Source organism: Gluconacetobacter tumulicola (assembly GCF_014174215.1).
Taxonomy (GTDB): Bacteria; Pseudomonadota; Alphaproteobacteria; order Acetobacterales; family Acetobacteraceae; genus Gluconacetobacter; species Gluconacetobacter tumulicola.
In genome coordinates this window covers 1-57,671 of record NZ_JABEQL010000006.1, presented here as the reverse complement: position 1 = coordinate 57,671, position 57,671 = coordinate 1, and the positions used below count along the sequence as shown (strand labels likewise).

51 protein-coding genes and 1 pseudogene are annotated in these 57,671 nt (G+C 66.8%); 24 read left to right on the top strand and 28 right to left on the bottom strand.

Translation table 11 applies throughout. The features are described 5' to 3' along the window. Positions 1–10: 10 nt before the first annotated feature. From HLH29_RS06265 to HLH29_RS06255, 4 genes and pseudogenes are all read left to right on the top strand, one after another. Positions 11–943: pseudogene (locus HLH29_RS06265) on the top strand (IS481 family transposase); the annotation flags it as partial. 21 nt (positions 944–964) lie between these two features. Beyond that, the gene (locus tag HLH29_RS19425; RefSeq protein ID WP_220791404.1) at positions 965–1,444 is read left to right on the top strand and encodes a nickel-dependent hydrogenase large subunit; all 480 of its coding nucleotides are present in this window, start codon (positions 965–967) and stop codon (positions 1,442–1,444) included. Next, on the top strand, positions 1,441–1,893 hold the full coding sequence (locus HLH29_RS06260; protein WP_220791397.1) for a hydrogenase maturation protease: 453 nt from the start codon (positions 1,441–1,443) through the stop codon (positions 1,891–1,893). Before HLH29_RS19425 ends, HLH29_RS06260 begins: the two co-directional genes overlap by 4 nt. Further along, on the top strand, positions 1,890–2,282 hold the full coding sequence (locus HLH29_RS06255; RefSeq protein ID WP_182965096.1) for a response regulator transcription factor: 393 nt from the start codon (positions 1,890–1,892) through the stop codon (positions 2,280–2,282). Before HLH29_RS06260 ends, HLH29_RS06255 begins: the two co-directional genes overlap by 4 nt. On the opposite strand, the gene rpoN is transcribed toward HLH29_RS06255, so the two are convergent. The 21 genes from rpoN to HLH29_RS06150 all read right to left on the bottom strand — a co-directional run bounded on the left by rpoN (position 2,275) and on the right by HLH29_RS06150 (position 24,531). Then, positions 2,275–3,669, bottom strand: coding sequence for an RNA polymerase factor sigma-54 (gene rpoN / locus HLH29_RS06250; protein WP_182965095.1), 1,395 nt, complete (start codon positions 3,667–3,669; stop codon positions 2,275–2,277). The two genes, HLH29_RS06255 and rpoN, sit on opposite strands and share 8 nt — an antisense overlap. A 13-nt stretch (positions 3,670–3,682) precedes the next feature. Next, positions 3,683–4,714, bottom strand: a complete 1,032-nt coding sequence (locus HLH29_RS06245) for a HoxN/HupN/NixA family nickel/cobalt transporter (protein WP_182965094.1) — start codon at positions 4,712–4,714, stop codon at positions 3,683–3,685. A 16-nt stretch (positions 4,715–4,730) separates the two neighbouring features. Next, positions 4,731–5,789 (bottom strand): hydrogenase expression/formation protein HypE, encoded by a 1,059-nt coding sequence (gene hypE / locus HLH29_RS06240; protein ID WP_182965093.1) that lies wholly within the window; start codon positions 5,787–5,789, stop codon positions 4,731–4,733. Next, positions 5,786–6,907, bottom strand: coding sequence for a hydrogenase formation protein HypD (gene hypD / locus HLH29_RS06235; RefSeq protein WP_182965092.1), 1,122 nt, complete (start codon positions 6,905–6,907; stop codon positions 5,786–5,788). Before hypD ends, hypE begins: the two co-directional genes overlap by 4 nt. Before the next feature lie 72 nt (positions 6,908–6,979). After that, positions 6,980–7,279, bottom strand: coding sequence for a HypC/HybG/HupF family hydrogenase formation chaperone (locus HLH29_RS06230; protein WP_182965091.1), 300 nt, complete (start codon positions 7,277–7,279; stop codon positions 6,980–6,982). A gap of 12 nt (positions 7,280–7,291) precedes the next feature. Next, positions 7,292–8,764: a sigma 54-interacting transcriptional regulator gene (locus HLH29_RS06225; RefSeq protein WP_182965090.1), complete on the bottom strand. Its 1,473-nt coding sequence runs from the start codon at positions 8,762–8,764 to the stop codon at positions 7,292–7,294. Positions 8,765–8,771: 7 nt separating this feature from the next. Next, positions 8,772–9,677 (bottom strand): hydrogenase nickel incorporation protein HypB, encoded by a 906-nt coding sequence (gene hypB, locus HLH29_RS06220; RefSeq protein ID WP_182965089.1) that lies wholly within the window; start codon positions 9,675–9,677, stop codon positions 8,772–8,774. Next, a complete protein-coding gene (gene hypA / locus HLH29_RS06215) occupies positions 9,677–10,018 on the bottom strand; it encodes a hydrogenase maturation nickel metallochaperone HypA (protein WP_182965088.1) in 342 nt (113 codons plus the stop codon). The genes hypB and hypA overlap by 1 nt, the downstream gene beginning before the upstream one ends. A gap of 5 nt (positions 10,019–10,023) precedes the next feature. Then, entirely contained in the window at positions 10,024–11,010 is a 987-nt protein-coding gene (locus HLH29_RS06210; RefSeq protein ID WP_182965087.1) for a nickel-dependent hydrogenase large subunit, read from the bottom strand. Continuing rightward, positions 11,007–11,819: a [NiFe]-hydrogenase assembly chaperone HybE gene (gene hybE / locus HLH29_RS06205; protein ID WP_182965086.1), complete on the bottom strand. Its 813-nt coding sequence runs from the start codon at positions 11,817–11,819 to the stop codon at positions 11,007–11,009. Before hybE ends, HLH29_RS06210 begins: the two co-directional genes overlap by 4 nt. After that, positions 11,816–12,688 (bottom strand): hydrogenase expression/formation protein, encoded by an 873-nt coding sequence (locus tag HLH29_RS06200; RefSeq protein ID WP_182965085.1) that lies wholly within the window; start codon positions 12,686–12,688, stop codon positions 11,816–11,818. Before HLH29_RS06200 ends, hybE begins: the two co-directional genes overlap by 4 nt. Continuing rightward, positions 12,685–13,101 (bottom strand): thioredoxin domain-containing protein, encoded by a 417-nt coding sequence (locus HLH29_RS06195; RefSeq protein ID WP_182965084.1) that lies wholly within the window; start codon positions 13,099–13,101, stop codon positions 12,685–12,687. The genes HLH29_RS06200 and HLH29_RS06195 overlap by 4 nt, the downstream gene beginning before the upstream one ends. Further along, positions 13,101–13,463: a HypC/HybG/HupF family hydrogenase formation chaperone gene (locus tag HLH29_RS06190; RefSeq protein ID WP_182965208.1), complete on the bottom strand. Its 363-nt coding sequence runs from the start codon at positions 13,461–13,463 to the stop codon at positions 13,101–13,103. The genes HLH29_RS06195 and HLH29_RS06190 overlap by 1 nt, the downstream gene beginning before the upstream one ends. Positions 13,464–13,467: 4 nt before the next feature. After that, positions 13,468–14,118 carry a HyaD/HybD family hydrogenase maturation endopeptidase gene (locus HLH29_RS06185; protein WP_182965083.1) on the bottom strand — a complete coding sequence of 217 codons (651 nt, stop codon included), beginning with the start codon at positions 14,116–14,118 and terminating at the stop codon, positions 13,468–13,470. 207 nt (positions 14,119–14,325) lie between these two features. Beyond that, complete coding sequence (cybH, locus tag HLH29_RS06180) at positions 14,326–15,087, bottom strand: Ni/Fe-hydrogenase, b-type cytochrome subunit (protein ID WP_182965082.1); 762 nt, start codon at positions 15,085–15,087, stop codon at positions 14,326–14,328. Between the two features lie 11 nt (positions 15,088–15,098). Next, complete coding sequence (locus HLH29_RS06175; RefSeq protein WP_182965081.1) at positions 15,099–16,916, bottom strand: nickel-dependent hydrogenase large subunit; 1,818 nt, start codon at positions 16,914–16,916, stop codon at positions 15,099–15,101. Then, complete coding sequence (locus HLH29_RS06170; RefSeq protein WP_182965080.1) at positions 16,913–17,992, bottom strand: hydrogenase small subunit; 1,080 nt, start codon at positions 17,990–17,992, stop codon at positions 16,913–16,915. Before HLH29_RS06170 ends, HLH29_RS06175 begins: the two co-directional genes overlap by 4 nt. Before the next feature lie 165 nt (positions 17,993–18,157). Continuing rightward, entirely contained in the window at positions 18,158–20,488 is a 2,331-nt protein-coding gene (gene hypF / locus HLH29_RS06165) for a carbamoyltransferase HypF (RefSeq protein ID WP_338030185.1), read from the bottom strand. A 2-nt stretch (positions 20,489–20,490) separates the two neighbouring features. Beyond that, positions 20,491–21,966: a nickel-dependent hydrogenase large subunit gene (locus tag HLH29_RS06160; RefSeq protein ID WP_182965079.1), complete on the bottom strand. Its 1,476-nt coding sequence runs from the start codon at positions 21,964–21,966 to the stop codon at positions 20,491–20,493. A gap of 202 nt (positions 21,967–22,168) precedes the next feature. Further along, positions 22,169–23,170 (bottom strand): NADH-quinone oxidoreductase subunit B family protein, encoded by a 1,002-nt coding sequence (locus HLH29_RS06155; RefSeq protein WP_338030184.1) that lies wholly within the window; start codon positions 23,168–23,170, stop codon positions 22,169–22,171. 2 nt (positions 23,171–23,172) lie between these two features. After that, positions 23,173–24,531 (bottom strand): sensor histidine kinase, encoded by a 1,359-nt coding sequence (locus tag HLH29_RS06150; RefSeq protein WP_182965078.1) that lies wholly within the window; start codon positions 24,529–24,531, stop codon positions 23,173–23,175. Between the two features lie 876 nt (positions 24,532–25,407). Here HLH29_RS06150 and HLH29_RS06145 point away from each other — a divergent pair. From HLH29_RS06145 to HLH29_RS06120, 6 genes are all read left to right on the top strand, one after another. Next, a complete protein-coding gene (locus tag HLH29_RS06145; RefSeq protein ID WP_182965077.1) occupies positions 25,408–26,235 on the top strand; it encodes a MurR/RpiR family transcriptional regulator in 828 nt (275 codons plus the stop codon). Positions 26,236–26,321: 86 nt separating this feature from the next. Further along, positions 26,322–28,721, top strand: coding sequence for a TonB-dependent receptor (locus tag HLH29_RS06140; RefSeq protein ID WP_182965076.1), 2,400 nt, complete (start codon positions 26,322–26,324; stop codon positions 28,719–28,721). A gap of 43 nt (positions 28,722–28,764) precedes the next feature. Continuing rightward, on the top strand, positions 28,765–30,102 hold the full coding sequence (locus HLH29_RS06135; RefSeq protein WP_182965075.1) for a CapA family protein: 1,338 nt from the start codon (positions 28,765–28,767) through the stop codon (positions 30,100–30,102). Continuing rightward, positions 30,095–31,585, top strand: coding sequence for an amidohydrolase family protein (locus HLH29_RS06130; protein WP_182965074.1), 1,491 nt, complete (start codon positions 30,095–30,097; stop codon positions 31,583–31,585). The genes HLH29_RS06135 and HLH29_RS06130 overlap by 8 nt, the downstream gene beginning before the upstream one ends. Further along, positions 31,582–32,562 carry a GTP-binding protein gene (locus HLH29_RS19970; RefSeq protein ID WP_182965073.1) on the top strand — a complete coding sequence of 327 codons (981 nt, stop codon included), beginning with the start codon at positions 31,582–31,584 and terminating at the stop codon, positions 32,560–32,562. The genes HLH29_RS06130 and HLH29_RS19970 overlap by 4 nt, the downstream gene beginning before the upstream one ends. After that, the gene (locus HLH29_RS06120; RefSeq protein ID WP_182965072.1) at positions 32,559–34,022 is read left to right on the top strand and encodes a M81 family metallopeptidase; all 1,464 of its coding nucleotides are present in this window, start codon (positions 32,559–32,561) and stop codon (positions 34,020–34,022) included. Before HLH29_RS19970 ends, HLH29_RS06120 begins: the two co-directional genes overlap by 4 nt. Before the next feature lie 9 nt (positions 34,023–34,031). On the opposite strand, the gene HLH29_RS06115 is transcribed toward HLH29_RS06120, so the two are convergent. From HLH29_RS06115 to HLH29_RS06105, 3 genes are read right to left on the bottom strand one after another with little or no spacing between them, the layout of a single operon-like run. Next, positions 34,032–35,570, bottom strand: a complete 1,539-nt coding sequence (locus HLH29_RS06115; RefSeq protein ID WP_182965071.1) for an aldehyde dehydrogenase family protein — start codon at positions 35,568–35,570, stop codon at positions 34,032–34,034. Then, positions 35,563–36,444: an NAD(P)-dependent oxidoreductase gene (locus HLH29_RS06110; RefSeq protein WP_220791395.1), complete on the bottom strand. Its 882-nt coding sequence runs from the start codon at positions 36,442–36,444 to the stop codon at positions 35,563–35,565. The genes HLH29_RS06115 and HLH29_RS06110 overlap by 8 nt, the downstream gene beginning before the upstream one ends. 60 nt (positions 36,445–36,504) lie before the next feature. After that, positions 36,505–37,662, bottom strand: a complete 1,158-nt coding sequence (locus HLH29_RS06105) for an amidohydrolase (RefSeq protein WP_182965069.1) — start codon at positions 37,660–37,662, stop codon at positions 36,505–36,507. A gap of 183 nt (positions 37,663–37,845) precedes the next feature. Here HLH29_RS06105 and HLH29_RS06100 point away from each other — a divergent pair, with 183 nt between their 5' ends. The 11 genes from HLH29_RS06100 to HLH29_RS06050 all read left to right on the top strand — a co-directional run bounded on the left by HLH29_RS06100 (position 37,846) and on the right by HLH29_RS06050 (position 51,329). Beyond that, on the top strand, positions 37,846–39,051 hold the full coding sequence (locus tag HLH29_RS06100) for a diaminopropionate ammonia-lyase (RefSeq protein ID WP_182965068.1): 1,206 nt from the start codon (positions 37,846–37,848) through the stop codon (positions 39,049–39,051). After that, positions 39,041–40,339 carry a M20 family metallo-hydrolase gene (locus HLH29_RS06095; RefSeq protein WP_182965067.1) on the top strand — a complete coding sequence of 433 codons (1,299 nt, stop codon included), beginning with the start codon at positions 39,041–39,043 and terminating at the stop codon, positions 40,337–40,339. The genes HLH29_RS06100 and HLH29_RS06095 overlap by 11 nt, the downstream gene beginning before the upstream one ends. Beyond that, positions 40,336–41,250: an N-carbamoyl-D-amino-acid hydrolase gene (locus HLH29_RS06090; protein WP_182965066.1), complete on the top strand. Its 915-nt coding sequence runs from the start codon at positions 40,336–40,338 to the stop codon at positions 41,248–41,250. Before HLH29_RS06095 ends, HLH29_RS06090 begins: the two co-directional genes overlap by 4 nt. 212 nt (positions 41,251–41,462) lie before the next feature. Next, positions 41,463–42,800, top strand: coding sequence for an MFS transporter (locus HLH29_RS06085; protein WP_182965065.1), 1,338 nt, complete (start codon positions 41,463–41,465; stop codon positions 42,798–42,800). Between the two features lie 7 nt (positions 42,801–42,807). Beyond that, entirely contained in the window at positions 42,808–44,043 is a 1,236-nt protein-coding gene (locus HLH29_RS06080; RefSeq protein ID WP_182965064.1) for an MFS transporter, read from the top strand. Further along, a complete protein-coding gene (locus HLH29_RS06075) occupies positions 44,030–45,535 on the top strand; it encodes an amidase (RefSeq protein ID WP_220791394.1) in 1,506 nt (501 codons plus the stop codon). The genes HLH29_RS06080 and HLH29_RS06075 overlap by 14 nt, the downstream gene beginning before the upstream one ends. Before the next feature lie 31 nt (positions 45,536–45,566). Beyond that, positions 45,567–46,994, top strand: a complete 1,428-nt coding sequence (locus HLH29_RS06070; protein ID WP_182965063.1) for a M20 family metallopeptidase — start codon at positions 45,567–45,569, stop codon at positions 46,992–46,994. Positions 46,995–47,004: 10 nt separating this feature from the next. Next, positions 47,005–48,351 (top strand): GntT/GntP/DsdX family permease, encoded by a 1,347-nt coding sequence (locus HLH29_RS06065; protein WP_182965062.1) that lies wholly within the window; start codon positions 47,005–47,007, stop codon positions 48,349–48,351. Positions 48,352–48,374: 23 nt separating this feature from the next. Then, positions 48,375–49,421, top strand: a complete 1,047-nt coding sequence (locus HLH29_RS06060; protein ID WP_182965061.1) for a D-TA family PLP-dependent enzyme — start codon at positions 48,375–48,377, stop codon at positions 49,419–49,421. A 30-nt stretch (positions 49,422–49,451) separates the two neighbouring features. Beyond that, positions 49,452–49,814, top strand: a complete 363-nt coding sequence (locus tag HLH29_RS06055) for a RidA family protein (RefSeq protein ID WP_182965060.1) — start codon at positions 49,452–49,454, stop codon at positions 49,812–49,814. A gap of 33 nt (positions 49,815–49,847) precedes the next feature. Beyond that, entirely contained in the window at positions 49,848–51,329 is a 1,482-nt protein-coding gene (locus HLH29_RS06050; protein WP_182965059.1) for a M81 family metallopeptidase, read from the top strand. 76 nt (positions 51,330–51,405) lie between these two features. Here the strand turns inward: HLH29_RS06050 and HLH29_RS06045 are convergent, their stop codons facing one another. After that, on the bottom strand, positions 51,406–52,422 hold the full coding sequence (locus HLH29_RS06045) for a 1-aminocyclopropane-1-carboxylate deaminase (protein WP_182965058.1): 1,017 nt from the start codon (positions 52,420–52,422) through the stop codon (positions 51,406–51,408). 156 nt (positions 52,423–52,578) lie between these two features. Between HLH29_RS06045 and HLH29_RS06040 the strand changes: the two genes are divergently transcribed. Together HLH29_RS06040 and HLH29_RS06035 are read left to right on the top strand one after the other, a co-directional pair. Beyond that, a complete protein-coding gene (locus HLH29_RS06040; RefSeq protein ID WP_220790620.1) occupies positions 52,579–53,043 on the top strand; it encodes an Lrp/AsnC family transcriptional regulator in 465 nt (154 codons plus the stop codon). Between the two features lie 78 nt (positions 53,044–53,121). Continuing rightward, positions 53,122–54,411, top strand: coding sequence for an NAD(P)/FAD-dependent oxidoreductase (locus HLH29_RS06035; RefSeq protein WP_182965057.1), 1,290 nt, complete (start codon positions 53,122–53,124; stop codon positions 54,409–54,411). A gap of 30 nt (positions 54,412–54,441) precedes the next feature. Here the strand turns inward: HLH29_RS06035 and HLH29_RS06030 are convergent, their stop codons facing one another. The 3 genes from HLH29_RS06030 to HLH29_RS19825 all read right to left on the bottom strand — a co-directional run bounded on the left by HLH29_RS06030 (position 54,442) and on the right by HLH29_RS19825 (position 56,299). Further along, positions 54,442–55,608, bottom strand: coding sequence for an amidohydrolase (locus HLH29_RS06030; protein WP_182965056.1), 1,167 nt, complete (start codon positions 55,606–55,608; stop codon positions 54,442–54,444). Positions 55,609–55,623: 15 nt separating this feature from the next. After that, complete coding sequence (locus HLH29_RS06025; RefSeq protein WP_182965055.1) at positions 55,624–55,887, bottom strand: hypothetical protein; 264 nt, start codon at positions 55,885–55,887, stop codon at positions 55,624–55,626. 283 nt (positions 55,888–56,170) lie between these two features. Beyond that, positions 56,171–56,299 carry a hypothetical protein gene (locus HLH29_RS19825; RefSeq protein WP_275944158.1) on the bottom strand — a complete coding sequence of 43 codons (129 nt, stop codon included), beginning with the start codon at positions 56,297–56,299 and terminating at the stop codon, positions 56,171–56,173. Between the two features lie 212 nt (positions 56,300–56,511). Here HLH29_RS19825 and HLH29_RS06020 point away from each other — a divergent pair. Further along, positions 56,512–57,644 (top strand): IS3 family transposase gene (locus HLH29_RS06020; RefSeq protein WP_408871945.1). Its coding sequence is split into 2 segments (ribosomal slippage): positions 56,512–56,782 and positions 56,782–57,644, totalling 1,134 coding nucleotides; the frame shifts between segments, so codons are not numbered across the junction. Positions 57,645–57,671 lie beyond the last annotated feature (27 nt).

Here is a 57,671-nt window from a genome sequence, read left to right as displayed (position 1 = left end):
CCGTCGAGCGATACAACATAGTCAGGAGAGCCTGAGGGCTTTGGCGAAACGCTACGGGATCAACCCGAAGACGGTCGCCAAATGGAAGGGGCGGCCCGATACGGCGGATCGGCGCACTGGCCCGAAGGCTCCTCTTTCGATGGTCCTATCGATTGAGGAGGAAGCCATCGTCTTGGCGTTCCGCCGCCATACGTTATTACCCTTGGACGACTGCCTTTACGCGCTACAGGCGACGATCCCGCATTTGAAGCGCTCTTCGCTGCATCGCTGCCTTCAGCGCCACGGCACCTCGCGCCTGCCCGATACCGAAGGCGACAAGCCGAAACGATCGAAGTTCAAGACCTGTCCGATCGGCTATTTTCATATCGATATCGCTGAAGTCCGCACCGAAATGGGGCGCCTTTATCTCTTTGTGGCGATCTACCGGACGTCGAAATTTGCTTTCGCCCAACTGCACGAGAAAGCAACACGTCGCGTCGCCGGTGACTTCCTGCGCGCCCTGGCCGTTGCAGTCCCCTATCGCATCCACACCGTGCTGACTGATAACGGCACACATTTCACCGATCCGGCTGGCAATGGATGGACACCGGAAGATATCAAGGCCATGCGGGCCGACGGCGTCCTGTTCCGTTGCCATTCTTTTGAACTGTCCTGTGCTGATCTCAATATCGAGCATCGTCTGACAAAGCCTCGACATCCATGGACGAATGGTCAGGTCGAACGCATGAACCGCACAATCAAGGAGGCAACAGTCAAGCGCTTCTACTACGAAACGCATGACCAGTTGCGCCAGCACCTCACCGATTTCGTCGCTGCCTACAATTTCGCCCGAAGGCTCAAAACGCTGCGAGGCCTCACTCCATATGAATTCATTTGCCAGCAGTGGGAAAAAGAACCATCACGATTCATACAAAATCCGCACTATCAAATCCCGGGACTAAACAAGAAGGCACGGCAGGATTTCATGGCGCAGGCCGGCGGCGGACGGGTCCACGCAACGCTTGCCTATCACTGGGCACGGCTGATCTGCATGATCCATTGTACCGAAACGATCCGGGCCCTTCTATATGACGACGACCTGCAGGGCACGGACCTGGTCGTCACGGGAACGCGCCGCCCCGTGGGGATCTCGATCCTCGAAGCGCCGCGCGGCAGCCTGTTCCATCATTACGAGGTCGATGACGACGATCGGGTGACGCGCGCCAACCTGATCGTGGCGACCACCCACAACAACGAGGCCATCAACCGCTCGATCCGCCAGGTCGCCGTGGAATACCTGACCGGCCGCGAGATTACCGAAGAGCTTCTGAACCATATCGAGGTCGCGATCCGCGCCTATGATCCATGCCTGTCCTGTGCCACTCACGCGCTGGGACAGATGCCGCTGATCGCGACGCTGGAGGACGCCGAGGGCACGGTCATTGCCACCGGAACCCGGCATTGACCGCCCGCATCCTGATCCTCGGCATCGGCAATCCGGGTCGTGGAGATGACGGTCTGGGCCCCGCGGCGGCGGCCGCGATCGCCCGGATGGCCCTTCCGTCGGTCACCACCAGCGATCCCTACCAGTTGGCGATCGAGGACGCGGCGGACATTGCCGAACATGACGTCATCTGGTTCGTCGACGCGACGATGTCCGGGATCGATCCTTATACCGTCGACGAAATTCATCCGGCGACCGAAATCGGCTTTACCAGCCACGTCCTGTCTCCACACGCAGTTCTGGGCATCGCGCGCGATTATTTCAGTCGCACGCACCGCGCCTTCCTTTTGGCCATCCGGGGCTACAATTTCGCATTTTCCGAAGCGTTGACACCCCAGGCGGCGGAGAACCTCGCGGACGCCCTCGCGATGCTGACCAGGCGCTTGCGAGACACGGGGACGGAACCATGACTATCGGCCTCGGCTCCCTTCGCCGGACTATCCTCCTGGTCGATTCAGACCCGCTTGGCAGAGGCACACTGCGCAGCGCGCTGGAGGAAGCGGGTTTCAGCGTCGACGAAGCCGCGACCGGTCAGGAGGGCGAACGCACTGCGCTGCGCATCGCGCCGGACGCGATCCTGGCGGACCTGATGCTGGAAACCGTCGATGCCGGGAGCCGGTTGGGGGAACGGCTGCGTGCGCAGGGCAGTACGATACCATTCTACATCGTCAGTACGGCGTCCGACGCACTGACGGGCGCGGTCGGGTTTCATGAACTCGGAATCTCGGGCGTATTTCTCAAACCTGTCGATATAACGGTCGTTATCCAGTCCTTGCGATCACGTCTCGATATCAGGTGAGGAGCGGCACCGCCCTACCGGATGGCGTGCGGGAAGTCCGCCGAACTGTCCCGGTTTTCTCTGCCGACCGGTATATTCTTCGCCGTTCGAATGACGAGCCGATCCCCAATCCCTCCCGGTATTTGACAACCGTCCGACGTGACAGAACGAAACCGAGCCGATGGAGCGCCTGGACGATCCGCTCGTCCGACATCACCAGATCGGCGGTTTCGTTCCGAATCAGGCGACGGATATGGGCTCGGGCTGCCTCGGCGGAACGCACTTCGTTATTCGTTCCTTCGACGACCGCCGAAAAAAAGAATTTGAGAGGAAACAGACCGAACGGCGTGGCGACATGCTTGTTGGCCACGATCCGGCTGATCGTACTGTCATGCAGGCGCAAATCCTCGGCGACACGCCGCATCGTCAGCGGGCGCAAGGCCTCCGGCCCACGCATCATGAAATCGGCCTGCCTGAACAGGATATGTTCGCCCACCACCATCAGGCTGCGCTGGCGCCGCGCCAGTGCATGCACCAGCCAGCGTGCGCCGGACAGCCAGCCCGCGACACGCCTGCGCTCGTCCTCGCGGCGCAGCCCCCCCAGCCGTTCCGCCAGGGACATGTTGAGGCCGACCGTATCGGACGGATCCTGCCCCGCCACCAGGCACCAGGTACTGTTCTCGCCATAGCGCACGATCAGGTCGGGGATGCGCGTCCGGACGGGCTCGGCCAGGTCCTCGATCCATGGCCGCGGGTTCAGCGCGCGCAATTCGGCGATCATGTCTGCCAGGTCGTCCGCGTCCACGCCGCATACCGCGCGCAGCCGCGTCATGTCGCGCCGCGCCAGCATGTCCAGGTTCGCCAACAGCGCCGCCATGGCGGGGTCGAACCTGTTTTGCTCCTGCAACTGCACTGCGAAGCATTCCGCCAGCGACACCGCCGCCACCCCGACCGGGTCGAAACGCATCAACCGCTGACGGACCGCCTCGATCCGCTCCTGTGCGACATCCAGGCGGCGGGCCAGATCCGCCCTGTCGGCCGTCAGCCGCCCCGATGCGTCCAGTTCGTCGATCAGCGTCGCGCCAATCCGCCGGTCAGTGCCATCGGGCATCGCCCGCATCATTTGCCGCAGCAGCCGTTCGCGGATGCTCATGGGGCCGGCCTGTACGCGCAGTGTGGCATCGTCCGGCCCCCATGCCTCGGCGCGCATCGGCCCTTCGGCCGCAAAGGCTGGCGGATCGAAGCGTTCCAGCAGAGGGTTGCCATCGACCTGGGCAACGATGAAGCGTTCGAGATCGACCTGCGACATGTGCAGGACACGCAGGGTTTCGCGCATGCGCGCCGTCATCACCAGCCCATGAGCCGGCCCCTGGCGTTGGCCGACTTTCTGGCCTAGCGCGACGGACATGAGGGGACGGCCTTCACGGGCGCGGTTCCGTCGGCCGAGGCGGCAAGGTCCCTGCGCGATCGGGGACAAACCGGTCCAGCCCGGCGGACACCACCCAGATCGCCAGGAACAGGGCGGCAATGCCCAGCCCCACCACCGGAAAATGATCGCCAAGCGCCCGGGCCGCCCGCACCGCAAGCCCGGCAGGGGTGGCTTCGTCGTTATCCAGCATCTGCACGGCCTCGACCAGCCCGACGACGACGGCGGCCATGACCGAGGCCATGGTGACGACCAGGTTATAGATCATGCGCCGCCGCCCGGACCGTGCGCTCCACCCGAAGGCACGGATCATCAGCATGGCCTCGATACTGTCCACAAGCGCCATTCCCGCCGTGAACAGCAATGGAAAGACCATGATGCCCGCTATGCCCAGCCCGTGCGCGGCGTGGGTCGCCGTCAATCCCAGCAGGCCGATTTCCGTGGCGGTGTCGAAACCCAGCCCGAACAGGAAACCCAGAGGGTACATCTGCCACCCCCGGTTGACCAGGCGAAAGGCCGGATGGAACAGCCGCGCCAGCATCCCGCCCGGCACGGACGGCCCAGCGCTCTCCACGCCACGCGCGCTCAAGACCCGCCACTGGGCCAGCGCCACATCGGTATTGACCAGGGCCATGGCCAGCAGGAAGGCGATCGAGACCACCGACCCCACCATGCCGCCGATCAGGTGCCAACGGTCCAGCCACCCCCGTGCCGGCAGGATCGCCAGCAGCAGCGTCGCCAGGACAACGACGCTGGAATGCCCCAGCGAGAACGACAACCCCACCCATAGCGGCCGTCGTCCCTGCGTCATCAGCTTGCGCGTCACCACGTCGATAGCCGCGATATGATCCGCGTCCATCGCATGACGCAGGCCGAACGACCATGCCAGCAGGGCCGACGCCATCAGCACGGGCTGGCCGCCCAGCGCGTACTCGGCCCAGTTCCAGGCCGCGATATTGACCACGGCCAGCCCCACCAGCAGCGCACGCATCGTCCCAGGCGCGACGGCGGACGGCCGGGCGTTCATGTCGGCAGATCCCATATCAGCAGATTCGCGGCAATTGTTCGCCCGATGGCATGCTCACCACGCGCTGTCCGCCGAACCGGTTGGCCAGATGCACCGCGCTCCGTCCCGACGCGGCGGTCTCCAGGCGGCCGATGACCGCGGCGTCCCGCCCCAGCGGATGCGCCCGCATTGCCGCCAGGGCAACATCGGCGGCAGCGGCCGGTACCACGGCAGCCAGCTTGCCCTCGTTGGCCAGATAGAGCGGGTCCAGGCCCAGGATCTCGCACACGCCGGCGACCTCGGGCCGGACCGGCAACGCGGCTTCGTCGATCCGTACGGTAACAAGGCTGGCCTCGGCCAGTTCGGTCAGCACCCCGGCCAGGCCGCCCCGGGTGGCGTCGCGCATGCAGCGCACATCCGGTACCGCGTCCAGCAGAGCCTCGGTCAGCCCGTTCAGGGGCGCGCAGTCGCTGCCAAGGGTGACATCCAGCGCCAGGTCGCCGCGCGCGCACAGGATCGCGGCCCCATGATCGCCCAGCGTACCGTTCACGATCACCACATCGCCGGGGCGGCCGGAGGCGATGCTGATGGCGCATCCAGGCCGGATCACCCCGATCCCGGTCGTGGTGACGAACAACCCGTCGCACGCGCCGCGCGGTACCACCTTGGTGTCGCCGGTCACGATCCGCACCCCCGCCGCCCGGGCGCATGCCGCCATCGAGGCCGCAATACGTCGCACCACCGCCAGATCCAGCCCTTCGGCCAGGATGAAGGCCGCCGACAGCGCCACCGGCCGTGCCCCGCCGACCGCCAGGTCGTTCACCGTGCCGCAGACCGCCAGCGTCCCGATGTCGCCGCCGGGAAACTCCAGCGGATCGACTACGAAAGAATCGGTCGTGAAGGCCAGACGGTCACCCAGCGCAGCCAGGTCGGCCATGGCAAAGCGTGCCTGATCTTCCTGCGGTGCCGCGGGATTGTCCGAGAAGGCGCGCAGGAACACGCCGTCGATCAATGCACGCATCGCCGTCCCGCCGCCGCCATGGGCCAGGGTGATCCGCCCGTCGGCGCCGACGCCCGGAATAGTATGGTCGCTCATGCCGCGCCTTTCTGGCCCTGATACTGATAATAGGCCGCGCACGCGCCCTCGGACGAAACCATCAGCGCGCCGGACGGACAATCCGGCGTGCAGCTTGTGCCGAACGCCGGGCACTGCGTCGGGCGGATACGCCCCGTCAGCACATCGCCGCAGCGGCAGGCCCCCGGATCGGCCACATGATGCGGTGTGACGGCGAACCGCTGCTCGGCATCGAAGGCGCGCCATGCGGGCCGCAGGCTCAGCCCCGATCCCGCGATGGTGCCCAGGCCCCGCCACTCGCAGGCCGGCCGCGTTTCATAGACCCGGTCGATCGCCGCCATCGCGGCCGGATTACCGTCTGCGTACACCACGCGGGCATACTGGTTTTCGATCCGCGCCGTGCAGGCATCGACCTGGCGCAGCACCATCAGCAGCGATTGCAGGATATCCAGCGGCTCGAACCCCGCCACCACCAGCGGACGATGGAATTCTGAGGCAATGAAATCGTAGGGCCGGGTACCGATCACCATCGAGACGTGGCCGGGGCCAATAAATCCGTCCACCCTGAAATCATCCTGCGACAGCAGGGCACGCAGCGTCGGGATGATGGTGATATGCTGGCACATGATCGAGAAATTCCCAATCCCCTCTGCCGCCGCGCGCAGCACGGTCAGCGCGGTCGACGGTGCCGTGGTCTCGAACCCCAGGGCGAAGAACACCACCTGCCGCTCCGGATTGGCCCGTGCCAGCGCCAGCGCGTCCAGCGGCGAATAGACCATCCGCACATCCGCCCCGGCAGCGCGCGCCTGCAACAGCGTACCCTGCGCGCCGGGCACCCGCATCGCGTCGCCGAACGTCGTGAAGATCACCTCGGGCCGCCGCGCGATCGCAATGGCGTCGTCTATACGCCCCATCGGCAGCACGCAGACCGGGCAGCCCGGGCCATGCGCGAATTCGACGTTCTCCGGCATCCGCGTTTCCAGGGCGTAGCGGAAGATCGTATGCGTATGGCCGCCGCAGACCTCCATGACCGTCACCGGGCGCGTTCGCGTCCGGCCGATCCGTTCGGCGACACGGGCGATTTCGGAAAAAAGGCGATCTGCCAGTTCAGGATCGCGGAATTCGTCGACAAATCTCATCGGTTATTCCCGACCCTCAGGGCTCCGTCCTGAAACCCGCCAAAGCGCATCGCCCTCTGGAAATCCAGGCGTTTATTCATGATCGCGTGTCGGAGCCTGGGCGCTGGCGCGCATTGTCGCAAGCTCGCTGTCCAGTTCGCCGATTTCGGCCAGAAGGCGCAGCGTTTCGCGGGCTTCGTCCTCCTCGATCCGGCTCATGGCGAAACCGACATGCACCAGCACCCATGTCCCCAGCAATGACGACAGCGGATGCCCCGTCTCGGCTACGCACAGGACGTTGACCGCGCGCCTGACGCCCGAGATCTCGACCTCGGCCATCGCCGATTCCTCGTCGAGAATGGCCGTCACCTGACCGGGAATGCCCAGACACATTGCGTAATTCCCTTACTGTATTGTCCGTTGTCCGGCATTCGGCACGATTCCATACCGATCCAGCTTCGCCCGCAGGCCGACGCGCGACAGACCCAGTTCGCGCGCGGTCAGGCTCTTGTTCCAGCCGCAGCGCACGATGGTTTCCATCAGGATCTGCGCTTCCAGCACCTCCATGCGCTGTTGCAGGGGGCCGCTGTGCGGAATGCTCTCCATCTGCCCCGCGCCTTGCCGCACGCCGTCGTCGGCTCCGGTCGCGCGCACGCCCGGCGACAGCAACGCCACGCCCAGCGTATCCTGTTCGGCCAGCACCAGCATGCGCAGGACCTCGTTCTGCAATTCGCGGACATTGCCGGGCCAGTCATGGTGGATCAGCGCGGCCATGGTGTCGGGCGTGAAGCCCCGGACATGGCGGCCGTGGCGCAGGCAGGCGCCATCCAGCAGATGGTTGGCCAGCACGCGCACATCGTCCGGCCGGTCACGCAGCGGCGGAATCGTCAGGACCATGGCCGACAGGCGGAAATACAGATCCTCGCGGAACCGCCCGGCCCGCACCTCCTCGCGCAGGTCGCGATGGGTCGCAGCCAGGACGCGCACATCCACCCGCGTCGTCTCGTTGGTGCCCAGCGACCGGAATTCGCCTTCCTGCAGGAAACGCAGCAGTTTGACCTGAAATGCGGGCGAGATGTCGCCGATCTCGTCAAGGAACAGCGTCCCACCATCGGCCTCCTCCACCAGTCCGCGCCGGTTGGCATGCGCCCCGGTAAAGGCCCCCTTCCTGTGGCCGAACAACTCGGATTCCAGCAATTCGTCCGGGATGGCGCCGCAATTGACGGCGACGAACGCACCGGTGTCGCGCTGGCTGGCGTAATGCAGCGCGCGCGCCATCAACTCCTTGCCGGTGCCGGTTTCCCCCTGGATCAGCACGGGGATATCGAACGCCGCCGCCTTGGCCGCCTGGCGGCAGGTCTCGTTCAGCGGACTGGCCGGCGTGCGGATGATGGATTCGAAATGATAACTGCCGCGCACGCGTTCGCGCTGCCGCACCAGCCGCCCCTCGGCCACTGGAGGCGCCAGGCGCAGTTCCAGCGACAGGCGTTCGTAGTCGCGCTGCATCGCGAACAGATGCGTGGCGTTGCGCGCCGCCAGCAACAACTGGTCCGGGTGCCATGGCTTGGTGATGTACTGATAGATGCCCGCCGCGTTGATCGCGTCGATCATGTCGTCAGGCTCGGTATAGCCGGTGACGATCATCCGCACGATATCGGGCCAACGGTCGCGAACCTCGGAGAGAAACTGCACGCCCGTCATGCCGGGCATCCGCTGGTCGCAGAAGATTGCCTGGATCCAGTTGGCTTCGAGAATGCCCCGTGCCTCCGCCGCGCCCGAGGCGACATGGACATCGAATTCCTCGCGCAGGATACGAGCCATGACCTCGACCGAACGCGGTTCGTCGTCGATGACGAGGATAGACGGCGGAATGCTCACGCCCCGGCTACTCCGCCGCGCGCAGCAGGGCCGCGCGAGCCTCGGCCTCGGTGGCCAGGCCGTCCAGCCACGCACGGCGCCGTGCCGACAGCCAGTCCAGCCAGTCCGCCATCCCTTCGCCGGTACGGGTGGAAACGCGCAGCACCCGCGCGGTGAGTGCCACACGCGCCACATTGGCCTCCAGGGTTGCCATGTCGACATCCAGATAGGGCAGAAGGTCGGTCTTGGTCAGCAGGACGAGGTCGGCATCCTGGAAGATATCCGGATATTTAAGGGGCTTGTCCTCGCCCTCGGTCACGGACAGCAGCGTGACGCGGTGGTGCTCGCCCAGGTCGAACGCGGCGGGACACACCAGATTGCCGACATTCTCCACGAACAGCACACCGCCAGCCGCAAGGTGCAGGTGCTCCATCGCATGGCCGACCATATGCGCGTCCAGATGGCAGCCCTTGCCGGTATTGACCTGCACGGCGGCCACGCCGGTCGCGCGGATGCGCTCGGCATCGTTGCTGGTCTGCTGGTCGCCTTCGATCACCGCGGCGGGCATGGCGCCATCGATCCGGCGCAGTGTCTCCACCAGCAGCGTGGTCTTGCCCGCGCCCGGCCCCGCCAGAAGGTTCAGCGCCAGCACGCCGTCACGCGCCAGGCGCGCGCGGTTAGCGGCGGCAAACCCGTCATTCTTCGACAGGATGCTGCGTTCGATCTCGACCATGCGGGCCTGCGACAGGCCGGGCGCATGCGCACGCGCCGGACCGGCCCCGTAATCCAGCAGACCGTCGGCGTGCCCGTGGGCATGGCCGTGGTCATGCCCATGTCCGTGATCGTGACTATGGTCGTGTGCATGGTCGTGGCTATGGCCGTCGGCCGCGTCGATCGTGGCCCCGTCGCCGGCGCATCCGCATGTCGTGCACATCAGACTACCTCCATATCCCTGATCCTGATTTCCATCCCGCCCGAGGGCTGAAGCCGCACGCCGCCGCAGCGGGGGCACGGGTCCAGCCGGTTGTCCAGGCTGACGGTGTCGCAACAGTCGAAACACCACGCCGCGCCCGGAACCTCCAGGATCTCCAGTTCCGCGCCCTCGGCCACCGTGCCGCGCGTGACGGCGTCGAAGCCGAAGCGCATGGCCGACAGTTCCACCCCCGCAAAGCGCCCGACTTCCAGCCGTACCCGCCGTACGCGGGTGAAATGCTCTCGCCGGGCGGAATCCTCGATCACATCGACAAGGCTTTCACATAGCGACATCTCGTGCATCCGGCCTAGTCCTCCGCCACCGTCACGGGGATACAGGGGTTGACCGCGGACAGCATCATGCAAGTCAGCACCGGCCGCCGCAGGTCCACCGGCAGGGCTGCCGCGATCCGCTCCATTAGCCCCCCGGGCGCGGCATGCCAGACGGTCGGCGACAGGACCGTGTACTCCACCACCCGTCCGTCGCGCACCACGGCGCGATGCGCCAGGATGCCGCGCGCCGCCCGCGCGATGCCGACACCCGGCGCGCACGACGCGGCCAGGCGGCGCGACCGGGCGAACAGGTCGGCCCCCGGCGCGCCCAGGCACGCCAGCAGGTCCAGCACGCGCGCCAGCATCCGCGCGAACAGCGACACCCCGTCGCGCGCGACCAGCGCGCGCAGGACGGGACGGTCCAGATGATCCGCCAGGATTCCCGCGTCCCGCGCGGCATCGATCCGGCCGTCCAGCGCCGCCCCGATATCAGCGGCCGCAAGCGCCATCAGGTCGGCACGGCCCCAGCCGGCGGGCGCAACATCCCGCAACCGTGCCAGGACACGCGGCAGGACAGGTGCCGCAGCGTCCCGCCCCAGATCCAGCCAGTCACACAAGCCGACGAGGTCCAGCGCACCGATCTCAGCATCGGTGCCGGTCAGCTCGCGATGCAGCGCCGCCGCATCCCCCTCCTGCCGCGCGATCAGGCGCGACAGCAGCGCCCGCGCCGGCGGCAGGCCCAGCCGCCCGGGCCAGTCCAGCAACAGAGCAATGGCGTGGTCGCGCAGGATTTCCCCGCGCATTGCCGCCTCGGCGGCCCCTCCCCCGGCGCGCAGGCCCATCGCCCCGGCCGCGGCCATGCCATGCGCGGCACCGCACAGGCTGAACAGCCCCGACACGCGGGCCATGGCCTCGGCGGGCGTCAGGCCGACGCAGAGCCGGCCGGCTGCGACCGGCGCCTGGAGCGCAATCCGCCAGGGACGTCCCCCGGCACCGCCCGAAAGAGTGAGGTGACCGATCATGCGCCCGACGGCGACGCCTCCTGCGGTGTGCCGAACAGCAATCCGCGCCGCCCCATCGCGGCCGCAGGAGCGACGGGCGGCGGGGCCACGTAATCTGGGTGCAGCGTCGGGTCCAGCAGTCCGCGTAACGTGGCCTCGGCCGTCTCGACAGCCTGCAACATCGTGGAAAATTCGAACATCGGCGAAAACAGCGCGCATGCCTTGTAGGGCGGCAGATCCACCCCCTGCGCCTGGACCGTCCGGTTGACGGCGGTGAATTCGTAAGTGCCGGACGGAAAGACGATCAGTTCCTTGTCGCCCGACGCCGACGACGACCAGTCATCCTCCGCGCCCGGCGCCAGGATCAGGTTCATGAACCACGGCGTGACCAACACACCCAGCAGCTGCCCATCATAGGCCCGAAAGCCCACGGCCCGGACGCCCAGGGCCTCGTTCAGCAGGGGGATACCCCGCATCTTCCCGACATGGATCTCGCGAAATGCCTCCTCCAACCGGGCCGCCAGCAGGGCGGCCGGCGTCGGCCCGGCCTCGGGCGGCGGCGTGGCGGGCGCGGCAACGGGCCGGACCGGTCCGGACGCGGCGGCGCCATGAACGACCATGAACTGGTCGCGCGCGCCGTCGCAGGTCGGGCAGCGCCAATGGTCCGGCAGGGCCGCGAAGGGCGTGCCCGGCGGCACCTGCCAGGTCTCGCAGCCCTGCGCCGGGTCATAGACCGACCAGCAGATCTTGCATTCCATTACCGCATCGGGTGCCAGCCGCGCGGCATCGCCCAGATACGAGCCTTCAAAACCGTGGAACGCGCCGTTCATGCGTCGCCTCCGGCCAGGGCCGCACAGATCTCGGCCAGACGCGCGGCAGAATCCGTGATGTCTTCGGGGGCCGCGCAGGCGATCTCGGGCACCTCGGCGACCTCGATCGTATCCAGGATCAGCGTGTCCATCGAATTGAAATAGCGCACGCGCCAGACATGCGGCGTGGCCGTCGCCTCGATCCGGCAATTGCCGTAGCCGCGCGACAGGATCGTCACGCCACCCCGGCCCAGCACGCTGGCGATCAGTTCCAGATCCTCAGGCGTATGGGGCAGCAGGCTGAGATTGACGACATGCGCGGCGCAACCGGGCCGCCATGCCGCGCTGCGGTCCAGAAGCTCGGTCAGGATGGCGAGCGCGTTCACCACGCCCCCGGTCGCCAGCGTAGCGATATCCGGCACGGGGGCGGGCCGGGCCGGAAAGGCCCGTGCCAGCACGGCGCGGGGAAAGGCGCCGATTTCCATCTGCTCCCGCGCTGGCTGGGCAGCATCCGGCGACAGGGCCCGCAGGGTCCAGATGCCCGCGAACACCGTTTCCTGCACCTCGATCCGTCCTGCCGCATCATCCAGCAGCACCGACACCTCCCCCTCGCCCAGCGCATCATCCACCACAGCGCGGCTGGCCGCGTCCAGCCCGTCGCGCTTCAGCAGCAGGGACCGGCCGGGCCCCCACTGGCCCGCCATGTCGCGCAACCCCTCCAGAAAGGCCAGGGCCGGGCGCACCCGCTCGGGGTCGTCGATCTCGGGCAGATGGGCGGCATAGACGCTGACCCCGGACGGCATGGCCAGATATTGCAGCCCGTCCTCGCCCTCGGGCGGGGCGGAGCCGGGGCCGAAGCCGATGGGGGGGTGGGCAAAGGACGCGCTCATGCCGGTTGATCCGTCAAGGTGGAGTGGGCAAAGGGGGCCAGCAAGGCCGTCAGGCGACGGCCATATTCGTCCCAGTCACGCATGCGCGAAATGGCGCCCGCCGGCCGGCCGTCATGCAGCAGCACCAGTGCCGGAAGGGACAGATCCTCGATTTCAGCGCGCAGGGCCGCTTCCAGCACAGCATCCGCCACCGCGCCCACAGGCCCGGCGCCCGAAGGTAGCAGCCCCGCGCAGGCCCGCAGCAAATCGGGCAGCACGGCAGCGATATCCGGCGTTTCCAGGTGCGGCCGCGCATGGCTGGGCAGGAACAGCAGCACCAGCCCGCGCGGCGCGTCCGCCGCATCATGCAGCAGCGCCATGCCGTGGCGGTCGATCAGCCCCGCGACCAGAGGCGAATCTTGCAGAACAGACATCAGGCTTCCTCCAGACCGGCGGCCAGCGCCGCTTCAAGATGCGGGGGCAGGCGCGGCGGCGCGTCGCACAGGTCGGCAAAGCCGCGCGCCACCACATCCTGCACGCGGGCAGCATCCGGGCCGGGCGCGGCCAGCGCCGCCAGGGCCCCCAGCGCCGCGCGGATGCGGCTTGCTTCCTCCGCGTCCAGCCGACTGCGGGCCAGCCCCAGAAACACCAGCAGTTCGTCGCCGGGCCGCGCATCGGACACCAGCGTGATATCCACCTGCTCGCGGCGTGCCGGCTGGCCCTCCGGCTGTTCGGCCTCGCACTCGGCCATGACACCGCGCACCGCACGCACGGTCATCGGAATCCCCACGCACATGCGCCTACGCCCCCAGCCGCGCCAGCAGGCGTTCGTCGCCATGGCGGCAGGCCGCCTGTTCGTCGGGGCGGCCGGCCTCGTACGGCGCGCGGGCCACCGCCGGGGTCATCAGTCCGGCGCCCATGTCGGCCGGCCCCGCCAGCGGCAGGGGCCGGACTCCATATTCGCGCGCCAGCAGGTCCAGCACCGCCTGGGCGGCAGGCGCCACCTGGGCGGCAACCCGTTCCGTCAGGCCGCCGCCATAATCCTGCATCGTCACCGGCTGCACCCCGATCAGCGAAACCCGGCGCGGCGCATGGCCCCGCAAATCCAGCAGCGCCAGAACCTCCTGAAACCCGGTCTGGTGCAGGCTCATCTTCCGTGCGCCGATGGTGGCGGGCACGTCCGCGCCATGCACCTGGTGCAGGGTCGCGGGCGGCAGGCCGAAATCGATGGCGTCGACGATCACCAGACCGGCCAGGTCCTCGAGATGCGGCAGCAGGTACAACCCCTGCGTGCCCCCATCCATCAGTTCGACCGGAGCAGGAAAATCGTGGCGAGCGGCCAGATATTCCACCACGCGCACCCCGAACCCCTCGTCCGCCCACAGGATGTTGCCGATTCCCAGCACCAGCACCCTGCCGCCCGTCTGTCCCGCTGCCTGTTCGGCCGTCATCCGGATGTTCCTGCCTTCGTTCCTGCCGCCGGCCGCCTGTGCAGCGCGGCAAATCCTTACGGAAAGTAAGGGAAGCAGATTTCGTGCCAACTTCCAGGCTGGTCATGCGATGACCGTTTCCAAAGCAAAACCCGTCATCACGGAACCGTGATGACGGGTTTTTTGGAAGCCAAACTTCCAATTCTAGCCGAACTGGATAGATCCCGATCAGTCAGGCCGATCGTCCCGGAAGGTGCGATAGCCGTTGGTCATTGCCGAGATCAGGGATTGACGCGACATGATATCCTCGCGCGAGACCGTATAGACGTGGATCATCACGAACAGGATGATCACCCACATGCCCCAGTGGTGCAGGAAATGCGTCGACAGGTTCCCCCCCAGCCAGGGCATGACCCAGCCGAACACGCGCCCCTCCCAGCTGTCGATGCCTGTGCCGTCGGAATAGAGCGCGAATCCCGTCACGATCATGAACAGGCCCGTCAGCGTGAAGCAGAAGAACAGCGCCGTGCGGGCCAGCGCGTTATGCCCCACCACCGTCTTCGCATGCTTCTTGACGAAAGCGTAGACCAGCACCTCATCCAGCAGTTCCTTCCAGTATTCCAGCTTCCAGAAGGGGATGAAGAACAGTTCGCGCGCATAGACGTTGCCCATGAAGGCCCAGGCCACCCGGCCCCCGAACCCCACGGCAAAGATCCACGCGGCGGCGAAATGCAGATAGCGGATCCAGCCCATCTGGAAATGGCTGCTGGCCTCGCCCGACAGGCTGGGCGGGGGAGAGCCGATCAGGTACCCCGTCACGGCCAGCACCACGATCGATGCCGCCGTCATCCAGTGCCACAGCCGGACCGGGGCCTCATAGACATAGACCGTGGTCAGCCGGCGCGCCCGCAGCGGACGGGCCTTCAGCCCGTCCAGATTGGTGCCCTTCAGGTCGCCATCCGTCAGGATGGCGGAATCCGGTGCGCTCATGTTCCGCCCCCTCAGCGTACGGTGACGCGGGCGAGTTCCTCGCCGTCGGGCGCCATCACATGGGTGGCACAGGCCATGCACGGGTCGAAGGAATGCAGCGTGCGCAGGATTTCCACCGGCTGTTCCGGGTTGCTCATCGGCGTGCCCAGCAGCGACGCCTCGAACGCGCCGATATTGCCCCTGGCGTCGCGCGGGCCACCGTTCCAGGTGCTGGGCACCACGCACTGGTAATTCTCGATCCGGCCGTCGCGGATGCGGATCCAGTGCCCCAGGCCGCCCCGGGGTGCCGCGACGATGCCAACCCCCTTGGCTTCCTTCGGCCAGGTGGACGGGTCCCATTTCGACACGTTCGCGGTCGCCAGGTCGCCATTGCGGATGTTGGTGATCAGCGCGTCGTAATCGTCCAGAAGCTGCTGGGCGCAGTAATGGGCCTCCAGCGCACGGGCCAGGGTGCGGCCGATGGTCGTCGGCAGGGCCTGCTGCGGCGTCAGCGCCGTGCCCGCCAGGCTGTTGAAGCGGCCCAGCGCGTCATCGACCTGTGCCTTCACGTACGGCACGCCCTTGGCATAGGCCAGGATATAGCGGGCCAGCGGCCCGACCTCGCACGCATGACCGCGCCAGCGGGGCGCCTTCACCCACGAATATTTGGCGTTCTCGTCGACCTCGACGATGTTGGTACGCGTGCCCTTGGCGCCGGCGCCCAGCGCGTAATGCGGGTCGGTCACGCCGTCCCAGGGGTGCAGGCCCACATCCTCGCGCCCCTTGCCGTATTCGTACCAGCTATGGGTGACGAATTCCTGCACCTGCTGCGGGTCGCGGGGATCGACGGGGTGGATCTCGTTCCAGTTGCCGCCGATGATCGCCCCGCCCGGCAGCCGGTCGGTCGATTTGTCGCCCTGCACGGTGGGGTAGTCGCCGTAATCCATCAGATTGCTGGCCGCCAGCCCGCCACCATACAGCCAGCCCTTGTAATAGCTGGCGATGGCCAGCACGTCGGGCAGATACACGTTCTTCGAAAACTCAAACGCGTCCTGGATCTTCTGCTGGATGAAGTTCAGGCGCTCCATGTTCAGCGGCGCGCCGGCCGCCATGTCGCCATCGATATTGATCGCGCAGGGCACACCGCCGACCATGTAGTTGGGGTGCGGGTTCTTGCCACCCAGGATGGTGTGGATCTTGACGATTTCCTTCTGGAAATCGAGCGCCTCCAGATAATGGGTCACCGCCATCAGGTCCGCCTCGGGCGGCAGCAGATACGATGCGTTGTCCCAATATCCGTTCTTGAAGATCCCCAGTTGCCCGCTTTCCACGAACTTCTTCAGCCGGTTCTGCACGTCGCGGAAATAACCCGGCGAGGATTTGGGATGATCGGGCGAGACTGATTGCTGCAACGCCGAGGTCGCGCGCGGATCGGCCTTCAGCGCGTTGACCGGATTGACCCAGTCCAGCGCGTGCAGATGATAGAAATGCACGACGTGATCGTGCCAGGCCAGCACCTTGGCCATGATCTGGCGGATCAGGAAGGCATTGGTCGGGATGCGGATATCCAGCGCGTCTTCCACCGCGCGGACCGACGCCAGGGCGTGGCAGCCGGTGCAGACGCCGCAGATGCGTTCCACGAAGGCCCAGGCGTCACGCGGATCGCGTCCCTTCAGGATCACTTCCAGCCCGCGCCACATCGTGCCGGTGGACACCGCGTTGCGGATGACGTTCTGCGCGTCGACATTGACCTCGACGCGCATATGCCCCTCGATGCGGGTGATCGGATCCACCACGATGCGCCGTCCGGCATTGTCCAGGCTGAAGCCGTTCGGTGTCTGGATGGTCATTGAGCGTCATCCCCCTTGTAGCGGACGCGGCTGAGCGCGCTGATGGCGGCATGCGCCGCAAGTCCGGCGCCCACGGCGCCCGCGGCGACAAGGCCGACCTTGTCCGCGCTGGCCTCGATGCCGAAGCCGCTGACATCCTGAAGCCGCGCGTACCACGACCCCTTGTCCCAGAACCCGTCCTCGGAGCAGCCGATGCAGCCATGGCCCGACTGGATGGGGAAGGACACGCCATCGTTCCAGCGCACGGTGGAGCACGCGTTATAGGTCGTCGGCCCCTTGCACCCGACCTTGTAGAGGCAATAGCCCTTGCGCGCGCCTTCGTCGTCGAAGGCCTCGACGTACTGGCCGGCGTCGAAATGCGGGCGGCGATAGCATTTGTCGTGGATGCGCTGCGAATAGAACATCTTCGGCCGCCCCTGGCGGTCGAGTTCAGGCAGGCGGTCGAAAGTCTGCATATAGGTGATGACGCCGGTCATGACCTCGGCGATCGGCGGGCAGCCCGGCACCTTGATGATCGGCTTGTCCAGGATGACCTTATGCACCGGGGTAGCCTGGGTCGGGTTCGGCCGCGCGGCCTGCACGCAGCCATAGGACGCGCACGACCCCCAGGAGATGATCGCCTTGGCGCCCGAGGCCACGCGCTTCAGCTGCTCCACAAAGGGCTTGCCGCCGATGATACAGTACATCCCGTCCTCGTTAAGCGGCGGATTGCCCTCGACGGCCAGGATGTAGTTACCGTGATATTTCTCCATCACCTCGTCGAGAATGGCCTCGGCCTGATGACCGGCCGACGCCATCAGCGTGTCGTCGTAATCCAGCGAGATCATGGACAGGATCACATCCTTGACCAGCGGATGCGCGGCGCGGATGAAGCTTTCGGAGCAGCAGGTGCATTCCAGCCCATGCAGCCACAGGACCGGCGTGCGCGGCTTGGTTTCCATGGCGTGGGCGATCTGCGGCACGAACTCCGGCCCCAGCCCCAGCGCCGCCGCCGTCAGCGAACAATATTTGACGAACGACCGGCGCGTTATCCCCTGCCGCCGCATCACGTCATAGAAGGTTTCGAGAACAGCCATCAGCGAAGAGTTCCTCCCTCGGCTGCGGATCGCCCCGGACCCGCATCACATCAGGAAGGAAGCAGAAAGCGTACCAATTGCCGCAGGGACCGCGAACGGCGAAAGGGCCGGCCCGATCGCGAGAGGAAAGTGGAAGCAGGCTGATCGGACGGATCGGACAGACGATCAGACGCCTTCCAGCATCCGGGCCGCCGCCACCGCCGCCTGCCCCAGCGCCAGTCCACCATCGCCGGCCGGCGCCCGCACCGGCAGCAGCACGCGCAGCCCCGCCGCGCGCAGCCGCACCGCCAACGTTTCGGCCAGCACGGCGTTGTGCATGGCCCCGCCGGACAGCGCGACGGTGTCCAGCCCTTCGACCTGGGCGGTGCGACGCGCCAACTCGGCGAAGGCGCCGGCCAGACCGGCATGGAACGACGCCGAGATCCGGGCCGGGGCCACGCCGTCCCCCCTGTCCCTCAGGGCGGCGCGCCACATCGCCGCCGGGTCGATCTCCGCCAGCCCATCGCGCGTCCGCAAGCCGAACGGCGCGGAGTCAGCCGCCTGGTCCGCCCCGCGCGCCAGGGCTTCCAGCCGCATCGCGGCCTCGCCTTCATAAGACATCCGCGCGGGCGCGACATCCAGCAGCGCCGCCATGGCGTCGAACAGCCGCCCGGCGGAACTGCACGCCGGCGCGTTGACACCCGCGCGGATCATGGCGCGCAGAACCGGCAGCGGACGGCCGGCCAGCGCGGGCGCCAGCCCCCGCGCCACCGCCGCATCGGTGCCGTCCGGCTCAAGCGTCGCGTCCAGATGCGCCAGCAGCATGCGCCACGGTTCGCGCGCCGCCACATCGCCGCCGGGCATCGCCACGGGCGCAAGCCGCCCCACCCGTCGCGCGGCACGATAGTCGCAGACCAGCACCTCGCCCCCCCAGACCGTGCCGTCCTGGCCCAGCCCGGCCCCATCCAGCGCCAGCCCCACCACCGCCCTGCCGTCGGCGGGCAGGCCATGCTCGGCCATGCAGGCTGCGACATGGGCGTGGTGGTGCCACACGGTCTCGACCCGCAGCCCCGCCTCCGCCGCCAGACGGCGGCCCAGCGCATGGCTGCGATAATCCGGATGGGCGTCCACCGCCACCACGGCCGGCGCCTGCGCGAACAGGGCGCGGTAATCGGCCAGGGCCGCCAGCAGCGCGTCCGCAACGCCGGCATCGTCCAGATTGCCCATATGGTGCGACAGCAGGGCCTGCCCGTTCCGCGTCAGGCAGAAGGCGGCTTTCAGGTCCGCCCCCATCGCCAGCACCGGCGGAGCCGCCGCGAAACCGGGGGGCAGAGTCAGCGGTTCGGGCGCCAGCCCGCGCCCCCGCCGCAGGACGCGCGGCTGCCCGTCCACCACAGCCATCACGCTGTCATCCAGCCGCCGCGCGATCGGGCGGTCATGCATCAGCCAGCCATCGGCGATGCCTGCCAGATCGCGCAACGCCGCCGCATCGTCCGTCACCTGCGGGCAGCCGGACAGATTGCCGCTGCTCATCACCAGCGGTGCCCCCACACGCGCCAGCAGCAGCGCATGCAGCGGCGTATAGGCCAGCATGACCCCCAGCCGGTCCAGCCCCGGCGCCAGCCCGGCGGACAGCGGCGCGTCGGCTCGCGTCGCCACCGGCACCACCGGGGCGGCCGGATCGGCCAGAAGCTGCCGCTCGGCCGCACTGGGGCGGCAGAACGCTTCCAGCATGGCCGCGTCGCGCATCATCACCGCCAGCGGCTTGGCCAGCCGCCCCTTGCGCGCGCGCAGCAGGGCAACTGCCGCATCGGACGTGGCAAGGCAGGCCAGGTGATAGCCGCCAATGCCCTTCACCGCGACGATCCCGCCGGAAAGCAGGAGGGAGGCGGCAGCCGTCAATGCCGCCTCCCCTTCCGACCCGGCCCCCGGCCCAACGAAGCGCAGGCGCGGACCGCATGCGGGGCAGGCAATCGGCTGCGCATGAAAACGCCGATCGGTGGGGTCGTCATATTCCGCGCGGCAGGAAGCGCACAGGGCGAACCCCGCCATCGTCGTGCGCGCGCGGTCGTAGGGAAAGCCGGACACGATGGAAAAACGCGGCCCGCAATCGACGCAGTTGGTAAAAGCATATCCATGGCGCCGCGCCGCAGGAGAACGGATTTCCTCCAGGCAGGCCGGGCAGGTCGCCAGATCGGCCACGATCCCGGCGCTGACGCCGCCCGCCACGCTGGGCACGATCTCGAAACCCGGCCCTCCGTCATACAGGTCCGGCTGGCGCGCCACGGCCAGGACCCGCGCGCGCGGCGGCCCGGACCACAGCGCCGCGACCAGTGCGTCACGCGCCGCCTCAGGCCCCGTCACCAGGATTTCGACCCTGTCGCCCAGATTGCACACCGTGCCCCGCAGACCCAGCCGCCGCGCCACGCGCCAGACGAAAGGACGAAAGCCCACCGCCTGCACCAGACCGCTGACCACGATCCGCTCGGCGGCGAGTTCCACAGGCCTATCCGGCACCGTCAATGCACCGTGCAGGCCATGCAGGGATCGAAGGAGCGCACGATATGCTGTACTGACAATGGCGCGCGCTCTCCGGGTCGGACCGGCGCGCCCACCAGCGCCCGCTCCAACGGGCCGGGCGTGCCCGACCCATCGCGCGGCGAGAAATTCCACGTCGTCGGCGCGATGATCTGGTATCCGGCGATCCGCCCGCCCTCGACGCGCAGCCAGTGCCCCAGCGCGCCGCGCGCTGCCTCGGTCATGCCGACGGCGCGCCCATCGGGTACCGCCCCCTGCACATGGCACCACGGGGCGCCGGGGCGAAGCATCCGCACCCATCCCTCCATCGCAATCAGCAGGCGCGCACTCTCGACCAGGCGCGCCACAACACGGGAGAGGACATTGCCGCCACCGCGCGCCATCAGATCCCGCGCCAGAGGCTGACCCGCGACAAGCTGCCGCGCCAGTGCGCCGGTCTCATACGGCAGGCCGGACAGGCGCGGCGCCTTGCACCAGCTATAGGCCGCCCCGTCGCGCAGGCGCGGAATGGTGGACCCGGCGAAGGGCGGATGCGGATGGTCGTGATCATCCATATGGCTGGCCGCGTGATCCTCGGTCACCGCCGCGATCTCCAGCGTCCGCGTCGCGCCGTCCACGAACAGGCCGCCGGGCCACAGCTGCGCCGCCCTCCCGGCCACCAGCCCGCCGGGATAGGCCCCATAGCTGAGGAACCGGTCATAAGCCCGCCCCGACTGCTCCAGCTCGAGGTCGGCCGCGATTTCCAGAAACAGGCGAAAATCACCCTGCGGCCCCTGGGCGCGCCACGTCTCCAGCGCCGCCACATCGGCCAGGGCGGCCACCTCTTCCAGCCCGGTCCCGAACAGATTTTCCTCCAGCGCCGCGCGCACGCCCGCCAGAATGCTGCCCAACCGCACGCACTCCTGCATGCCCACCCCGCGCGATACGCCCCCCGGCTGGATCGCCAGCGTATGCGGCCAGTGCCCGGCCAGTACCCCCATGACATGCAGCAGCAGGGCGCGCGTCTGCAGGATCGACCGCACCGCCGTCCCGCGCATGGCCGCGAAGCGCGCATGCGTCCGCACGAACCACGGCCGCCCCTCATAATCCGCCCGCGCGAAATCCGGCATGAAGAACAGATGGAAATGCGTCAGATGATCAGCCAGATTCTCCGTCGCCAGAATCAGGTTCGTCGCCACCTGCCCATTCGCGGCAGGGCCAATCCCCATCACCCCGGCCAGCGCCAGCGCCGCAGCGTGCGATTGCGAGACCGAACAGATGCCGCAGATCCGGGGCGCGATTGCCAGCGCATCCATCGGGTCGCGCCCTTCCAGAATCCGCTCGATCCCGCGAAACAGCGTGGCGTTGACCTGGGCCGCGCGCACCTGCCCGTCCGCAATGTCCAGCCGCACCTCCAGATCGCCCTCGACACGATTGAACGGCCCGACCACCAGCCGCGTGGCGCCTTGTTCGGTCATGCCGGGCACGCCTCAGGGCTCCCCCTCCGTTGGCTTTCCCTCGGCCGTTCCGGCCGAGGGAACCTTGGCCAACTCCGCCCTGAAACCCGCCAAAGGGCCGCGCCCTTTGGAAACCCGGTCGTTTCATTCATGATCGGGGTCCAGTGCCTCAGGCCCTGGTGGGTTCGGGCAATGCCCGATCCGTTCTCATCCGCTCTCATCCTCACCGCCGTTTCGGCGTACGGCAGGGCGGCGAGACGACCTGATGATCGCTGACAGCATTGCGGGCCAGGCGATCCGGCGTGGCCGCCTTGGCCAGCGACGACAGCGCCACGAACCACGCCTTGGGCATGTCGGTGGGCAGGCCGACGGGAATGCCCGCGATCTTGGGCGTGCGGGCAAAGGGGTGGCCGGGTTCCTCGAATTCCGGGGCGGTGCAGTTGATGCAGGCATAGCCGCCGCGCGTGCACGACCCGCCGCCGTTCCACAGCCGCGTATTGCAATCGCCATGCGCCTGGGTGCCGATGCAGCCCATATGCTCCATCATGCAGCCCTGTTCCGAGGGATGAAGGGCACTGGCCTTGTATTCATAGAACTCGTTGCGGGTGCAGCCATGATGCACAAGCTGGTCGGCGTAGAAACGCGGGCGCCCGAACGCATCCAACCCGTCACCGTCCAACGCCCCCTGCGCCAGAAGCATCAGCGTTTCGGTCACCCAGTCCGGATGGGTGGGACAGCCCGCGACATTGACCACCGGCAGGCCGCCGCGCGCGCGGAAATCGGTGCCCAGCGCGCCGCCTGGATAGTATCCGTCGAATTGCAGCCCGCAGGCGTCCAGAATGTTCGGTGAGGCCGCCGTCACCCCGCCATAGGCCGCGCAGGTGCCGACCGCCACCACATGCCGCGCCACCACCGCCAGGTCGCGCACCCAGTCGATCACAGGGCGCTCCGTCCCGGCCAGGACGTGAAAGCGGCCCGTGCCCTCCGGCCCACGCAGCATCGCCCCCTCGACGCACAGGGCATCCAGCGCCTGGCGGCCGCACAGAATGTCATCGAACAGGTCCCGCGCCTCGGCCCCCGTACGTTCGGACAGGCTAGGGTGCCACAGAAGTTCGATCCCTGCCCCCCGCAGCGTGGTCAGCAGGTCGGGCGATTCCGTGCACAGCAGGGACATGGTGCACCCCCCGCATCCGCCCGATTGCAGCCATAGCACCGTAAACGCCACGCTCAGGCCTCCGCTCCGCTGTTACCCGGTCCGTCATCGGGCATGAAGGCCGGCAGGTCCAGTGTCATCGTCGTCCCGCCCGCAGGATGACGCGACGCTGCCAGCATGCCCCCGTGCTCGGTCACCATGCGATAGCAGATCGCAAGCCCCAGCCCGGTGCCCTTGCCGACCGGCTTGGTGGTGAAGAACGGGTCGAAGATCCGGTCCATGATCTCGGGCGCGATACCGGGGCCGTTGTCGCGGATGGTCAGGCACACGCGCCCGCCCCGCCGGGTGCCGGCGATGTCGAGGGTCGGGCTGTCGCTCCCCTCCATGGCGTCCACGGCATTCTGCACCAGATTCATGATGACCTGCTGCATCTGCCCGGCATGGCCATCGACATCCAGGGCGCCGTCGAGGTCGGCATGGACGGTCACCGGGCGCCCGCAGGTGGCTAGGATCCAGTCCAGCGCCGTGCGCGCCACGTCCGCCAGGTCGAATATCGTGCCGGGCGTGCGCCGGTCCGAGGAAAAGCGCCGCAGATCGGCCACGATATCGCGCACGCGCTCGGCGCCATCGACGATACCGGACAGGGCCCCGTCCAGCTCCGACAGCACCATGTCGATGCGCAGGTCCTGGCGCTGCCGCGCGAAATCCGCCGCACGCGGATCGGCATGGACCGCCGCCAGATAGGCTTCCAGCCGCCTGGTGAAACGGCGCAGCGTATGCGCGTTGCCATAGACGAAGGAAATCGGGTTGTTCAGTTCATGCGCCACCCCGGCCACCAGCCGCCCCAGCGACGCCATCTTTTCGGCCTGCACCAACTGGGCCTGTGCGTCTTTCAGACTGCGATGCGCACGGTCCAGTTCGGTATAGGCGCGGCGCAGCTCGCCCAGCGGCCGTGCCGCCAGAACCACGCCTGACGGGCGCCCCCGCCCGTCGTATAACACGGTGCCGTTGACCGCGAAAGGCATCGCCCCCCCCGCCGCCGCTAGGATAAATTCCCGGTCCTCCAGACGCTGCCTCCGGACGATGGTGTTCGCGACGTCCGCTACCGTGGTGGGAGAGTGCGGATCGACCAGCTCCGTCAGCAGGCGTCCCACCAGCCCGTCCGCACCGCCGGGAAACAGCCGCTCGGCCGCCTGGTTGGTACGCACAACGCGCAGCGCAGTATCGCAAGCCACCAGCACGTCGGACATGGAATCGAACACACCGGCCATGAAGGCATGCGCGCCCTCAAGCTCGGCGTTCTTGCGTTCAAGCTCGACCTGCTGCCCGACCAGCTCGGCCCAGGTCTCGTCCATCTTGTTCATGACGCTCAGCCATAGTTGGTCGTCATCAACCAGTGGCCTGGAAGCGGTAGGCTGCACCGCATCAGTCATGATCGCTTTCCTCAGATCAGCATGACCCTGAAAGGATACCATAACCGGATGGAATATACTCGATGGGTTTACCCCAAGGGGAGCTTCAGACCCGATTGGACCTACGAAGAGATTGATTGTATTATATTTTATGGCCGACTTGGCGTGCGAACACGAAAAACCCACGAACCTGCTGGTTTCGTGGGTTTTTGATGTGATTCATGATTGCGGCCCCCCCCAGGGCGCAGCACCTCTATCTCATATGCTCCGGATCGGCGCAGAGCCAGCAGACCAGCAGGCGACACAACCCGGAGGATATCGACAGGAGTCCCATTTCCCTTGCCTTCGCGGCGATCCAACACCCTCGGCAATCGCCCGGCTACGGCTCCCGATTTCGTCCTGACGCACTTGCACTGTCTGCCAGAGCGCGTCGCTCACGATCCGCAATCCGACATCTCGGTCCGTATCCAGCTTTCGGGCAGATTGGGCCGGGCCAACCATCCCGGTCTGCGGGTCCTTGAGTGGCGCTGCCACTTCCGGGCCAGTTCCGCCTCACCGAAAACCAGAAGGGGCCCAAACAACAGCTTGACCCCTCCCAGGCAACACGGGAAACAATCCCCCAGTTGGGTCAGTGCTCGATGAAAATTCCGGGTCGGACCTCAGCACAAGTCGACAGTGCCATCGCCTTTCAAGGCGTGTCGTTCTTTTGGGAGGTTCAGGCAATTTTCTTACCTGCCCTACCGTTGCCGGGTTTCGCCCCTAGCGCCAGCAAAAACGACAGGAGAAAGATTCAAAGAAAAAACATTTTCATGTTGTATTCGGAACGGAAACCATGTTTCATAGAAAGTGCATAAGCGGACAGTGATGGAAGACGACACCCCCATAGAGGTAAGGATCATGCGGGTTCATGGTGAGCTTTCTCCGGGCGAACGGAAGCTGGCGGCCGTGCTTCTGGAGATGAACGGCAATTTCTCCGGATTCACGGCCGGCGAGCTTGCGGCACGGGCGGATGTCTCCAACCCGACCGCGGCGCGGTTCTTCCGCCGCCTGGGTTATGCAAACTACCAGCAGGCCCACAACCAGGCGCGGGACAGGGCCTCGGCGGGATCACCGCTCACCGCCTTGCGGAAAAAGAGCCGGCGCGATTCCGCGTCCTTCGACTTCGCGCCCTACGCGGAGCACGAGGCACAGAACCTGCGGCGCACGGCGATGGATATCGCGCCCGCTGATCTGGCGGAAGCCGTCCGGCTGCTAAAGACCTCGCGCCGGATCTGGATTGTGGGATACCGGAACTCCACGGTCGTGGCGATCTATCTCCATGCCGTGCTCTCCCTGCTGCGCGACGGCGCCTCATTGGCACCGAGGGCCGGAATGACGCTCAGCGAGGAACTCGTGAACATGGGCAAGGACGATCTGGTTGTCCTGCTTGCGTTCCGGCGCCGGCCCGCGATCCTCTCGCGTATCCTTCGCGAAGCCAGAAAGCAGGGTGCCAGAGCACTGCAGATCACGGATCCCGGCCAGCCACCGAGCCCCGACGCGTCGGTCCTGACGCTGCGCTGTTCGGTCGAAGGGTTGGGGATCTTCGACAATTACGGCTGCGCGATCACGTTGGTGAACTGCCTCGCCTCACTGCTGGAAGAGTCGATCGGCAGCGCCGCCGTGCAGCGCCTGAGCGAGGTGGAACGCCTGCTGGACGAGGTGGACGGCATCGCCACGGGGACCTGAGGCATCAGGTCCCCCCAAGGGCTCTCTCCGTACGGAATACGTTTCGATTTAGCAACATATTTCACTTCCAAACAACGGAGTTAGAAATGAGGGATTTTCGACTGAGCCTGAAAGCGGCGTTCTCCCTGGCCACAGCCCTGGGCACCGTCTGCGCGGCTGACGCGCAGACGGTGCCAGCCCGATCCCGGCATATGGCCAAGCCCGTCGCGACCGCCGGGGCCGTCCCCAGCCAGCCAGCCCACGCGAAGGTAAGGAACGCCGCCGTTCACTCCGCTGCCGAGACGGTCGCGGTGACGGCCCAGCGACGCGCCTTCAAATTCACCGCCCAGCAGCACGAGGCGACCTCGACCACCTATCTCGACGCTCAGGTCCTGGCCGAACGCCATATCAATACGGTCATGGACCTTGGCCGCGTGGTGCCGAACCTTACTGTCCAGTCCGAAGGGGGCAGTACGGCGCCATCATTCTATCTTCGCGGAATCGGGCTCCAGGACTACACACAGAACAACATGCCGTCCGTCTTGACCTATTTCGACGGTGTTCCGTTCCCGATCGCGTCCATGAGCAGCGGCATGATGTTCGACGTCCAGAGCGTCGCCGCCGAGCCGGGACCAGTCGGCTTCACCCACGGTCTGGGGGACACCGGCGGCGAGGTCCGTATCGAGAGCAACGCGCCGACGAAGCAGCTTCATTACGGCGCCACCGAGGACATCGCCACGCGGGACCGGAGCAAGACCGTCGTCTACGTATCCGGTCCGATTACGGACAAGCTCCAGTACCGCATCGCGGGCGAGAACATGGAAGGTGGCGCCTTCCGCTTCAATCGCGCCACCGGCCAGAAGATCGGCAATGCCAATTTCGGCGCGATCCGCGGGCGCCTGGCCTGGCAGCCGGACGAGAAGACCAACATCGACCTGATCGCCAACTGGTCCCTGGATCGCTCGGAGGCGACGACGAGCTTCGTGCTGCAGGATTTCTCGAAACTCAGCAACGCCCCGCGCGACACCAATATCTACGCCACCGGCTGGAGCCTCAATCCGGTCTATGCGAAAGTGCTCGGCATCTCGCCCAACAGCGTCCCATCGAACAACGACGTGAACTGGAACATCACGTTGAAGGGCGAGCATGATTTCGGCTTTGCCAAGCTGTACGGCATCACATCCTTCGCCCAGCAGCAGCGCCACGAATATATCGACCGCGACGCCCTGACATTCCGCTCGGGCGACACCTATTTCGTGTCCCAGACGAACATGTTCTCGCAGGAACTGGGCCTTCAGGGCCGGCCGCTGTTCCACGACCGGTTCCACTGGGTGGTTGGGACGTACTACAACCGGATCCGCAACTACGGATCGAACTGGTTTGACCTTTCCGACTATATCGGCCTGATCCGCGACAGCACGCATCAGCAGCCGGAGCAGAATTTCAGCCAGTTCGCGACCCTTGGCTACGACATAACCCGCAAGCTGAAACTCTCCTTCAGCCTGAGCCACCAGACCGACGACCGCCAGCTCGTTGGCGATGACATCAGGCAATATTACTACGGCACCACGGCCTCGCAGTGCGGCGGCGCGCCGTCATGCTGGACGTCGCATGCCTTCGGGACGCACGGAGCGCTCACCAACCAGCTTTCCGGCAAGACCGGCATCAATTACCAGGCCACGCGCAATGTCCTCGCTTATTTCACCATCTCCCGGGGCGTGAAGCCGGGCGGGTTCACGACGAACACCACCGTCTCCGACGTCCAGATCAAGCCGTTCAAACCGGAATGGGTGCTGGCCTACGAGGTAGGGCTGAAGACGGAGTTCTTCGACCACAGGCTGCGCCTGAACTGGGCCGCATTCTATGACGATTACCACGACAAGCAGATCCTGGGTACCGTCGTGATCCCGGGCAACCCGAAATCCTATACGGGCCCGACGCCGGGAACCTATGGCTCCTACGTCAATATCCCCCATTCGGAGATCTGGGGAACCGAGTTCCAGCTCGAGGCCCATCCGCTCAGGGGCTTCAGCCTGTCGCAGAACTTCGGTTATCTACGCAGCAAATACACGGATTATCAGCAGGTCAACAGCGCTGCGGTGTCCGCCGGCTACGCGGTCACCGGGGTCTATACGCCGGTCTATACCGATTATGGCGGCGCCGACATGGGCCTGCCGAAGCTGACGCTCAGCGGCATGGCGTCCTATGACACGAGGCCATTCTGGGGCCATTACATGATGAATTTCGAGGTGGATTATTCCTATCGCACCATGCAGGACAGCCTGCAGCCACGCGGGACAGGCGTCTACGTCGTTCCTCCGTATTTCCTGCTGGGTGCGAGCGTCACCTTCAAGCCCGTCAACAGTCGCTGGTTCGTGACTGCCTATGCCTCGAACCTGACGAACCGCCATTACATCGACGTGGTGAGCGTGGCCGCGACGACGGTGCTGACGGGCATCTCCGGCGAACCCCGCTTCGTCGGTGGGCGCTTCGGCATCGATTTCTGACGGCGGTCGACCACGGAACCGGATCACGAAAGCGGAATACCCCATGCCCACCCTGGCCCTGACCGGCGACAGCATCCTACTCCGCCGCCTCAACAGCATGACCGATCCCGCGATCAGCCCCCTGTTCGACCTGATCCGCAGTTCGGACATCGCCTTTACCAATCTGGAGGTTCTGCCGAACGATTTCGAAGGAGATCCGGCCCTCGAGAGCGGCGGCTCGCATTTCGGGGCGCCGTCCTGGGTGATCGACGAACTCGCCGAGGCGGGGTTCGACCTGTTCGCCACGGCGACCAACCACAGCCTCGACTACAGCATCTCGGGACTGCGCAAGGCGATCGCGGCGCTGGACGCACGGCAAATCCTCTATGCCGGGATCGGCGAAACCCTGACGCGGGCACGCATGCCCGTCTACTGCACACGTCCCGAAGGCACCGTGTCGTTGCTGTCCTGCACCGCAACTTTCTCCACCGGGCAGGAGGCGGCGGCACAGACGGACGCGATGCAGGGGCGGCCAGGGCCGAACCCCCTGCGACACGCAGCCGTGTACGAGGTGACGCCGCCGCAGATGGCGACTCTGCGGGAAATCGCGGAGCAACTGGGCCTGGAATCGATCCGCAAGACGACGATCCGGCTCGGCTTCGGCTTCCCGCCCGCGTCGGAAGACATCCTGCCGCTCGGCGGGATGAATTTCCGCGCCGCCCCGGCGCCCAGGATCAGGACCACCGCCAACGCCGAGGACATGGCGGACATCGCCCGCTGGGTGAAGGAGGCACGGCTGGTCTCGGACCTGGTGGTGGTCAGCCTGCATGCCCATGAGGTCGGCTACAACGCCGTCGGAGAAATGGACCCCGAAATCCCTGCCGAGTTCCTGGTGGAATTCGCCCATGCGGCGATCGACGCAGGGGCCGACCTGGTAGCAGGGCACGGGCCGCATCTCCTGCGTGGCATCGAGATCTACAGGGAGCGGCCGATTTTCTACAGCCTTGGCAATTTCATCGGCCAGAACGAACTCGTCCCGCGCCTGCCGGCCGATTCCTACCGCCGTTTCCGCGCAAGCCCGGACCTGACGCCCGCCCATGTCTACCGCCTGCGGACCGAGGCCGACACAAAGGGCTTCCCGGCGGAAAGCCGGTTCTGGGAAACGGTAATGCCGGTCTGCGAGTTCGGGCCGGGCGGCGTGACCTCCATGACCATCCATCCGGTGGAACTGGGATTGGGCGGCCCGCCGCACCGACGTGGCGTGCCGCGCCTGGCAACGGGCGAGCACGCATCGTCGATCCTCGGGCGGCTTCAGGCGCTGTCCCGGTCGTTCGGCACACATTTCGAGCAGGAAGGCGATACGCTGCGTTGGCAGATCGCAAAAGGAACAGAGCATGTATGACACGATCATTCGGGGCGGGCTGCTCGTCGATCCGGAAACCGGGCTCGAATCCCCCGGCGATCTCGCGATCCGTTCCGGCGTGATCGAACGCGTCGGCCATGTGACGGGCGACGCGGCGGTGGAGATCGACGCGCGGGGGCTGGTGGTGGCGCCGGGCTTCATCGACATTCACGCCCATGGCCAGTCTCTGGCGGCCGACCGCATGCAGGCCTTCGACGGCGTTACCAGCAGCCTGGAACTCGAAGTCGGCATCCTGCCGATCGGCGCGTGGTACGATCGGCAGAAGGCCGCGCGCCGGGTACTCAATTACGGAGCGTCGGTGGCGTGGGCATTCGCGCGGATCGCCGTGATGATCGGCCGTCCGCTGGAACCGTCGCTGTCCTTCATGGGGCGCTGCTTCGACGATCCGCGCTGGAGCCAGGAAACGGCGACTGACCGCGATCTTGCCGCGATCCTCGCGATGGTCGAGTCCGGGCTGGCCGAAGGCGGGATCGGCATCGGCATCCCGCATGCCTACCTGCCCGGCGCCGGTGCCAAGGAGATCGTGGAACTCTGTGCGCTCGCCGCCCGGCACGACGTGCCGACCTACACGCACATCGCCTACTCCTCGAATATCGATCCGCGCAGTTCGATCGATGCCTACACGCGGCTGATAGGCTATGCAGGGGCAACCGGCGCGCATATGCATATCTGCCATTTCAACAGCACCAGCCTGCGCGACGTGCGCCGCGCGGCCGAAATCGTCGCCAAGGCCCAGGCCCAGGGCCTGCCGATCACGGTCGAGGCCTATCCCTACGGCACAGGCTCCACGGTGGTCGGCGCGCCCTTCTTCGCCGATCCGGCCTTTACCGAGCGCACGGGCAACCCGTACACCGCCATCCAGTTCGTCGACGGCGGACACCGTATCAGGGACCGCGACGAACTGCTCGCGGCAGGCCAGGCGCGGCCGGAATCTCTGGTGCTGTGGCATTTCCTGGATACCGAAACCGATCCCGAGGCGCGGGAACTCCTGGATCTTTCCGTTCTTTATCCCGGTGGGATCATTGCCTCGGACGCCATGCCGTGGACCATGCCGGACGGGACGATCTATGAAGGCGACGCCTGGCCGCTGCCCGAGCAAGCCGCATCGCATCCGCGCTCGTCCGGCACGTTCACGCGCTTCCTGCGCGAATATCTGCGCGAACGTGGCAAGGTCTCGCTGCGCGAAGCCATGCGGCGCTGCTCGCTGGGCCCCGCCGGGATTCTGGAGGCCAGCGTGCCCGCCATGCGCCGCAAGGGCCGCGTGCAGGAAGGATGCGACGCGGATCTGGTCGTCTTCGATGTGGAAACGATCACCGACCGCGCCGAATTCATGGCGATGAACCGCCATGCCGAGGGCGTGCGGCACCTGTTCGTCAACGGCAGCCGCGTCATCGCCGACGGGCAGCTGGTCACGGACGCCTTTCCCGGCCAGCCGATCCGTGGACGCGGGACCGGTTCGTGACCGGCACGGCCGCTGCCGTTCCCATCACCATCATCGGCGGGTTCCTGGGCGCCGGAAAGACCACCCTGCTCAACCGGATCGTGACTGCGCAGGCGGCGCGCCGCCTGGCCGTGATCGTGAACGATTTCGGCGCGATCGACATCGATGGCGAACTGATCGCCCGGCGCGGGGAAGACGTGCTGGCGCTGCGCAACGGCTGTATCTGCTGTTCGCTGCAGGGCGACCTGCTGGGAATGCTGCGCCGGCTGCTGGCGCGCGACCCACCGCCGGAGGGGATCTTCGTCGAATGCAGCGGTGTGTCGCGGCTCGACGACATGCGCCGGGCCCTGCTGGACCCGGTCATCTGGGCGCATGTGTCCTTCGAAGGCATCGTGTGCGTGACCGACGCCGAGGCGCTGGCCGAGGCCGGGCCGGTGACGCGCGATCCGCTCTTCCTCGAACAGATCCACGCGGCCGATCTGATCGTGCTGTCGCACGCCGATCGGCTGGAGGCAGAGGCTGTCGACCGGGCCGAACACGCCCTGCACGCGATCCGCCCCGGCGTCGCGATCGCGCGCGACGGGGCGAGGCTCCTGGCCCATCCGGCCCTGCGGGCGGCAGCGGCACTTGCCCCCCGCGTTCGCGCCCTGCGCGCGTCGGCGGGAGAAGTAGCGGCGGACCCGGAGTTCGCCAGCCTGGCCTGGCGGTCGGACGCGCCCATCGACGTGATGTCGTTCCGCACGGTGCTGGAGCGTCACGCGCCGGGCCTGCTGCGGGCCAAGGGCATTCTGTACGCCGCCTCGGCCCCGTATCGCGGAATGTTGCTGCAGATGGTGGGCATGCGCGCCACCGTCGGCCCGGCCCCCGAACGCGCGCTGGCCGACCGTTCGACCCGGATCGTGTTCATCGGCCGCCGGGGCACCTTCGACCCCGCCTCCCTGCTGCGCGACCTCGACGCGCTCCCGGCACCATTGCGAACGACAAGGATTCTGAAATGAAAATCTTCATCGCGACATTGGGGACCGAGACCAACACGTTCTCGCCCATCATGACGGGGCGCGGCGCCTTCATGGGCGAACGCGACTGGTTCCGCAGCGGCGCGACAGACCATCCCACCACCATGGCGAACCTGCCACTGAAGACCTGGCGGGCGCTCGCGGAACAGGAAGGGCACGACATCGTCGAGAGCGTGTGTTCATTCGCCCAGCCGGCCGGACCGACCCTGCGGCGCGTCTATGAGGAACTGCGCGGCTACGTGATCGAGGATCTGCGCGCGGCCCTGCCGGTCGACGTCATCCTGATATCGATGCACGGCGCGATGGTCGCCGTCGGCTATGACGATTGCGAGGGCGACATGCTGACGCACCTGCGCGCGGTGGCCGGGCCGGATACCGTCATCGGGACAGTGCTGGACCTGCATTGCCACCTGACCCCCGCCATGATGGCGCAGGCGGACCTGATCGTCACCTACAAGGAATATCCGCACGACGATATCGCCCCGCGCGCGACGGAACTCTACCGGCTGGCCGCCGACACGGCCCGTGGCGCGATCCGCCCGGTCATGGCCGCGCATGATTGCCGCATGCTGTCGATCTGGCGCACGCCAGAGGCGCCGGCGCGCGCGTTCGTGGACCGGATGCAGGCCCTGGAGGGGCGGGACGGCATTCTCTCCGTCTCGTTCGCCCATGGCTTTCCCTGGGCCGACGTGCCCGATGTCGGTGCCAAGATGCTCGTCATCGCCGATGGCGACCCGAGCAAGGCCCAGTCACTGGCCACCGCTCTGGGGGAGGAAGTCTGGGCGATGCGCGGCGATAACACTACGCGCTATTTCACGCCAGACGAGGCGATCGACCGCGTCCTGGCGGAAACGGGCGCCCCGGTCGTCCTGGCCGACGTGTCCGATAACGCGGGCGGCGGCGCGCCGTCCGATAATACCGAGATCCTGCGGCGCCTGATCGCGCGCGGGGTGCGCGACGTCGCGGTGGGCTGCTTCTGGGACCCGATGGTCGTCGCCTTGTGCCGCGAAGTCGGGGCGGGCGAGACGCTGCCGCTGAGGCTGGGGGGCAAATGCGGCCCGACTTCCGGCGATCCCCTCGACGTGGTCGCGACCGTCCAGGGGGTCACCGACGACCTTCGACAGGTCGGGCTGGGGGGCGGCACATCCTCGCTGGGGCCGGCGGCATGGCTGCGGATCGATGGCCTGGACGTCGTCGTCATGTCGCGTCGGCAGCAGACCTTCTCGCCCGAAGCCTTTACCAACCTGGGTATCGACCTCGCCGCCCGGCGGGGCATCGTGGTGAAATCCGCCCAGCATTTCTACAACCGTTTCGCCGGACTGGCATCACAGGTTCTCTTCGTCGCGGCCCCGGGCTGCGTGCAGCCGGACATGCGCGGCCTGGACCTGAAACGGGCGGGCCGTCCCCTCTGGCCCCAGGTGGAGGATCCCTTCGCCGCCTGACCCCCGGCATCATCCGACATAGCCGAAGGGCATGCCCGGCCGCGCGGCCGTCTCGACCCAGACGCTCTTGGTCTGGGTATAGGCGCGCAACGCCTCGCTGCCCGAGGAGCGGCCGAAGCCCGAATGGCCAAAGCCCCCGAACGGCGAGGCGACGTTGATGGTCTTGTAGCCATTGATCCAGAACGTGCCCGCGCGCACGGCCGCCGCGACGCGATGGGCGCGGCCGACATCGCGCGTCCAGACCGCGCCGGCCAGGCCGTAGGGCGTGGCGTTGGCCAGCGCGATCGCCTCCTCCTCCGTGTCGAACGGCAGGACCGTCAGTACCGGACCGAACACTTCCGCGCACGCGATCGGGGCATCGGGCGGCACGGCGTCGATGATGGTCGGCGCGTAATAGAAGCCGCCGCTGTCGCGCAGGCCATCCGGGCAGGCACCGCCGGCCGCCAGATGCCCGCCGGCCTCGACGGCCGCCGCCACCATGGCGGCGATCCTGCCATGCTGGCGCCGGTTGTTGATCGGGCCGATCTGGGTCGCCGGGTCCATGGGCGACCCGACCGGAATCCGGCCCGCTGCGACCACCAGCCGCTCCATGATCGCCTGGTGGCAGGCACGCTGGACCAAGAGGCGCGACCCGGCGACGCAGCTTTGCCCGGCCCCGCCGAAAATCGCCGCCTGTGCACCAAGGATGGCCTGATCCATGTCGGCATCCGCAAACACGATGTTCGCCGACTTGCCGCCCAGTTCCAGGATGCTCGGCACGATGTTGCGCGCGGCGGCCGCGGCGATCTGCCCACCCGCCTCTGCCGAACCGACAAAAACCACCAGCCGCGTGACGCGGTGCGCCACCGCCGCCGCGCCGGTCGTCAGCCCCGCGCCGGCCAGGACATTGACCAGCCCGCGCGGCATCCCCTCGGCCCGGTCGCACAGCATGCCGAGCGCGAGCGAGGTCAGCGGCGTCAGTTCCGACGGTTTCAGCACCACCGCATTGCCCGCGCAGATGGCGGGCGCGATCTGCCAGCCCGCCGTGAAGACCGGCGCGTTCCACGGCGTGATCTGCACGACCGTGCCGAACGGTTCGTGGCGCGTGTAGTTCAGATGGGTGGTGGGAACGGGGATGACCGCGCCATGCAGCTTGTCGCACCAGCCGGCATAATATTCGAACATCTCGGCGACCTTCGCCACCTCGCCGCGCGTATCGCGGATCGGCTTGCCGGCCGAAAGCGTCTCAAGCTCGGCAAGCGCGTCGGCATGATGGCGCACCAGCGCCGCCACCGCCCACATCGCCCGACCGCGGGCCGCCGCGGTCATGCCCCACCAGTGGCGCTGCGCCGCCCCGGCCGCGGCCATGGCCGCCTCGACCACCGGGATGCCGGCGTCGGCGAACGACAGGAAAGGCCGCCCGTCGGCCGGGTTCACCAGCTCCAGCGCCGCCCCGGTGCCAGGCAGGATCTCGCCGGCAACCACGCTACCCACCACCCCGCCAGGCAGGAAGATGCGCAGCAGCGCCGAAATCCGCGCGGCGGCATCGGAAAAAGGTCTTTCAGACATTGCGCGTTTCTCCCGGCATGCGGAAATCGGCCATGCGGGTGAAATCGTCGCCGTCGACGATGGCGGCGCCCTGCCACAGGCGCCCGACATGGGCGGAGAGCGGCAGGTCGAGCCCGGTTTCGCCGGCCAGTTCCAGGGCAAGCCGCACATCCTTGCGCATTAGCCCGGCCGAAAAGCCGCTGTCGAAGGTGCCGGGCAGGATCCAGCGCGGATACATCGTCTCGCTGACCGCGCTGCGCCCCGTCGCGCTGTTGACCACCGCGATGGCCTCGCCCGCCGACAGGCGGGCGGCTTCGGCCAGACGCATCGCCTCACCCGTCGTCACCAGGTGGGCGGCGACGAGAAGATTATTCACCAGCTTCACGATATTGCCGGCGCCGGGCGGCCCCACATGCGGCGCCCGCGCCGACAGCGCGTCGAGCACCGGCCGCGCCTGGGCGTAATCTTCCCCGCTGCCGCCGACCATCATCGTCAGCGTCCCGGCGGCGGCACCCGACGGACCACCGCTGACCGGCGCATCCAGCAGCCCGTGCCCGGCCAGAGCAAGCTGCCGCGCCAGACGCCGCGTGGTGCCGGGGTCGGAGGTCGAACTGTCGATCACCACGACCTTGCGGTCCCGCCGCGCCAGCAGGCCGCCCGGGGCGGTCACCACCGCCTCGACATCGCGGGCCAGGGGAAGGGAGAAGACCATGGCATCCGCGGCGCGCAGCACCGGGGCCAGCTCGTCGGCGACGGAAATGCCGGCCTCGGCGGCCAGTTGCCGGCGCGGGGCGCCGATATCATGGCCCAGCACGGCAAAGCCCCTGGCGGCCAGCCGGGTGGCCATCGCCAGGCCCATATTGCCCAGCCCGATCACACCGACAGTTTCGATCATTCCCGACATCCGGCCATCCTTGCAAAAAACGTCACGATTCCGCCCTGCGTCGGGAAGCGGTCAGCCGCGCGCCGTCAGGTCCCGCGCCAGGGCGGTCCAGTAGGCCGCGCCCAACGGCAGCGCCGCGTCGTTGAAATCGAAGCCCGGATTGTGCAGCGGGCGCGAGGGAACCGCCCCGTCCGCCCCGATCCAGGCATAGGCGCCGGGCGCCGCCTGCAGCATGAAGGCGAAATCCTCCGACGCCATCGAGGGCGCGACATCGCTGTCGCATGCCCCCTCCCCGGCCGCGCGCGAGGCTGCCCGTGCCACCCAGGGCACGGAGTCGGCCGTGTTCACCGTCGATGGATAGCCATGAATATAGCGGACCTCCGCCCGGCAACCATGCGCCACCGCTACCCCGGTCCCGATCTCGGCGATCAGCGTCTCGATCCGCCCGCGGGCCGCTTCGTCCAGGCAGCGTACCGTCCCGCGAATGGTTACGCGTTCGGGAATGACGTTCCAGGCGTCGCCGCCATGAATCTGGGTCACGCTGACGACAGCGGGGCAGAGCGGATTCAGCCTGCGGCTGACGATCGTCTGCAGGGCCATCACCAGTTCGGCGGTGACCATGAATGGATCATTGCCGCGTTCGGGCATCGCCGCATGGGTGCCGGATCCCTGCACGACAATCTCGAACGTGTCGAACGAGGCCATGATCGCACCCGCCCGGGTCGCGAAGCGCCCGACCGGCAGGCCTGGCCAGATATGCAGTCCCCAGACGCTGTCGCAGGGATGATCGCGGAACAGCCCGTCGGCGACCATCGCGCGGCCGCCACCCTCGCATTCCTCCGCAGGCTGGAAGATGAAATGAACGGTGCCGCGAAGATCGTCCATGGCCGCGAGGTGATACGCCGCCGCCAGCAGCATCGCCACATGGCCGTCATGGCCGCACGCATGCATGATTCCGGGACGTGCGGAACGATAGGGAAGCTGCGTCTCCTCGGTAATCGGGAGCGCATCCATGTCGGCCCGCAGCCCGATGGCGGGCCCGTCGCCCCTGGCCAGGGTACCGACGACCCCCGTCCCGCCAATGCCGGTCCGGACCGAAAGGCCGCACGCCGCCAGTTCGCGCGCGACACATTCCGCCGTGCGGAATTCGGCGAAGGCAAGCTCGGGATGTTTGTGAAGGTCGCGGCGGATCGCGACCATGCGTTCCAGAACAGAACCGTCGAGAGCCATGGCGTTCCTCGATATCCGGGGGAATGGTCACGGGCTCGTCCGGCGCGCCCGGTCACGCGGGACATGTAACAAGTTTATCATTCCGATCACAACACGAAAAACTATTTTCATTCCGTTCTTGACAGGAAACCACCGCCCGCGCCTTGATGAGGCGTCGCTCCTCCGCTCGCGCTGGGTTCGCCAATGCTCACCAAGACCTGTCTCAACCCGATCGCCCGCCCCGCGCCCACGGCGGATTCCTTCGCCTTTCCGGCTGGGCCGGACGCCGCCGTGCAGGTGCTGCGGACGATCGCGGACTGGCCGCATTATGCGCGCACCCCATTGCTGGCGCTGCCCGGCCTGGCTCGGTCGCTGGGGTGCGGCGCGATCCATTACAAGCAGGAAGCCCCCCGCTTCGGCCTGGGCAGTTTCAAGGCGCTGGGCGGCGCCTACGCCGTGCAGCGCGTCCTGGCCGCGATCGTCGCCCAGCGGACCGGCCAGGTGCCAGACAGTCAGGATCTGTTTTCGGGACGCCATGCCGTCATCGCCGGGTCCGTGACCGTGTGCTGCGCGACGGACGGCAATCACGGGCGTTCCGTAGCCTGGGGCGCGGCGCAGTTCGGCTGCCAGTGCGTCATCTACATCCATCAGGCGGTGTCGCAGGCCCGGGCCGACGCCATCGCGGCACTGGGGGCGACCGTCCGGCGCCTGCCCGGCAATTACGACGACGCGGTGCGCTTCGCGCAGCAGGACGCCGCCATCCATGGCTGGCACGTGGTGTCCGACACGTCCTATCCGGGATATGCAGAAATACCGGGCTGGATCATGCAGGGGTACAGCGTGATCGCCGAGGAGATCCGTGCGCAGCTCGGCGATGTCCGCCCGACCCATGTCTTCCTCCAGGCGGGCGTGGGCGGCTTCGCGGCGGCCATCATGTCCAGCATGGCGCAGGCCTATGCCGAGGCCCCGCCACGCTTCATCGTCGTCGAACCAGATCACGCCGCCAGCCTGCTCGCCAGCGCGCAGGCGGGCGCCCGCGTCACGGTCGGCGGCGAGCTGGACACGATCATGGCCGGCCTGGCCTGCGGAGAGCCGTCGGAAATCGCATGGCCGGCGATCCATGCCCTGGCCGACGCCTATCTTGCCATCGACGACGAGAGCGTCCGCGAGACGATGCGCCTGCTGGCCGCCGGGGTGGACGGCGACGGTCCGGTGGTGGCCGGCGAAAGCGGCGCGGCCGGCCTTGCCGGCCTGCGGGAGGTCATGGGTCGTCCGGAGATCGCGGACACGCTCGGCCTGGATGCCACGTCGATCGTCGTTGCGATCGGGACCGAAGGGGCGACGGACGCCGCGCTGTATCACGCCATCGTCGGGCGGACACCGGAAGAGGTCGCGGCCGATGCCCGCTGACGGCCCGCCCCGCACCGCATCAGCCATCCCGCGGATCGACGCGCGGCGTCTTGAAGAGGCCATCCGCTCGTTCGGCCGGATCGGCGCGCTTCTGGGCGGCGGCGTCTGCCGCCTGGCGCTGAGCGACGCCGACAAGGCGGCCCGCGACGAACTGACGCACCGCATGACGATGCTCGGCCTCGTCGTGGACATCGATGCGATCGGCAACATCTTCGGCACGCGGCCGGCGCGGGCGCCCGACGGGGCGGCCGGCACGGTCATGATCGGATCGCATATCGACACGGTCTCGACCGGTGGCCTCTATGACGGCACGTTCGGCGTCCTGGCGGGACTGGAAATCGTCGCGGCGCTGAACGATGCCGCGATCGAAACCGAACGGCCCATCACCGTTGCCGCGTTCACCAACGAGGAAGGTTCCCGATTCCAGCCGGACATGCTGGGCAGCCTGGTCTTCGCCGGCGGCCTGCCGCTTGCGGACGCGCTGGCGACGCGGGACGCGGACGGCGCGGTGCTGGGCGACGAGTTGCGGCGCATCGGCTATGCCGGCGATGCGACAGGTCCCGAAAACATCGCCGCCTATTTCGAACTGCATATCGAGCAGGGCCCCGTCCTGGAGCGTGAAGGAATCCAGATCGGCGTCGTCTCGGGCATCCAGGGCATTTCCTGGCATGCGTTCCGGCTGACCGGCCGTTCGGCCCATGCCGGCACCACGCCCCGGGCAATGCGCCGCGACGCGGGCATGGCCGCCGCGCGCATCGTCCACGGTGCATACGAGATGGGCGCACGCATGGGGGCGGACCAACTGGTCACCTGCGGGTCACTGCGCTTTACGCCCGGCCTGGTCAATGTCGTGCCGCAGGAAGCGAACCTGACGATCGACCTGCGTAACCCCGACGACGATGCGCTGCGCGACGCCGAGACGGCCCTGCTGGCCATCGCCCGCACCGCCGCCGCCGAGGCCGACGTGCAGCTCGAACACCGCTCGCTCGCGCGCTTCGCACCCGTCTCGTTCGATCCCGCCCTGGTGGCGGAAGTCGAACGAGTGGCGACGGGCCTGGGCCATACGACCCGCCGCATGCATTCCGGCGCCGGCCACGATGCCCAGATGCTGGCCCGGATCGCCCCGTCCGCGATGATCTTCGTGCCCAGCACGGGCGGCGTCAGCCACAATGTCGAAGAATATACGGCGCCCGACGACCTGGCGCGCGGGACCGAAATCCTGAATCACCTTGTCCTTCACTGGTCCTGTCCTTCCCTGGATGGGGCGCAGAACGGAGTCAGAGCTTGAGCCGCGAAATCATCATTGCCGGCGCGCAGATGGGACCGATCGCGCGCAATGAGTCCCGGGCATCCGCCGTCGCGCGCATGGTTGCGCTGCTGGACAAGGCCGCGCGTCTCGGCGCGCAGATGGTCGTCTTTCCCGAACTGGCGCTGACGACCTTCTTTCCGCGCTGGTTCATGGCGGATCAGCAGGAGATCGACATCTTCTTCGAAACGGCCATGCCGAACGAGGCCGTGGCTCCGCTCTTCGCGCGGGCTCGCGCCCTGGGCATCTCCTTCACGTTCGGCTTCGCGGAAAAGCGGATCGAGGACGGACGTATCCGGCGCTTCAACACGTCGATCATGGTCGATGCGGCGGGAGAGATCGTGGCGCGCTATCGGAAGATCCATCTTCCCGGCCATGCCGAACACGAACCCTGGCGTGCCTTCCAGCATCTGGAAAAACGTTATTTCGAACCCGGCGAGGCATTCTTCGAGACCGTGCCTCTGCTGGGAGGGCGCTTTTCGATGGCTATCTGCAACGATCGCCGCTGGCCCGAGACCTATCGGGAAATGGCGTTGCGCGGCGCCGAGGTGGCGACGATCGGCTACAACACCCCCCTGCATTACGCGCAGATGCCGGACCATGACCACCTGCAATCGTTCCATAACCATCTTTGCATGCAGGCCGGGGCCTATCAGAACGGCATGTGGGTGGTGGGCGTCGGCAAGACCGGCGTCGAGGAAGGCTGCGCCCTGCTGGGGCAGAGCTGCATCGTCGCCCCGACCGGCGAGATCGTGGCAATGGCCGGCACGGTCGGCGACGAAGTCATCGTCGCCGTCTGCGACCTGGATCGCTGTGCCGAGATCAGGGAGCACGTGTTCAACTTCGCCAGGAACCGCCGCCCGGCGATGTATCCGCTGCTGAGCGCGACATGATGCCCGCGACACAGCCGGAGCGGGAACGCTCCTTGCAAACTAAAACGGTTTTTATGGATCTTTCCACGGATATTTCGTATCTTATTCGTAATAATATGGAAGATTGACCTTCTGTTTCCGGGACCGGTCAATCCCCTTCGCGCCTGAACTTGGACGTTTCGACCCAGACGCCCCGCGCGTATCGCCTCCGCGTATCGCCAAGGAGCCCAGTCATGACCCCAGCCGGGACCGTTCCAATTCCTGATCTCCCCCTCGCGACGCCTCAATCGTCGCTGAACGCACTCTATCGGCGCATCGACCTGCGCGTCGCAACGCTCCTGGCGGTCTCCTACCTGCTCGATACCATGGACCGGCTGAATATCGGCTTCGCGCAGCGGCAGATTTCAGAACGGATCGGCCTTACGCCACAGGATTACGGCTTCGCGGCCGGCATCTTCTTCGTCGGCTACGTGCTGTGCGAAATTCCCTCCAACCTCCTGCTGCCAAAGGTCGGCGCCAGACGCACCTTCTTCCGCATCATGGTGCTGTGGGGCCTGACTTCGGCATGCATGGGGCTGATCAGCAGCCGTTACGCCTTCTATGTCCTGCGTTTCCTGCTGGGCGTGTTCGAAGCCGGCTTCGCGCCCGCGGCGATGTACTACATGACATCGTGGTACCCCCCCGGTCGCATGGCGACGGCAATCTCGATCCAGCAGATCGCCGCCCCCCTCTCGGGCGTCGTCGCCGGCCCGCTCTCGGGCATGCTTCTGCAAGGGATGGATCACGTGGGCGGTCTTGACGGCTGGCGCTGGATGTTCGTCATCGAAGGCCTTCCCACGATCCTGATGGCGTTCGTGGTCCTGATCTTCCTGCCTGACAGGCCGGCCGATGCGCGCTGGCTGACCCCGGCCGAACGCCGCATCGTGGAAAACAATGCCTCGTCCGTCGGGGCCAGCCATCACGGTTTCGCCTCCGTGCTGCGCGATCCGATCCTCTACGTTCTCGCCACCGGATATTTCTGCATCATTGCCGGCATCTACACGCTCAGCTTCTGGGCGCCCTCCGTCCTGCGGCAGGCCGGGGCGCACGGCGATCTGCAAGTCGGTCTGCTGACGGCCATTCCATTTTTCTGCGGTGGCGCGGCAATCGTGGGATGGGGACGACGATCCGACCGGCGGGGCGAACGGCGCTGGCATTGCGCTGGGCCGACCCTGCTGGCGGCCGCCGGACTGGCCGCCATCGCGACGACGGGCGGCAGCCTGCCCGCCACGATGCTGGCACTGAGCGTCACCGCGATGTGCCTGTATTCCGCCTATCTGATCTTCCTGTCCGTGCCGTCGCAATTCCTGCGCGGACCCGGCGCGGTGGGCGGCTACGCGCTGATCAACTCCATCGCACTGATGGGCGGTTTCTTCAGCCCGATTCTCATCGGCCGGGTCACGCAGTTGACGGGCAATGTCAACGCCGGCGTCCTGTGCATGAGCGTGGTCGTGGCGCTGGGCGGCGTGATTCTGATGTTCGCAATCCCGAAAGGCCGTCTTGCGAACACCGACCAGATGCCGCCGGAATAAGCCGTCGATGACCTCCCGCCCCGACCGCGACGCCCGCCTGACCTTCGGGCTGCTCTATCTTGCCTGGTGCGTATGTTACCTGGACCGCGCGGCCGTTCCTTTCGCGGCCCCCGCGATGATCCGCGACATCCACATGTCGCCGGTGCAGCAGGGCTTCGCGCTGGGGTGTTTCTATCTGAGCTACGCGTTCATGCAGGCACCCGGCGGATGGCTGGCGGACCGGTTCGGTGCGAAGCGCGTCGTCATCGCGGGCCTGGTGGGGTGGTCGGCCTTCACGCTGGGGACCGGACTTGTGCAGTCGGCGGCGGCCCTGCTGTGCATGCGTCTGCTGTTCGGGATCGGCGAAGGCATTTTTCCCGCAGCCAGCCTGCGGGCCCTGTACGACACCGTGCCGGCCAGCGCACGCGACAAGGCGCCGTCGGCGCTGATGTCCTCGAACTATTTCGGCTATCTGATCGCCCCCACGGTGCTGCTGCCCCTGCTGGCCTGGTTCGGCTGGCGGTCGACATTCTACGTCATGAGCGCAATCGGAGTCCTGTCGGCCCTGCTGTTCCTGGCCCTGGCTCCCGGACGGCCCGCGGCACCCTCCCCTGCCCTGATCGGAGGGAATGCGATGCTGCGGGTCCTGCGCCTGCCGGGGATCGACCGGCTGATGGCGACCTGGTTCTTCGTCAGCTTCATCAACAAGGCCCTGGAAAGCTGGATGCCGACCTATCTGCTGCATGCGCGGGGCGTGTCGCTGAAGGCGGCCGGTATCCTGCTGACCATCCCCTATCTTGCCGCGACGGTGGCCGCCCTGATCGGCGGCTGGGTCATGACCCGCTGGTTCGCTGGGCGCGAGGACCATTTCATCTCCATCAGCATGGTGATTTCCTGCGTGGCCCTGGTGGCGATGGCGTGGTGCAACGCGGTCATCGCGATCATCGGCGCGGAAACCGTGCTCTATTTCTTCAAGACGCTGGTCTTTGCGGCGGTGCTCTGCCTGCCCGGCCGCATCCTGCCGCAGGACATCGCCGGCACGGGCTACGGCCTGATCAATTTCGGCGGCCAGATCGCGGGCTTCGTGGCACCGCCGGTCATCGGCGCCGTCCTGTCCGCGTCCGGCAGCTATCCCACCGCATTCCTCAGCCTGCTGGTCGCAGGGATGCTCGCGCTGGTGCTGAACATCACGCTGGGCCGTTTCGGACAGACGCAAGAATCCTCCACCCCGACAGTCGGAGCCGACAATCATGGAATTGTGTGACGCGACCGCGATCGAACTGCTCGACCTGTTCCGTACGGGCAAGGCATCGCCCGTCGAGGCGCTGCGCGCCTGCCACGACCGTACCGACAAGGTCAATCCGGCGATCAACGCCATCGTGTGCGAGGATCGCGACGCGGCCCAGGCGGCCGCGCGCGCCGCCGAAGCCGCATGGCGGCGTGGCGAGCCGACCGGCCCCCTGTGCGGCGTGCCGCTGGCCGTCAAGGACACGCATGTAACGGGCGGGCTGCGTACCACTTTCGGCAGCCCGCAATACCGGGACTGGGTACCCGAACACGACCAGCATTTTGTCGCCACCCTGCGGGCCGCCGGCGCGGTGATCACCGGCAAGACCAACGTGCCGGAGTGGGCAGCAGGCGCGAACAGCCGCAATCCCGTCTATGGCGCGACCGGCAATCCGTTCGATCCAGCCCTCAATGCGGCCGGATCGTCCGGCGGGTCGGGGGCTGCGCTCGCCTGCGGCATGGCGACGCTGTGCACCGGGTCGGATACCGGCGGGTCTCTGCGCAACCCGGCGGCCTTCAACGGCGTGGTCGGCATGCGCCCGTCATCCGGCCTGATCCCCAGCGAGCGCCGGGTACTCGGCTGGTCCTGCCTGTCCGTGGACGGGCCGATGGCCAGGACCGCGGCGGACACCGCGCTGATGCTGTCGGTCGTCGCCGCTGATTCGTGCTTCGACCCCCTGTCCTATACACTGCCCGACACCCCCGTGCGCGGCCTGTCCAATCGTTATTTCCCCCCGACCCCGATCGACCTGTCCACCCTGCGCCTGGCGATGACCGAGGATTTCGGCATCGCGCCGACCGAAGGCATCGTCCGCCGGGCGTTTCGTGCAAAATGCCCGGCCATCGCGGCCCTTTTCGCTTCCAGCGCGGACGCCGCCCCCGACTGTTCCGGCGGGCACGAAGTCTTCGCGATCCTGCGCGCGGCCCTGTTCCAGGCGACGCATGGCGCGCGATACAAGACGCATTACGACCTTCTGGGCCCGAATATCCGCGCCAATGTCGAGGAAGCGGCGACATACTCGCTGGCCGACCATGCCTGGGCGTCGGACCGGCAGACGAAAATCTATCGCACCTACCAGAAATTCTTCGAATCCCACGACGTCCTGATCAGCCCGGCGATCACGGTCAGCCCACGCCCATGGATCGAGCCCTATCCGGCGGAAATCGACGAAGTTCCGACCTGCAGCTATTTCCACTGGCTATCGCTGGCCTATCTGGTGACGCTGTCCGGCCATCCCTGCATCAGCATCCCCATCGGCGTGGACGAACGCGGCCTGCCATTCGGATTGCAGGTCGTCGGTCCGCGTGGCGGCGACGCCTTCGTCCTGCGCGTGGCCACCGCTATCGAATCCGCTCTCGCCGGACATCCCGGCCTGTCCCGGCCTGTCCCGGACATCGAAGCGCTGGCGGTCATGCCGGCCATCGCCTCGCGCCCCGGCTTCATGCCGCCGGTGGGCGCGCATGCCTGAATCCCGTTTCGCCGCATAAGGAAGATCCATCATGCGCAACAGCGATGAAATCTGGGGCCTGGTCGACGACCATGTCCCCGAATTCCGTGCCCTTTCGGACCGGATCTGGGATCAGCCCGAACTGGCCTATGACGAATTCGCCGCCGTAGCCGAACACACGGCGGCGCTGGAAAACCAGGGCTTCCGGGTGACCCGGGCCGTGGCGGGAATCCCGACGGCGGTGATGGGCGAATTCGGCGAGGACGGTCCCGTGATCGCGATCCTGGGCGAATATGACGCCTTGCCGGGCCTGAGCCAGCAGGCGGGCGTCACCAGCCCCGCCGCCATGCCGGGCTCTGGCGCCGGCCATGGCTGTGGCCACAACCTGCTGGGCGCCTCCGCCCTGCTGGCCGCCACCGCCGTCAAGGATTACCTGAAGGCACACGGCATCAAGGGGCGGGTACGCTATTACGGCTGCCCCGCCGAGGAAGGGGGCGCAGCCAAGACCTTCATGGTGCGCGCGGGTGCGTTCAGCGACGTCGATATCGCGATTTCCTGGCATCCGTCATCCTTTTCGGGCGTCAACGCTCCGCGCTCGCTCGCCAACATGCGCATCGACTTCACCTTTATCGGCCGGGCGTCGCATGCCGCCGCCAGCCCGCATCTGGGCCGCTCGGCGCTCGACGCGGCGGAACTGATGAATGTGGGGGCAAACTATCTGCGCGAGCACATGCCCCAGGGCGCGCGACTGCATTACGCCTATATCGACGCCGGAGGGACCGCGCCGAATGTGGTGCAGTCGCGCGTCACGATCCGCTACCTGATCCGCTCCGAAACGCTGCCGGAACTGCGCGACCTGGCCGACCGCGTGCGCCGGATCGCCGCCGGCGCCGCGATGATGACGGAAACCAGGGTCTCCGAACAAATCGTCAGCGCCGTCTCCAACCTGGTCGGCAATACCCCGCTGGAGCAGGCGATGCACCGCCAGTTCGAACGTCTCGGCCCCCCGCAGTTCGACGAGGCGGATCGCGAGGTGGCGGCCGCGTTCGCGGCGACCCTCAGCCCCCAGGACCGGCTGGCCGCCTATAACCGCATGGGCGTTCCCTACGATCCGGACGCTGTGCTGTGCGACCTGATCGCGCCCCCCTGCGCCGAAGGCGACGGCGCGTCCGGTTCCACCGATGTCGGCGACGTCAGCTGGGTGGTGCCGACCGTGCAGGCCCGCGGCGCGACCTGCGCCATCGGCACGCAGTTGCATTCCTGGCAGATGACGGGCCAGGGCAAGACCGGGCACGCGCACAAGGGGATGGTGCATACGGCCAAGATCATGGCCGCCACCGCCCTGAACGCCCTGACGGACGGCGACCTGCTGACCCGGGCCAAAGCCGAACACGCGGCGAAGATGGCCGTCACGCCCTATGTCTGTCCGCTGCCGGATTCGGTCGAACCGCCGGTGCGCGGGCGCCCGGACGCGGCCTGATACCCCGTCCATGATCTTTCCCCTCGTCATCGTCGTCGGCGCGGCTGCGATCCTGGCCGTAATGGTCCTGATTGCGCGTTTCCGCTGCGAACCGATCCTGACCCTGTTCGTCGTCGCAGTGCTGGTGGGGCTGGCGACCGGCCGCGCCCCGACCGACGCGGTCGCCTCGTTCGAAAACGGCGCCGGCCACGCGCTGGGGCACATCGCCTTCATCATTGCCTTCGGCACCATGCTGGGGCGCATCGTGACCGAAAGCGGCGCTGCCGAGCGCATCGCGGATACCCTGATCGACCGCTTCGGGCCGCGCAACATCCATTGGGCAATGATGACCATCGGCCTGCTGGTGGGATTGCCGGTATTCTTCGATGTGGGTTTCGTGCTGCTGGCGCCGCTGGCCTTCGTCGCGGCGCGCGCGGCCGGGCAGCCTCTACTGCTCGCGGCGCTGCCGCTGGCCTCCAGCCTGTCGGTGGCGCACGCGCTGATGCCGCCGCATCCGGCGATCATAATCGCGATCCAGGCCTATGGTGCCAGCGTACCCATCATGCTGCTGCTGGGTACGGCGGTCATGGTGCCGACGGCCGTGCTGGCGGGGCCGGTCTTCGCGCGGTTCATCGTCCCGCGCCTGCACGTACGCGGCATCAGCGCGCTGGAGGCCCAGTTCCTCGAACGCGACGTCGCCCGCCCGCTGCCCCCCTTCTGGCTCAGCGCGCTGGCGGTGCTGTCGCCCGTCCTGATCATCCTGGCGGCACAGGTCGCGCGCGTGCTTCTGCCCGGCGCCACCGGGGAGTGGGCCGCCGGGTTGCTCGGCTCGACCGACATGGCGCTGGTCATCGCGACATTATTCGCCGGACTGGCGCTGGGGATCGCGCGCGGCACGCCATGGGCCACTCTGTCGCGCCGCCTGCAGGATTGCCTGGCACCGACAGCCTTCGTCGTGCTTCTGGTCGGCGCGGGCGGCGGGTTCGGTCGCGCGCTGATCGATGCCGGCGTCTCGCACGCGCTGACCGACCTGGCCGTCTCGTGGCGGATGCCGGTCCTGCTGCTGGCCTGGGGCCTGGCGGCCATCGTCCGGCTGGCCACCGGTTCGGCGACCGTCGCAATGAGCACGGCGGCATCCATGCTCGCCCCCCTCGCCGCCCAGACGGGGCTAGTGACGCCCGAGGCACTGGTGCTGGCCACGGGCGCCGGATCGGTCGCATTCGGGCCGGTGACCGATCCCGTCTTCTGGCAGATCAAGGAATATCTGGGGCTGAGCGTCGGCCAGACGCTGGTCACATGGTCGGTCATCGAAACCGCCATCTCGGTCCTGGCCCTGACGGGCGCCGTGCTCTTCCAGCTCTGTTATCAGCTCTTCTAACGCATTCCGCACGAGGTCACGCCATGCATATCGACACGCTGTCCACCCCCTGCGTCCTGGTCGACATCGACCGGGTGAAGGCCAATATCGGCCGCGCCCAGACCTATGCGAACACGCACGGCTTCGCCCTGCGCCCCCATATCAAGACCCACAAGATCCCGGCCTTCGCGCGCCTGCAGGTCGAAGCCGGGGCCCGGGGCATCACCTGCCAGAAGCTGGGCGAGGCCGAGGTGATGGCCGACGCGGGGCTGGACGACATCCTGATCAGCTACAACCTGGTGGGCATCGACAAGCTGACGCGGCTGGCGGCGCTGGCGCGCCGGGTGCGCCTGACCGTCGCCGCCGACAGCCCGTACACCGTCGCGGGCTACAACGACATCGCGCGCGCAGCGGATGTGTCGTTCGACGTGCTGATCGAATGCGACACCGGTGGCGGCCGCTGCGGCGTGCAGACGCCGGAAGACGCGCTGACGCTTGCCGCCACGCTGGGCGGGGGCGCGCGCTTCGCGGGCCTGATGACCTATCCCGCAGCCGGCAAGACCGCCGAGATGGCCGCATGGATCGACCGCGCGCTTGCGGTGTTCAGTGCCGCCTCGGTACCGGTGGGCACGGTTTCGGCTGGCGGCACGCCGGACCTGTGGCGGGCACACACCACTCCGGGACTGACGGAATACCGGCCCGGCACCTACGTCTACATGGACCGCTCACAGGTCGCCGCCGGTGCCGCCACGATGGCGGATTGTGCCCTGACCGTGCTGGCGACCGTGGTCAGCAAGCCGCGCCCCGACCGGGCGATCATCGATGCCGGGACCAAGAGCCTGACCAGCGACCTGCTGGGCATGGAAGGATTCGGCCATGTTCCCGCCTGCCCGCAGGCGATCGTGAGCGGCCTGAGCGAGGAACACGGCATCCTGCGCGCCGAACACGGCCTGCCCGAGATCGGCGCGCGCCTGCGCATCGTGCCCAATCATGCCTGCGTGGTCAGCAACATGTTCGACCATGTCTATCTCGTCTCCGGCGACCGGGTACTGGATTGCATTCCCGTCGCCGCGCGCGGACGCGTGTCGTAATCCCCGGCGTTTCCCCTGAAAGGATCATTCATGATGAAGACGGTTTTCGGTCAGTCACATGTCCCGCTCTCCCCCGCCGTGCGCGCGGGGGATTTCGTTTATGTCTCGGGCCAGGTGCCGGTGCGCGACGGCCAGGTGGTCGCGGGCGATGTCGGCGTACAGACCCGGGTCGTCATGGACAATGTCGCCGCCGCGCTGAAACTTGTGGGCTGCGACCTTTCCGACGTCGTCAAGACCTTTGTCATCCTGACGGACCGGAAGGATTTCGGCGCCTTCAACGCGGTCTATGCGACCTTCTTCCCCTCCGCCCCCCCGGCGCGCACGACGGTCGAGGCCGGATTGATGATCGACATCACGATCGAGATCGAGGCAATCGCCTACAAACCGCTCTAGCCTCCGCCCGCCGCCGAACAGGACAATCCGATCATGAAGGTATTCGTCGCCTCCCTCGCCACGGAAACCAATACATTCTCGCCCGTTCCCACCGATCGCGCGAACTTCCTCGCCGCGTTCTACGCCCCTCCGGGCCGGCACCCGGCGACGCCGACACTGTGCTCCGCCGTGTTTCCGTCCCTGCGCAGCCGGGCAAGCCGCGAGGGGTTCGAACTGGTCGAGGGCACCGCCACCTGGGCCGACCCCGGAGGCCTGGTCCAGCGCCAGACTTACGAGGCATTGCGCGACGAAATCCTGGACCAGCTTCGCGCCGCCCTGCCCGTCGATGCCGTCGTGCTGGGACTGCATGGCGCCATGGTCGCGCAGGGATATGACGATTGCGAGGGCGACCTTCTGGCGCGCGTCCGCGCGCTGGCCGGGCCGGACACCGTAATCGGCGCGACGTTCGACCCGCATAGCCACCTGACGCCGAAGCGTGTCGAAAATCTCGATATCCTCAACGCCTTCCTGGAATTTCCCCATACTGACTTCGTCGTGCGCGCCGAACAGGTCGTCGATCTGACCCTGCGCGCGGTGCGTGGCGAAATCCGTCCGGTGATCTCGGTCTTCGATTGCCGGATGATCGACGTCCTGCCGACCAGCCAGCATCCGATGCGCGGCTTCATCGACAGCCTGGGCGCACTGGAAGGGCAGGATACGGTGCTCAGCATCTCGCTGATCCACGGTTTCCTGGCCGGCGACGTGCCCGAACTCGGCGCGCGCATGGTGGTCGTCACCGACAACGACCCGGAACGCGGCGCGCGCCTTGCCCGCGAAAAGGGGATGGACCTGTTTGCCCTGCGCGGCGCCACCCGCATGACCCAGCATGGAGTGGACGAGGCCCTGCATCTGGCGGCCGCCCGCGTCGCGGCGGGCGCGACCCGGCCCGTCGTCCTGGCCGACACATGGGACAATCCCGGCGGCGGCGTGGCCGGCGACGGCACCCTGATCCTGCGGGCCATGCTGGATGCGGGCCTGGACGATGTCGGCGTGGCCACGATCTGGGATCCGATGGCGGTCACGTTCTGCCTGGCCGCAGGCGAAGGGGCGACCCTCGCGCTGCGCTTCGGCGGCAAGAGCGGCCCCGGCGCGGGCGATCCGATCGATGCCACCGTCACGGTCCTGCAGGCGGTCACCGAGGCCTGGGAGAGTTTCGGCGCCAGCCGCGTGCCCCTGGGGGCTTCTTCCGTGGTCCGGATTGCCGGCACGCGGGTCGACGTCATCCTGAACACGAACCGCGCCCAGACATTCGACCCGGACATCTTTTCCGGCCTGGGCATCGACATCGCCGAAAAGAAATACCTGGTGGTGAAATCGACCAACCATTTCTACGCGGCATTCCAGCCCGTGGCGGACGAGATCTTCTATGTCGATGCCGGAACGCATTATCCGTCGGACGCCCGCCGCACCCGCTATCGCAAACTCAGCCGCCCGATCTGGCCGATTGTCGAGAACCCGCATGCGGTGGAGGCGTAACGCCCTCCGCCCCCGAGGCGGACGATCGCGCGGCGGCCATCCGCCGCGCGTGGCGTCCGCGAACCGCCCGAACCGTTCAGCCGTTGCGGAACGTGTAGCTGTAGCCATTGATCGCGGGCACGCCGCCCAGATGCGCATAGAGGATTTTCGACCCCTTCGGGAAGAAGCCCTTGCGGACAAGGTCGATCAGGCCCTGCATCGATTTCCCCTCGTAGACCGGGTCGGTAATCATCGCCTCGGTCCGCGCCGCCAGGCGCATCGCCTCCACCGTTTCCTTCGATGGCACGCCATAGGCGGGATAGGCATAATCCTCGACCAGCACCACGTCATCGCCGGCGATTTCCGGCCCGTCGACCAAGGCCGAGGTCTTCTGCGCGATATCGAGCACCTGCGCCTTCACCTGTTTCGGGGTGAAGGACGCGTCGATTCCGATCACCTGCCGCGCCCGTCCGTCGTCGGCGAAGCCGACCAGCATGCCGGCATGGGTCGAACCGGTCACCGTGCAGACGATGATGAAATCGAACTTGAAGCCCAGTTCCGCTTCCTGGGCCCGAACCTCCTCGGCGAAACCGACATAGCCCAGCCCGCCGAACTTGTGCACCGACGCGCCGGCGGGAATGGCATAGGGCTTGCCACCCTTCGCCTTCACTTCCTCCAGCGCCTGCAGCCAGCTATCGCGGATCCCGACATCGAAGCCCTCATCGACCAGCCGGGAGTCCGCGCCCATCAGGCGGGTCATCAGGATATTGCCCACGCGATCGTACACCGCGTCGTCATGGGGCACCCAGCTTTCCTGGATCACATGGCATTTCATGCCGATCTTGGCCGCGACGGCGGCAACCAGGCGCGTATGGTTGGACTGCACACCGCCGATCGAAACCAGCGTGTCCGCGCCGGACGCCAGGGCGTCGGGAACGATATATTCCAGCTTGCGCAGCTTGTTGCCGCCCATGGCCAAGCCGGAATTGCAGTCCTCGCGCTTGGCGTAGATCTGCACGTCGCCGCCCAGGCTCTCGCTCAGGCGCGGCAGGAATTCGATGGGCGTCGGCCCGAAGGTGAGCGGATAGCGCGCGAAGCGGGAAAAATTAAGCATTTCAAGCCCCTTGACCGGAAGAACGATCCCAATCGTGCCATAAAAGGAATGAAATGGGCTTTCGAACTTCCACCCTTGACGACATCCCTTTCCTGTATTTTTTCAGGTTTCCCGATTATCTGTCCAAATATTGCGCCATCTCTGAAAGATCCTTTCATGGACAAAACGCTGGACCGAATCGACCGCAAGCTGTTGCGCCTGCTGCAGCAGGATGGCCGGACATCGAATGCCGACCTCGCGCGTCAGGCCAATCTCAGCCCGGCGACCTGCTACCGCCGGACGCAACGCCTGTTCGAGGACGGTTTCATCCGCAGCGTGCGGGCGCAGGTCGCGCCGGAAGCCGTCGATCTGGCGACGCTGGCGATCGTCGGCGTGGTGCTGGACCGTTCGACACCGGACAGTTTCGCCGCGTTCGAAACGGCCGCCCGTGCCATGCCGGCGATCCTCGACTGCTATCTGGTGGCGGGAGATTTCGATTTCTTCGTGAAGATCCGCGTCCGCGACATCCACGATTTCAGCCGGCTTCACGCGTCGGAACTGATCGCGCTGCCCTGCGTGCTCCAGACCCGGACCTTCTTCGTCATGAAGGAAGTGGTGGATAACCGTCCGCTCGCCATCTGACCGTTTCCACCAGGGACATATCGGCACCCGTTCGCAACCCTGCTTTCGTTGACACCTCTTTTCAAGGAACAAGCATCAATGGTCCATGGGCAGGCAAAAGGCCGCAGCGCGATCGTTCTCGGCGCGGGCATGGTGGGAACGGCGACCGCCTGGCATCTGCGCCAGCGTGGCTTCGATGTCGTGCTCGTCGACCGCCGCGTGCCGGGGAACGAGACATCGTTCGGGAATGCGGGCCTGATCCAGCGCGAAGCCGTCATGCCGTACGCGTTTCCGATGGATGCCGGACGGCTGGCCCGCATCGCGTTCGGCATGGGCAACGATACCGCATGGCGCGCCCGCGATCTACCGACGCTGGCCCCGATGCTCGCCCGGTATTTCTGGAATTCCCTTCCCGGCCGGTACGATCCTATCTGCATGGCCTATGAACGCATGGTCCGCCATTGCCTGGCCGAACACCAGGCCATGGCGGCGCAGGCCAATGCCACGGGAATGATGCGGGCCGGCGGCTGGAAGCAGATATTCCAATCCCAGGCCGCCATGAAGACGGCCCTGCACCACGCAAAGGAGGTCGCGGAACGCTTCGGCGTCCCCCACACCGTCCTGGACGGCGCCACGCTTGCGCGGGAAGAACCCACCTTGCAGCGGCAGCTTGCCGGTGCCATCCACTGGACATCGCCGTTTGCCGTCTCCGATCCCGGCGGCCTGGTCAAAGCCTATGCCCGGGGGTTCGAAGCTGCCGGGGGCACGCTGGCCACGGGGGATGCGCAGACCCTCAGGCCCCACGGCGCCGGCTGGCGCGTGACGGGCGAGGACGGCGACCTGGATGCCGAAACCGCCGTCATCTGCCTCGGTCCGTGGAGCGACATGGTCCTGCGCCCGCTGGGATATCGCTTTCCGCTGTTCGTCAAGCGTGGCTACCATATGCATGTCGCGCTGGACGGCGCCCTTGCGACGCCCATGCTGCTGACCGAACAGGGTGTGACCATGATTCCGACGCCATCCGGATTGCGGATCGCCACGGGGGCCGAATTCGCACGGCGCGAGGCCCCCGCCGCGACCCGGCAAATCACGCGAAGCATCGCGATCGCCCGCACCCTGCTACCCATCGGCAAGCCGCTCGACGCAGCCCCCTGGCGTGGCGCGCGCCCATGCCTGCCGGACATGCTGCCCGCCCTCGGCCCGTGCGCGCGGCATCCCGGCCTGTGGCTGAATTTCGGTCACGCCCATCAGGGTTTCACGCTCGGCCCCGTCACCGGCCGGCTCTGCGCCGAACTGATCGCGGGCGAGGCACCCTTCATCGACCCGATGCCTTACGATCCCGGCCGCTTCGACCGGCAACGTTTGGGCGTCCTCAATGTCGCGACCTGAGGCGCGGTGGCGGATTGACGAAAAATGCCGTCAGAACGCCTCCGGGGCCAGCTTGCGTTCGACGACGCTCACATAGAGCGCCACCCCGTATGGAATGACCGCATCGTTGAAATCATACAGTTCGTGATGCAGCGTACGCCCCGGACCCGCCCCCACATGGATGTAGGCGCCGGGCACCCGCTCCGTCATGAAGCTGAAATCCTCCGATCCCATGACGGCCGCACCATGGCGGTCCACAGCCCCTTCGCCGACCAGTTCGGCGGCGGCGTCGGCATAGAGCGCCGCCTGTTCCTTGTCATTGATCAGGGGCGCGAAGATCGGCCTGAACGAGACGGTCGCCCGCGCACCGTACGCCTCCGCCGTGTGCGCCGCCACCGTCTCGATCCGCTCGCGGATCTTCTCCATCAGCGCGCGGCTGAAGCAGCGGATCGTGCCGCCCAGCGATGCGGTCTGGGGAATCACATTGAATGCGTCCCCGCCGCTCAAACGCGTGATGCTGACCACGGCGCGCTCTTCGGGCGGCATGTTGCGCGACACGATGGTCTGCAGGGCCAGGGTGATCTGCGCCACGGCCGGCACTGGATCGATGCTGTCCTCGGGGCGTGCACCGTGCGCGCCGCGCCCCTCGACCGTCACGGTAAAAAACGCACCACCCGCCATCGCGGGCCCCGGCGTGATCCGGTACTGCCCGACATCCAGCCCCGGCCTGTTATGCATTCCGAAGACCGAATCGCACGGAAACCGTTCGAACAATCCATCGGCGATCATGGCCTCGGCGCCCCCGGCCCCCTCCTCCCCCGGCTGGAAGATCAGGTTGACCGTCCCGTTGAACCGGCGTGTTTCCACCAGATAACGGGCAGCGCCCAGCAGCATCGTCGTATGCCCGTCATGGCCGCATGCATGCATCATCCCGGGAATGGTGCTGCGATAGGGCAGATCGTTCGCCTCCGCCATCGCCAGCGCGTCCATGTCCGCACGTAGCCCGATCGCCCCCTCACCGTTGCCGACGCGCAGGACGCCCACCACTCCCGTCCGGCCGACGCCGCGATGCACTTCGATGCCCAGGCGTTCAAGCTCCCGCGCCACGAGGTCGGCTGTACGATGTTCCTCCATGCCGATTTCGGGATGGGCATGCAGGTCGTGGCGCAACGCCGTCAGTTCGTCGAGATAGGGATTGATGTCTCGCAGAGAAACCATGGGGGCCTTCCTATGTCAGGTTTTGGAGGGGGACAGGTGCAGCACCGAAATCGTGTAGCTGACGCCCAAGATCCGGACATAGGTCATAATGGTGCCGGACATGAGCGTCAGATCAGGAAGATATTCACCCGGTCGAGGATCTCGGAAGATGATGAGGGAAACCGCCTGCATTTCCCGTCTCAGGAAAAATCCGAACGGTACGACGGACAGGCCTGGCAGAAACGGTATCCGCCATCCCCAGGCATGAAGCTGATCGTGGGCAAACAATGCGGACATCATAATCCCCAGAGCTCGGACCCAACATCCCTGCTGCCCTCCTCACGCCGCCCGGCACCGCTGGTCCATCCTCGTCAAAGGGCAACGCCGTGTCCCCCCCAGCCATCCGCCAGGACACTGACATATCCGATCGACTCCGAACCATTTTTGTGCCGACTTCGGAACGAGATGCACGATAATCTGCCCGCTCGTCGAACGTCAATTTGAGAATGACCGCGTCCAGGCATTGCCATGTGCGGCAGAATATGAACCTGCCCTTCTGAGACTTCGGCTTCCGCTGTCAATTTCAGGCTACGTCTTTCACAGGCAGCGGATCGAAGAACAGATAGAGCGCCGCGATGCGACCATTCTCGACGACAATGATGTCGGTGCCCGCATGGATGGGGACCGCCCGGGCTCCCCGGATGTCCAGCACAGCCGCCCGGCGAGGCCATGCAGGTTTTCGGCCGGAGCGCGTTCCACATAGGCAAAGCGCGGATGGGTGGTGTCAGGTTGTGAGACGTCATTGGGATCAGGTATCGTGGGCTATTGCTGCCTACGCCCCCTGGTTTGACGTTGAACAGAGGTGGCCCCCGTTTTTCGGACAGGTGGTTAAGCTATAATCCGACCTGAGAGAGGACGGGTTTTATGGGCAAAGTTACGCGCAAGAGGTATGCGGCGGAGTTCAAATCACGGGTTGCGCGGGAAGCGATCCGTGGGGACCTAACGCTGGCGGAGCTGGCATCGAAACATGGGGTGCATCAGACGATGATCGCCCAGTGGAAACGGCAAGCGATCGAGGGGATGGAAGCGACTTTCTCCGGGAAGGCGATGGCTGAGCCCGCAGTCAGTCCGGCCGACGTTGAGAAGCTGCATGCCAAGATCGGCCAGTTGCTGGTGGAACGGGATTTTTTGCGGGATGCCTCTGCTCGGTTGGGCGTGATCAGAGGCGGCAAATGATTGACCTGAAACGGCCCCGGCTTTCGGTCGTGCGACAATGCACGCTGCTGCACCTCAACCGGTCGGGCGTCTATTATCGGCCTGTACCACAGAGCGAGGCCAATCTGGCGTTGATGCGCCTGATCGACGAGCAGTTCCTGGAAACGCCGTATTATGGCTCACGGCAGATGACGTGGCATCTGCGCCGTCTCGGTCATGATGTCGGCCGCAAGCGGGTTCGCCGGCTCATGGCGATGATGGGGCTGCGGGCGATCTACCAGAAGCCGCGCACGAGTGTGCCCCATCCGGAGCATCGGAAATATCCGTATCTGCTGCGGGACCTGGTCATCGACCGGCCCAACCAGGTCTGGTGTGCCGACATCACGTATCTTCCCATGAGACGGGGCTTTCTCTACCTCGTGGCGATCATGGACTGGGCGACGCGCAGGGTACTGTCGTGGCGCCTGTCGAACACGATGGATGCGGAGTTCTGCATTGAGGCGCTCCGGGATGCGCTGGTGCGCTATGGCAGCCCGGAGATCTTCAATACCGATCAGGGATCGCAGTTCACGACACCCCGCTTCACCGACGTGCTGGAACAGCGCCAGATCCGAATCAGCATGGACGGGCGAGGTCGCTGGCCCTACCACGTGTTCATTGAACGCCTGTGGCGATCCCTGAAATACGAATGCGTCTATTTGCACGCGTTCGAGACAGGATCGGAACTGCGGGCCGGGCTTGCCGGATGGATCGCCCATTACAATCCTGCTTCACAACACCCATCTGTCTATATGACTGTTTCGAATAAGTTTTCTTGTGCATGTGTTTGTCCTGCAAGCTGACTGCGTCGTATTTTTGCCTGGCGGGCG

What these genes read in the sequence shown, in the direction of transcription:
- HLH29_RS06145 (WP_182965077.1), top strand. Translation starts at nt 25,408, where the DNA reads ATGCGGGTTCATGGTGAGCTTTCTCCGGGCGAACGGAAGCTGGCGGCC.
- HLH29_RS06245 (WP_182965094.1), bottom strand. Translation starts at nt 4,714, where the DNA reads ATGAACGCCCGGCCGTCCGCCGTCGCGCCTGGGACGATGCGTGCGCTG.
- HLH29_RS06080 (WP_182965064.1), top strand. Translation starts at nt 42,808, where the DNA reads ATGACCTCCCGCCCCGACCGCGACGCCCGCCTGACCTTCGGGCTGCTC.
- HLH29_RS06030 (WP_182965056.1), bottom strand. Translation starts at nt 55,608, where the DNA reads ATGGTTTCTCTGCGAGACATCAATCCCTATCTCGACGAACTGACGGCG.
- HLH29_RS06150 (WP_182965078.1), bottom strand. Translation starts at nt 24,531, where the DNA reads ATGACTGATGCGGTGCAGCCTACCGCTTCCAGGCCACTGGTTGATGAC.
- HLH29_RS06065 (WP_182965062.1), top strand. Translation starts at nt 47,005, where the DNA reads ATGATCTTTCCCCTCGTCATCGTCGTCGGCGCGGCTGCGATCCTGGCC.
- HLH29_RS06095 (WP_182965067.1), top strand. Translation starts at nt 39,041, where the DNA reads ATGCCCGCTGACGGCCCGCCCCGCACCGCATCAGCCATCCCGCGGATC.
- HLH29_RS19425 (WP_220791404.1), top strand. Translation starts at nt 965, where the DNA reads ATGGCGCAGGCCGGCGGCGGACGGGTCCACGCAACGCTTGCCTATCAC.
- HLH29_RS06195 (WP_182965084.1), bottom strand. Translation starts at nt 13,101, where the DNA reads ATGTCTGTTCTGCAAGATTCGCCTCTGGTCGCGGGGCTGATCGACCGC.
- HLH29_RS06190 (WP_182965208.1), bottom strand. Translation starts at nt 13,463, where the DNA reads ATGTGCGTGGGGATTCCGATGACCGTGCGTGCGGTGCGCGGTGTCATG.
- HLH29_RS06075 (WP_220791394.1), top strand. Translation starts at nt 44,030, where the DNA reads ATGGAATTGTGTGACGCGACCGCGATCGAACTGCTCGACCTGTTCCGT.
- HLH29_RS06115 (WP_182965071.1), bottom strand. Translation starts at nt 35,570, where the DNA reads ATGTCTGAAAGACCTTTTTCCGATGCCGCCGCGCGGATTTCGGCGCTG.
- HLH29_RS06120 (WP_182965072.1), top strand. Translation starts at nt 32,559, where the DNA reads ATGAAAATCTTCATCGCGACATTGGGGACCGAGACCAACACGTTCTCG.
- rpoN (WP_182965095.1), bottom strand. Translation starts at nt 3,669, where the DNA reads ATGTCCGTCGCGCTAGGCCAGAAAGTCGGCCAACGCCAGGGGCCGGCT.
- HLH29_RS06105 (WP_182965069.1), bottom strand. Translation starts at nt 37,662, where the DNA reads ATGGCTCTCGACGGTTCTGTTCTGGAACGCATGGTCGCGATCCGCCGC.
- HLH29_RS06060 (WP_182965061.1), top strand. Translation starts at nt 48,375, where the DNA reads ATGCATATCGACACGCTGTCCACCCCCTGCGTCCTGGTCGACATCGAC.
- HLH29_RS06170 (WP_182965080.1), bottom strand. Translation starts at nt 17,992, where the DNA reads ATGGCTGTTCTCGAAACCTTCTATGACGTGATGCGGCGGCAGGGGATA.
- hybE (WP_182965086.1), bottom strand. Translation starts at nt 11,819, where the DNA reads ATGAACGGCGCGTTCCACGGTTTTGAAGGCTCGTATCTGGGCGATGCC.
- HLH29_RS06135 (WP_182965075.1), top strand. Translation starts at nt 28,765, where the DNA reads ATGCCCACCCTGGCCCTGACCGGCGACAGCATCCTACTCCGCCGCCTC.
- HLH29_RS06185 (WP_182965083.1), bottom strand. Translation starts at nt 14,118, where the DNA reads ATGACGGCCGAACAGGCAGCGGGACAGACGGGCGGCAGGGTGCTGGTG.
- hypD (WP_182965092.1), bottom strand. Translation starts at nt 6,907, where the DNA reads ATGAGATTTGTCGACGAATTCCGCGATCCTGAACTGGCAGATCGCCTT.
- cybH (WP_182965082.1), bottom strand. Translation starts at nt 15,087, where the DNA reads ATGAGCGCACCGGATTCCGCCATCCTGACGGATGGCGACCTGAAGGGC.
- HLH29_RS06175 (WP_182965081.1), bottom strand. Translation starts at nt 16,916, where the DNA reads ATGACCATCCAGACACCGAACGGCTTCAGCCTGGACAATGCCGGACGG.
- HLH29_RS06255 (WP_182965096.1), top strand. Translation starts at nt 1,890, where the DNA reads ATGACTATCGGCCTCGGCTCCCTTCGCCGGACTATCCTCCTGGTCGAT.
- HLH29_RS06035 (WP_182965057.1), top strand. Translation starts at nt 53,122, where the DNA reads ATGGTCCATGGGCAGGCAAAAGGCCGCAGCGCGATCGTTCTCGGCGCG.
- hypA (WP_182965088.1), bottom strand. Translation starts at nt 10,018, where the DNA reads ATGCACGAGATGTCGCTATGTGAAAGCCTTGTCGATGTGATCGAGGAT.
- hypB (WP_182965089.1), bottom strand. Translation starts at nt 9,677, where the DNA reads ATGTGCACGACATGCGGATGCGCCGGCGACGGGGCCACGATCGACGCG.
- HLH29_RS06040 (WP_220790620.1), top strand. Translation starts at nt 52,579, where the DNA reads ATGGACAAAACGCTGGACCGAATCGACCGCAAGCTGTTGCGCCTGCTG.
- HLH29_RS06210 (WP_182965087.1), bottom strand. Translation starts at nt 11,010, where the DNA reads ATGATCGGTCACCTCACTCTTTCGGGCGGTGCCGGGGGACGTCCCTGG.
- HLH29_RS06130 (WP_182965074.1), top strand. Translation starts at nt 30,095, where the DNA reads ATGTATGACACGATCATTCGGGGCGGGCTGCTCGTCGATCCGGAAACC.
- HLH29_RS06045 (WP_182965058.1), bottom strand. Translation starts at nt 52,422, where the DNA reads ATGCTTAATTTTTCCCGCTTCGCGCGCTATCCGCTCACCTTCGGGCCG.
- HLH29_RS06140 (WP_182965076.1), top strand. Translation starts at nt 26,322, where the DNA reads ATGAGGGATTTTCGACTGAGCCTGAAAGCGGCGTTCTCCCTGGCCACA.
- HLH29_RS06025 (WP_182965055.1), bottom strand. Translation starts at nt 55,887, where the DNA reads ATGATGTCCGCATTGTTTGCCCACGATCAGCTTCATGCCTGGGGATGG.
- HLH29_RS06070 (WP_182965063.1), top strand. Translation starts at nt 45,567, where the DNA reads ATGCGCAACAGCGATGAAATCTGGGGCCTGGTCGACGACCATGTCCCC.
- HLH29_RS06160 (WP_182965079.1), bottom strand. Translation starts at nt 21,966, where the DNA reads ATGACCGAACAAGGCGCCACGCGGCTGGTGGTCGGGCCGTTCAATCGT.
- HLH29_RS06230 (WP_182965091.1), bottom strand. Translation starts at nt 7,279, where the DNA reads ATGTGTCTGGGCATTCCCGGTCAGGTGACGGCCATTCTCGACGAGGAA.
- hypE (WP_182965093.1), bottom strand. Translation starts at nt 5,789, where the DNA reads ATGAGCGACCATACTATTCCGGGCGTCGGCGCCGACGGGCGGATCACC.
- HLH29_RS06085 (WP_182965065.1), top strand. Translation starts at nt 41,463, where the DNA reads ATGACCCCAGCCGGGACCGTTCCAATTCCTGATCTCCCCCTCGCGACG.
- HLH29_RS06050 (WP_182965059.1), top strand. Translation starts at nt 49,848, where the DNA reads ATGAAGGTATTCGTCGCCTCCCTCGCCACGGAAACCAATACATTCTCG.
- HLH29_RS06055 (WP_182965060.1), top strand. Translation starts at nt 49,452, where the DNA reads ATGATGAAGACGGTTTTCGGTCAGTCACATGTCCCGCTCTCCCCCGCC.
- HLH29_RS06200 (WP_182965085.1), bottom strand. Translation starts at nt 12,688, where the DNA reads ATGAGCGCGTCCTTTGCCCACCCCCCCATCGGCTTCGGCCCCGGCTCC.
- HLH29_RS06100 (WP_182965068.1), top strand. Translation starts at nt 37,846, where the DNA reads ATGCTCACCAAGACCTGTCTCAACCCGATCGCCCGCCCCGCGCCCACG.
- HLH29_RS06110 (WP_220791395.1), bottom strand. Translation starts at nt 36,444, where the DNA reads ATGATCGAAACTGTCGGTGTGATCGGGCTGGGCAATATGGGCCTGGCG.